Here is a 57,671-nt window from a genome sequence, read left to right as displayed (position 1 = left end):
TGATTCCTTATGCTGAACCTGGGGTCGTCCGCCATATGCTAGACGATTCTTCAATCCATTCCCATCAGGATGCGATGAAGGCAGTGATCGGCAAAATTGAAGAAAACCTGAATCCTAATGAAGCAAACGTTTTTGTTGGACATGCTTTCGTCCTAGGTGGTGACTCATGCGATTCAGAGCGATCATTATCTGTCGGCGGGTCCGGCTGTGTCACCCAGGACTTGTTTGACCCATTTGCTTTTACCGCACTGGGCCATCTTCATAGCCCCGACGCAATCAAACATGACAAAATAAAATACTCAGGTTCCCTATTAAAATACTCTTTTTCAGAGGCAAAACAGCGTAAATCGATTTCTATCGTTGAAATGAACGAAAACGGCAGTTTTGATATTCGATACAGGACCCTGAAACCGAAGCAGGATATGCGCGAATTGGAAGGCCACCTGGAACAGCTTCTGGATCCTTCTTTTTATGAAAAAGAAAATATTAATGATTATTTAAAAGTAACTTTGCTTGACGATGGGGCCATAATTGACCCAATGGGCAAGCTGCGCCAGGTCTTCCCGAATGTCCTCCATCTTGATCGTAAAATCGAATCCATTGACCAAAAGCATAAGCAGCACTTCAACTCGATCAGGGAAGAAAAGAAATCCGAGCTGGAGCTTTTCGAACAGTTTTACAAGGAAATGACGACAAGTGAATTTACTGAAGATAAACGCAGTGTCATGACAGATGTGATTGGCAAAGTATTGAAAGAGGAGGGACAAAAATGAAACCTCTGAAACTGACGATGCAGGCCTTTGGGCCATATGCCGGTGCAGAAACAATTGATTTCAGGCAGCTTGAAAACCGGACAATGTTTGTCATTTCTGGTAAAACAGGATCTGGAAAGACAACCATTTTTGACGGTATCAGTTATGCGATTTACGGCAAGGCAAGCGGTGAGGATCGAAATGGCCCTGATTTGCGAAGCCAGTTTGCGGATGATGAGTTATTGACTGAAGTTACGCTTGAATTTTCCTTGCGCCAAAAGACATACCAGATTGCCAGATCTCCGCAACAGGAAAAGAAAAAGAAGTCTGGTGAAGGAACGACTACTGTCGGTGCAAAAGCAGAATTATATTTAATTGACGAAAACGGAGAACTGAAATTGCTTGCTTCGAATGTTCGTGAAGTGGACGAAAAGATCAAGGAGATCATGATCATCGACAGCAATCAATTCAGGCAGATTCTGATGATTCCCCAGGGTGAATTCCGTAAGCTTTTAACATCGGACAGTAAAGAAAAGGAAGTCATTCTGCAAAGACTTTTCCATACAGAAATCTATAAGAGAGTAGAGGAAAAACTTAGAGAAGAAGCAACTGTTCTGAAAAAATCGGTTGAGGACCAGGTTGAGAAAAGGAATTCTGCTCTTCGCAGCATCAAGGCTGTCGAAAATGCCGAATTGAAGGAATATGTAGAAGCCGGCAGTATAAATGATTTCCTGCTTCTTCCTCTATTAAAAGAAGAAATTGGCGCACTGGAAACAAAACTCGAAAAGTTGAACACGGACCGTGAAAAGCTTCAGCTGGACCGCGATAAAATACAGCAGCGTTTGTTCGAAGCTGAAGCAACCTTAAAACAAATCCAAACCCTAGAAACCCTGAAGATGACAAAGGAAAAGCTTGAATCCCAAAAGGATCTTTTTGCAGAAAAAGAAAAACAAACAGTGCTTGCAAAAAAAGCAGCTCTTCTGGATGCTCAGGAACAGCTATGCCACCGACTTAAGGCCGACCTGGACAGTATAACAAACCAGGTAAGTGTGACCACGAAGCGAATTGAACAGTTAACAGTGCAACTCACAGCAGCCGAAACAGAACACCAGAAACAAATTGATCGTGAACCTGAGCGAAAAGCAGCTGTTGAACAGGTTAACAGACTTGAAAATATGAAGGAAGATGTCCATGCATTCGCCAGCATAGCTTTACAGTTTGCGGAGCTAAAGCAAGCACTGGAATCATCTGTACAGAACCGGGAGAACAATGAAGCCCAGCTTAAGTCAACTGAAGAGAGACTCAAAGCCTTTCAGGCGGAGAAGGAAGATGCCGATAAGGCACAGATTACTTATCTGGAGAATGAACGGAAATTGGAAAAGCGGCTTCTTGAATTGGACAAGCTGAAAAGGCTTGGCAACCACAATCATAAAGTCAAACAGGTTCGGTCGAGCTTTGAAACATGCAAAGGTCAGTTTAACCAGACTGTTTCCAGGCTGAATGATGCCAAAGCCGCAGTAGAAGCTCTTGAGCGAAAATGGCTGCATTCACAGGCTGCTGTTTTGGCCGCTTCACTAAATGAAGGTTGCGCCTGCCCTGTTTGCGGGTCAGAGGATCATCCTCAACCCGCGAAAGCAACTGAAGGTTTTATCCCGACCGAAGAAGATTTAAAAGCTGCACGAGAGCAGATCACTGATGTTGAAAAAGAAAAGAGCGCTGCTGAAAAGTCATATATCGAAACAGATACGACATTAAGGTCTATGATTGAAACAGGAGAAGAAATGATGGCTGAAATCGTCAAATTCCGCCCTGACATAGTTATCGGCCAGTTGGCTGATGCCGTACTCCTGACTGAAAGTGATATTGAAAAGCTCCAAATTGAGCAGAAACAGTATTCGGTAAAAATAACAGCCCTGGAAAAAATCAAATCTGAAATCAAAAGGTTCGAAGACGACAGAGAAAGGCTGAATAACCAGCTGAAAGCGATCGACGAAAGCTATCAAAGCCTGATGATCCAGTATACAGAAAAGAAAACCACTCTCGATAGAATGACTGAAAAAATACCTGAACAGCTTCGTTCACTGCAAGTATTCGAGTCGAAATTAAAATCAGCGCAGCTTTACAGAAGCAGCTTGATGATGAATTGGAGCAAGCCCGAAAGAATTTTCAGGAAGCGAAAGAACTTATGGGCACCGAAAAAGCACGGAGTGAAGAGGCCGAAAAGAGATTGAAGGAAATAGATTCGCAATTGACAGCCGAGCGGGAAACATTCAGAAACAATATGACATCCCAGGGCTTTGAAAACTATCAGGCCTATCAACAGGCGAAGATATCAGAACAGGCTATTCAACAGCTTGATGCAGACATCTCGAATTACCGGGAAGAAGTCAGGTCAGTAAGTGATCGTTTCGCAGAGCTGTCTGATATGCTAAAAGATGTCAAGAAGCCTGATATGGAAACACTTCAATCAGAATTCGCACAATTAAATAAAATAATCAAAGAAACTGAAGATGCATACCAGGATTTAAATCTTAAGAAACGCGATAATCAATTTGTTCTGGAACAGGTAGACTCTTTGAATGAGCAGATGAAGATGCTTGAGGAAAAATACAAGCTAGTCGGTCATTTATTCGAGATTTCAAAAGGTCAGAACACATACAGGATTACGTTCGAGCGCTTTGTCCTGGCAGCTTTTCTTGATGATATTCTTGCAGAGGCCAATGTAAGGCTCAACAAGATGACGAGCGGACGATATAGATTATTGAGAAAAACTGATCGTTCAAAAGGCAATGTTCAGAGTGGATTGGAGCTTTTGGTTTTGGACGCATATACCGGACAGGATCGCCATGTAAAGACATTGTCTGGCGGAGAAAGCTTCAAGCGGCGTTATCCCTTGCCTTGGGATTGGCCGATGTTGTCCAGAATTACGCAGGTGGAGTTTCATTAGAGACAATGTTCATCGATGAAGGTTTCGGTACCCTTGATCCAGAGTCCCTCGACCAGGCCATCGAAGCATTAATCGATATCCAGAGCAGCGGCCGACTTGTCGGAATCATCTCCCATGTACCAGAGCTAAAGGAACGGATTGACGCAAGGCTCGAGGTCATATCCACCCAAACAGGTAGTAAGACAGAATTTCATTTAATGAATTAAACTGAGAAATACAGCATCTTGAAATAGGTGCTGTTTTCTCGATTATTCAGCAGCCTCCATAACCAGAGGTATCGGCTAATTGGTTTGGTGGACTGCTCATATACAGGGAAGAACAAAGACATACGTCAGCAGGGAGTTTTAACATGGAATTTGAAGTTCAATATTTATCATTTTATGTTGTACAGGTAGAAGGCAAAGGCGAGCAGGCTGATAAAAGATATAAGCATTTCCAGACATTGAATGAGGAAGAATATGAATCTAGTCATTTAAAGGATTTTCTTGATGGCGAGTTCGCAAAAATCGTTAAGCGCAAGGTAGATCGCCATCCAAAAACAGATGAAGTTCCTACCAAGCTCGGCAATTTCATCGTTGAAGAAGGCCATGATTTAACATCCAACCCAAACTACAACCTATTCCATCGTGTCCGTTTTGCGGAATCAAAGGAAGACTTCCAGCAAGAGAGTGAAAAATTCGCCATTGCTTACTTAGATACCAGCGCAGTAAGAGGTGGGGCTTTCATTGTAGCAAGAGCAAAGCTACGCAAGTTTTTTGATGATGCATTTGTGTTCATCCTTAAATGTGATTTTGAACCAAAGGTTGCATCTATTTCCGATGAATCGACATTGATTCGGCAGGTGGAAATGGCGATAACGACTAAGAACATGAAATCAATACAGTATCCCTATATGCCAGAAGAGGGAATGATTCAGGATAATGAACTGAAAATCAACCAGTCCTCACATGCACGTTATTTTGAGGACTTCCTTAAATATGTAGAGTATGGCCAGTCAATGCCAGAAATCGTTAAGACTCAGGTCATAGAGATGGTCCGCGGGCATATGGAAGAAACCTTTGAGCCAGAAAGTGAAGAACGGGAGCAGCTGGAGAACGCAATGGAAATTTGGGCTGCCAGCGAAAAACGCGAGCTCCAGGAACGCTTCGAACCCGAGCAGGTCATTGAAGCGGCTGCACAGCTTATTGAACATACCCCTGAGCTTGAGCTGAAAATGAAGCTTGACCACATTTCGGTAAAAGGGTTGCTGGCTGATTACGGTGACAGCATCCACCTGGCAAAGGTTAATGGAAAGTATGTGATCATGATCGAAGCCGACACCATTACCTTCGAAAAAGGCTTTTCCCCAGTCGAATTTGCAAAACCGGATGAAATCGGTACTGTAGTTGAAAGAATCAGGCAAAAGAGCTGACCTATCTCATAATAGCAAGGCACTTTGTATTTCTAAATACACAGAAAAGCATTGGCATAATTGCCAGTGCTTTTTTAACTTCTTGTCATCAACTTCATTTTTGGTTACAATTGGAAATAATGAATGGCTATATACCATCAAGATAATTATGATAGATTACCATTTTTATATATGCTGCTATTTAAAAATAATCGATTAAGAGAGTTAGGGTGAATACAATGGATGCTGTTAAACAAAATAGTCTTGCATGGGACAAGAAGGTTGAAAGTGAAGCAGTTTATACTAAGGCTGTTTCAAGAGAAGTAATTGACAAAAGCAAAGCGGGAGAGTGGGAAATTACGGTTACGACTGGAAAACCAGTTCCTAGAAGCTGGTTTCCACAATCACTGGCAGGATTGAAAGTTCTTTGTCTTGCTTCAGGCGGCGGACAGCAGGGTCCTGTTCTGGCTGCAGCAGGAGCTGATGTTACGGTTGTTGATATTTCAAAAAAACAGTTGGAACAAGATGAGTTTGTTGCGAAAAGAGATGGACTCAATTTAAGTACATTACAATGCAGCATGACAGACCTTTCAGCCTTCAGTGATGAGCAATTTGACTTGATCATCCATCCAGTGGCCAATTTATTCGTCGAAAATCTCCAGCAAGTCTGGAATGAAGCATCAAGAGTATTGAAAGACAAAGGGACGCTAATATCCGGATTTACAAATCCTCTCTTATTTATTTTCGATGATGAAGAGGACATGAAAGGGAACCTTGTGGTGAAAAATAAGATTCCTACGTCGTCTCTTGATAATCTGACAGATGAAGAAAAGGAAGAGTATATGAACTCTGATCAAACGATTGAATTCGGCCATACATTAGAGGATCAGATCCAGGGTCAAGTTAATGCAGGTCTGGTCATTGCTGGTTTATATGAAGACGATTTTGGCGGCAGAAGGCCACTTGATGAGTATATTAAATGCTTTGTAGCAACAAGAGCAGTTAAGATTAAGCTCTAAACTGCTAAAGCCCTAAGTTTCTTTAGGGCTTTTTCTTATATATTTAGAATATTTAGACTAATAGTTGAATATTTCAATATAAACGTTATAATAAAGTTAATTGTACATACCGACCGGTTAGTAGATAGCCTTAGGGGGAATATAATGAGATTAGAAAACAAGACGGCAATCATTACTGGCGGTGGCAGCGGGATAGCCGGGCAGCCGCACTGCGCTTTGCCGCTGAAGGAGCTCAGCTGGTGATTCGCGGACGTGAATTGTGAAGGTGGGAGAGAGACAGCCCAGCTAATTGAACAACAAGGAGGGAATGCCCTTTTTATCGAAACAAATGTAAGCGATTCCAAACAGGTGAAAGGACTCGTTTCGGCAACTGTTGAAACCTATGGGAAGCTGGATATTCTCTTTAATAACGCAGGGATAGGAAATCCAGATGTTAAGAGTGTTGATCTCGAGGAAGAAGATTGGGACAGGATCATTGACATTAACCTTAAAGGGGTATTCCTCGGCATTAAATATGCTGTTCCCGAGATGAAAAAGACCGGCGGTGGAGCGATCATCAACACCTCTAGTCTGCTTGGAATAAAAGGGCAAAAATATCTTGCCGCTTACAACGCATCCAAGGCCGGCGTCATCCTGCTGACCAAAAATGCCGCGTTAGAATACGGCAGAGACCATATCCGTGTAAATGCAATCGCCCCGGGTGTTATCGACACGCAAATTATCGACGGGTGGAAAAATGATGAGCGAAAATGGCCGATTATTTCAAGGGCCAATGCTTTAGGACGAATCGGAACACCTGAGGAGGTCGCAAATGCGGTCTTGTTCTCTTATAAGAAAGTATAAAACTTTTTACTTAGATTAGTGTCTAGCTCCAGCGCCTAGCCCCTCGAGACGTTTCGATCCGCCCGATGAAGTCAAAGAGCGACTTCACCGGTCGGCCCTCCAACGCTTGTCGGGGCTGACCAAGCGCTTGCGCTTTTCTTATTAGCCTCTGATGAAGCTTCCTTTATTACTGGTGCCACTTTGTCAGTCGACGGCGGTGGACTGACATTTTAGCCATATACAATTACGTTAAATTTTGAATGGGGGAAATTAAATGAGCGAGAAAAATGTCTGGCTTTCCAAGTATCCTGACTCCATTGCATCCACTATCACTATTCCTGAAAAATCTTTACCGCAAATGCTTCGAGAATCAGCTGAGAAGTATCCTCAAAACAATGCATTATCCTTCTATGGCAGGAAAGTTACCTATGAACAATTGTCCCAGACTGTGACACATTTTGCCTCAGCACTTCAAAACAGAGGAGTCGAGGCTGGAGACAGGATTGCCATCATGCTTCCGAACTGTCCTCAATATGTCATTTCGTATTTTGGCATTTTGACCGCAGGCGGGATTGTCACACAAGTTAACCCAATGTCTGTTGAACGTGAGCTTGAATATATCCTCAATGATTCATGCGCGGAAACGATTGTCGTGTTTGATGCGCTCTATGCCAAGGTTAAGAGTGTTCAGGCTTCTACCAAACTAAGAAATATCATTGTTGTCAGTCTCCAGCCGTCTGAGCATGCTTTTGCACCAGATACAAAATTTGAAGCATTCTTATCAGAAAGCAGCGGCAAGACAGCCGTAGTGGATGTTGACCCAGCAGAGGATGTCGCTGTGCTTCAGTACACCGGCGGAACGACAGGAAGATCCAAGGGAGCGATGCTGACCCATCAGAATCTGCTTGCCAATGTCCTGCAATCATATGAATTTTTCAAAAATGATATCAAACCTGGATTGGAGCGTTCGTTGACGGTGATTCCCCTGTTCCATGTATTTGGGATGACAGCCTGTATGAATCTATCAATTTATACAGGGGCAGAGATTATTTTGTTGCCGCGCTTTGATCTGGAAGAGGTCCTCAATACGATAAAAAATGAGCAGCCGACCATGTTCCCAGGTGTGCCAACGATGTACGTCGCTATCACGAACCATCCGAAAGCAGAGGAATATGGAATCGGCAGCATAGAAATTTGCAACAGCGGCAGTGCGCCAATGCCGGTAGAGCTGTTAAAAGAATTTGAAAGAAAAACTGGTTCAAAAATCCTTGAAGGCTATGGCCTGTCGGAAGCATCTCCTACAACCCATTGCAATCCAAGCTTTGCGGAGAGAAAACCTGGTAGTGTCGGCATCGGCATGCCATCAACAGAATACAAAGTTGTCGACTTGGCAACAGGATCAGAAGAAGTACCAGCTGGAGAGCTGGGTGAAGTAATCATCAAAGGGCCGCAGGTTATGAAGGGCTACTGGAATATGCCAGAGGAGACGGCAAACACATTGAGGGATGGATGGCTCTTTACAGGAGATATCGCTAAGGTAGATGAAGACGGATATCTCTTCATTGTCGACAGGAAAAAAGACATGATCATCGCGAGCGGCTACAATATTTATCCACGCGATATCGAGGAAGTATTGTATGAACACCCAGCTGTCCAGGAGGCAGTTGTCATTGGCATACCGGATGATTACCGTGGTGAGGCAGTCAAAGCTGTCATCGTGCTAAAAGCCGGTAAAGAAGCGGACGAAGCTCAGATCAAGGATTTTGCCGGCAAAATATGGCGGCATACAAGATTCCGAACGTCGTAGAGTTCCGTGAACAGCTGCCAAAGACGAGTGTGGGCAAGATTTTGCGCAGAGCATTAAGAGAAGAAGTTAAAAGTATATAAATACTTTTTTATTTAATAGGAAATTATAAAATATTTTCAATGTGGATAACTATCCAGGTTTTCTTAATCCAGCTTCAGCGCCTAGCCCCTCGAGTCGCTTCGGTCCGCCCAATGAAGTCAAAGAACGACTTCACTTGTCGGCCTCCAGCGCTTGTCGGGGCTGAACGAGGCGCTTGCGCTTTTTGTTCCTCAATGGGACAGGGGGTAAAATATGGTATAATTTCTGTGCAGACTAGTAGGATTGCGAGGACAGCAAAGTGAAAGAAAAAATTACAGCACACAGCATAAAATTATTTGAGAAAAAAGGCTTCAGCGAGACATCGATCCAGGATATTGTTGACTCACTCGGGGTGACCAAAGGTTCGTTTTATTATTACTTTTCCAGCAAAGAAGAATTACTGATGGATATACACCTGAGATATATTGACGAGTTATTAGGACGTCAGGAAGAAATTCTCACAGAACAGTCAACAAGCAAGCAAAAATTGTTCGATATCGTATATATGCTGATCAGCAGCATTAAATCCAAAGGTGCATCCGCAAAAATCTTTTTCAGGGAAATGCGTCACCTAAGTGATGACAGGCTTTCCCAGATTGTCGCAAAGCGGGATCAATTCAGGATGAACGTTGAAAGACTGATTCATGAAGGAATCAATAGCGGCGAATTTCGAAGGGATTTGAATCCCGTTATTGTTACCTTTGGTATACTGGGTGCTGCCAACTGGAGCTACCAGTGGTTTAATCCTCAAGGGAAGATATCAGACCGGGAAGTGGCAGAGATTTTTGTCGAAATGATCCTGAAGGGAATCGAAGTCAATTGAAGAATAATGTAGGGAGAGGCTTGTTAGAGCCAAGCCTCTTTCTATACCAATTACATACCAACCGGTTAGTACGAACAATTTACTTTAATTTTATAAAGTAGAAAGTAAAGGAGCGATATAATGTAGGAAATCCAGGTTCAGGCTCGATTCGGCGAGACGGACGCACTCGGCCATATTATTAACAATACCAGTTATTTTGTTTATCTGGAGGAGGCAAGGATCCGTTTTTTCGAGTCTCTAGGCTACAGCATGGAATTGAATGACTGGAAATTCATTTTAGCTTCCACTAAATGTGATTTCGTCAGCCAGGGATATTTTGACCAGTTATTAACGGTAAAAACTTATGTATCAAGAATCGGCTCAAAAAGCTTTCAGCTTGAGCATGATATTATTTGCTCGCAAACACAGCAGCTAATTGCAAAGGGAAACGCAATCGTTGTGTATTATGATTTTGTAAATCAAAAGAGTGATGTTCTGCCAGAATTGCTGAAAGAAGGACTGAAAAGCTATTTATTGCCCGCTTAAAAAACTGAATATTCCGTTTATAAATAGGAGGTGCAAGAGTTGAGGTTTGCAGAATCAGTGGTTCTTGTTACAGGAGCAGGGAGCGGAATCGGGAAAGCAGCCGCTGCCCGGTTTGCCAGTGAAGGAGCAAAGGTGATAATGGTCGGACGGACGAAATCCAAGCTTGAGCGAGCAGCATTGGAAATAAATGAATGCTATAAGCTTCCCAGAGCAGAAATCTTTTCAGCTGACGTAACAGATGAAGAAGATGTCAGGGAGTTAGCACAATACGTTGAGGAGCAATTTGGCGAGTTGCATGTCCTTGTCAATAATGCAGGCGGTTCGGTCCACTCAAAAATCATGGACACCACAGCAAGCGATTGGGACTTTGTACAAAATACGAATTTAAAAAGTGTTTTCCTGGTCTCGAAAACACTCGGAAAACTCATGGCAAATAGTGCAGAGCTGGAAGAAGATTTGTCCCAAAACCGTTCGATCGTGAATGTAGCCAGTTTATCCGGACACCAGGCAGGTGCCCATATCCCCCATTATAGTGCGGCCAAGGCTGGTGTCATCAATTTTACAAAAGCAATGGCATTGGAATTGTCTCCTTACGGGATCAGGGTCAATTCAGTATCACCTGGTTTTGTGGAAACACCCCTTACTGAGGAGGGGATGAAGAATGACCAATTTGTAAAAGCAATCAGAAGAAATACAGCTCTTAGGCGCGCTGGGAATCCTGAGGAAATTGCGAATGTGATTGCTTTTGTCGCTTCACAGGAAGCTTCTTACATGACGGGTTCTGACATTCTCGTTGATGGCGGCTGGTTGATTAAATAAGTTTAGGATTCTATTAAAATGTGAGAAAGGGTGAACGCTTTGACGAATGTTAGTATGAGTGACCATTTGATCATTAATAAAAATGAAGCTGTGCTGTCCTTAACTTTAAACAGACCTGAAAGCTTGAATGCCTTCAGTCCCGAAATGATTCTTAAACTGACGGATGCATTGAGAGAAGCACAGAACGACCCGGAGGTAAAGGTAATCGTATTGTCCGGCGCTGGACGATCGTTCAGTGCTGGCGGCGATGTAAAAACAATGGGCCAGGCAAACTCAGCAGGCGTCTATGACCATATCGGCAGGCTGAATGAATGTATCCTTGCAATGAAAGCTGCAGAGAAGCCAATCATAGCAGCGGTTCATGGTTTTGCTGCTGGTGCAGGTTTTAACCTAGCCTTAGCTTGTGACTTAATTATCGCGGCAGATGACAGTAAATTTGCGCTAAGCTTTTCGCAGGTTGGCCTCGTCTCTGACGGTGGAGGTTCCTATTTTGTTCCAAGACTGATAGGTCCACACCTGGCAAAACAATTCTTATTCACTGCAGAACCGATTCCGGCAGAGCGTTTATACCAGCTGGGAGTCATCAATTACCTCGTGCCTGTGGCAAAGTTACAGGAAGAAACACTGAAGCTTGCCGGTCAGCTTGCAAATGGACCGACCAGAGCATATGGAATGATCAAGAAGCTGGTTGACCATTCAATGACAGCAACCCTTGAAGAAATTCTTGAGCAGGAACGAATCACACAGACAATGATGGTATCAACTGAAGATCATCAAGAAGGCATTGCAGCTTCAAGGAAAAGAGAAAACCAAAATTCACAGGCAACTAAGGAGGCAAATTATGAAAGCAATTCAACTGAAAGAATATGGCGGTCCGGAGGTTCTCCAAGTAGTAGAAATCGAGCGTCCGGTACCTGAAGGTCACCAAGTATTAATTGAAGTCCAGGCTATCGGTGTCAATTATGCGGACACAGCAAGAAGAGAAGGACAGTATGTGGTTCCAACTAAACTGCCGTTTATCCCTGGAGCGGAGATTGCTGGGGTAGTTGTTGAAATAGGAGAATCAGTAACAAATGTCAAGAAAGGTGACCGCGTTGTTACCTTGATCGAATCAGGAGGTTACGCTGAGTTTGCCCTGGCTGACAGCCGCGGGCTGATTCCATTGTCAGAGAAGATGGAATTTGAGCAGGCAGTTGCACTCCCGCTTCAAGGTCTGAGCGCTTATCACATCCTGAAAACGATGGGGCGCCTGGAAAAAGGTGAAACAGTTCTAGTTCATGCAGCTGCTGGAGGTGTAGGCACCCTGGCTGTTCAACTAGCCAAGCTATCAGGCGCAAGCAAAGTAATAGCGACTGCTAGCACAGAGGAGAAACTTGCATTGGCCGCTGATATGGGAGCTGATGTTCTTATCAATTATACTGAACAAGGATGGGAGGAAAAGGTTCTTGAAGCGACAGGCGGTAAAGGGGTCGATGTCGCCTTGGAAATGGCAGGCGGCGAGATTTTCAATAAAACTTTGAAATGTCTTGCCACGTTTGGGCGGCTTGTTATCTATGGAGTTGCCAGCGGAGAGCAAAGCCGGTTTTATCCATCATCCTTGATGGCCAGGAACCAGTCTGTCATAGGATTTTTCCTGCCGCAAATCATGAGAAAGCCCGCGCTGATTCAATCAAGTATGGCTGAAATGCTGGGTTATTTATCGAAGGGGCAATTGAAACTGACCATTGGGGGCGTATACTCGCTCGAGCAGGCAGCAGAAGTCCATCGACTTTTACAATCACGGCAGACAAAGGGAAAGCTGATTCTTAAACCATAAAAGGGGTGTTATGTATGGCAACAATCAATACTGTAACTGGCCGTTGAATCATCACTTTATTAATAAATGCAGAAGAATGATAGAGTTCTTTCCGATAAAGCTGAAAAAATGATTTATTAAAAATGATATGGGGTGAAAAAGGATGCAAAGTACAACTCTTTCACAGTTCTCCCTCCGTTCAGCAATTTACAGTGGATCAAATTCACGTGCATGGTGCCTGATTTGTTCAAGGGCTTAGGTGCAAAAAGAGTAGTTCTTTTTGGCGACAGAGGTCTCGTAAAAGCTGGTGTAGTAGATAAGGTCGCTCAAATCTTCGAGTTAACAAGTAAAGGTACCGGCCTGAACTTGCAGGGATTTATGTCGACATTGCCCAGGATGCAGAAAGCAGGCGGTGAATGAAGCACTTCGGTATGCAAGGGAAGTGGGGGCTGACGGGCTGCTTGCTGTTGGAGGCGGCAGCGTGCTTGACACAGTTAAGGGAGTAAAGTATGCGTTGCATAAAGGGTTAACCGACATCAAGGAAGCGATCCCTGGCGGCTTTTTATTCGAGCAATTTCCTAAGGCAACCCATATCCCGATCCCGCACATTGCCATTCCGACAACTGCAGGAACAGGATCCGAGGTCTCGCCGATCGCGGTCATCTACAATGAGGATATCCAAATGAAAGGCAATATCATCAATCCTTTCCTCAGCGCGGATATTGCAATGCTGGACCCTGACTTGACAGTGGGTCTGCCGCCTGCAATCACTGCTTTTACCGGCTTTGATGCACTAACCCATGCAATCGAGGCGTTTGCTTCACCTAGTGCTACTGCACTGACGGATGCCCATGCTTTGCATGCAATCAGGCTGATTGAAAAAAATCTTCCGCTTGCAGTAGCAGAAGGTTCCAATCTTAACGCGAGAATGGAAATGCTACAGGCGAGCCTAATGGGAATCACCGCATTCAGTCTTGCTTTGAATGCTATTCCTGTCCATAACTTCGCCCATGCATATGGAGCATTGTTCCGAATTCCACACGGATTGGCAAATGCCGTTTTTCTGCCTGTGGTGATGGAACATGTCCCAAGTTTGTATCTTCCAAAGGTAAAAGAGCTAGCCTCTGCATTGCGTGTTGACTTTAATGCTAATGAAGAGAATGAAGCGGTACTTGCAAAAGTCGTTGAAAAAATAAGATTGCTTCAGCATAAGACTGGATTGCCATCGGACTTTATGGAATTCAACTTAACCGAGGATGACCTGGAGCGGGCTGCTGGTGCCGTTGCCAAGGACCCTGCCGCCGTATCCTTCCCGATGCCTAAAGAACTGATCCAGGCTGTCGGACAGCAGGTCGTGCCAATTGGCGTAAAATAACTGGATCTAAGAGGGGAATCCGTCTGGGATTCACCCTCTTTTGGCAATATCCTAACAGCTTAGGTGTATAAAGGAGTGGTCACAGATGATGAATTTTGATTTTACTGAGGAACAAGAGTTATTAAGAAAAACGGTCAGGAGCTTTGTCGATAAGGAAATCATGCCATATATAAAAGAATGGGATGAGAAACAGTATTTTGAAACGAGTATTTTGACAAGGCTTGCCGACCTGGGACTCATGGGTGTCTGTATCCCTGAACAATATGGCGGCAGCGGGATGGACTACAATTCCCTGGCGATAGTATGTGAGGAACTCGAGCGCGGCGACACAGCCTTCAGGACAGCGGTATCAGTGCACACCGGGCTGAACAGCATGACATTGCTACAGTGGGGAAATGAAAAACAAAAGCAAAAGTACCTGTTTCCACAATCAAAAGGACAGAAGGTTGGAGCGTTCGGGCTTACCGAACCAAATGCAGGTTCCGATGTGGCCGCCATGCAGACAACGGCGCGTGACGCAGGAGATCACTATGTACTCAATGGGTCGAAAACATGGATCTCATTATGTGATGTAGCTGACCATTTCCTTGTATTTGCGTATACAGATAAAAGCAAAAAACACCATGGAATCTCTTCTTTTATTGTGGAAAGAACCTGGGAAGGCTTCTCCTCGAAAGCGATAAAAGGGAAACTTGGGATCAGAGCCGGAAATACCGGTGAGATTTTCTTTGATAATGTTAAGGTTCCTAAAGAAAATTTACTAGGGCAGGAGGGTGATGGGTTTAAAATCGCGATGTCTGCACTGGATAATGGCCGCTTTACGGTGGCTGCGGGTGCATGCGGAACCATAATGGCAAGCCTTGAGGCAAGTGTAAAGTATTGTCATGAGCGAAGCACCTTTGGGAAGGAAATCGGCAGACACCAGCTCGTCCAGCAGATGATAGCCAAGATGGAAGCAGGCCTATTGCAGTCTCGTCTGCTTGTTTACCGTGCCGGCTGTCTGAAAAATCAGGGAAAGAGGAATACCCGAGAAACCTCACTGGCCAAGTGGCAGGCATGCGATTATGCCTATGAAGCGGCAAATGATGCCGTCCAAATCCACGGTGCGTATGGATTCTCTAACGAATATCCGGTTGAGCGATATTTAAGGAACGCCAAAGCACCAGTCATTTATGAAGGAACACGAGAAATCCATACCGTCATGCAAGGAGAGTATGTTTTAGGATATCGAGTCGATAAGCCATTGTCCAAAACGCTTCCAGCGTGGCCGTTTGAATCTGTTACTGAAGAGGCCGTGAATTAAGGCAGCGGGAGAGATAGCGTAAAAGATGTTGCATTGCCCGTAATTCGATGGCGGAGCCATTTGGGGTAATGCAATGACTCTGCTTTACCCGTAATTCTGTGGTGGAGCCCATTTGGGGTAATGCAACGGCTCTGCTTTACCCGTAATTCTGTGGCGGAGCCATTTGGGGAAAAGCAACAGCTCTGCATTGCCCCTAATTCAATGGCGGTGTCAAATTGGGGAAAAGCAGCACTTAACCGTATTATTCATTAAAATTATTTTAACTAAAACTGCTTGAAATATGGTGTACGCACGTAAAAAAGGTGATCACTTCCATAAGAAGCCGATCACCTTTTTACTTTTATAAAATCATCTCAGACTGCACGTAATGGTACAGAAGCTTTGCTGTATTCTCAATAGAATCCTTGTGTGTCCTTTCGAACGCATGAGAGGAATCGATACCCGAACCGATAAGTCCATGGATGATATCATGTCCTGAACGGATAGCGGCAGATGCGTCTGATCCGTAGTATGGATAAATATCAAGCTTATAGCCGATTTCATTGTCAATTGCCAGCTGGGTCAGCCTTTTCCTTAGCTCGTAATGGTACGGGCCGCTCGCGTCCTTTACACAGATGGAGACTGTGTACTCATCCGTTGACTGGCCATCACCCATTGCGCCCATATCGACCGCGAGATATTCAACGGTTTCTGGTGTGATATTCGAGTTTCCTCCATAGCCAATTTCTTCGTTATTGGATATCAAAAAGTGTGTTGTGTATGGCAGTTCGATGTTTTCTGCCTTAACTTGTTTGATCAACTGAAGCAGGATGGCCACGCTGGCCTTGTCATCCAGGTGACGAGATTTAATGTATCCGGAAGGTGTTGTTTGAACTCGTGGATCGAATGAAACAAAATCTCCAACTGCAATTCCAAGTGCTCTCACATCATCCACGCTATGTACTTTTTCGTCAAGACGCACTTCCATGTTATCCTGGTTGCGTTCTGCTTTCCCTGCATCCTTATAAACATGGACGGAGGTTTGATGCATTAGTATTGTGCCAGTGAACTTTTTGCCGCTTGAAGTTTCAATTTCGCAATACTCACCTTCAATGGAGTTGTATTTGAAACCGCCAATCAAATCGAGCTTAAGACGCCCGCTTGGCTTTATTTCTTTTACAATCGCTCCAAGAGTATCGACGTGGGCAGTCAGCATTCTGTGGTTTTTCTGGTCCTTGCCAGGAAGAGTTGCAATCAATCCGCCTTTGCGATTCCGTTTCGTTTCAACCTGTAATTCTTTTAAATAATTTTCTACATATGTAATGACTTCATTCGTATTTCCTGAAGGACTTGGGATGCTGACCAATTCCTTCAATAAGCTTACTGTTTCATCTGTGTTCGCATATGCCATTATAAAACTCCTCTCTTAAATAAATCTTCACATAATTCATATTATAAACTTTTTTCCTGCAGCAAAGTAAGCCTTAATCCAAAATACTGTAATCACCTAACAAGTCTATTCATATTTTGATTATGGATGCAGTTTTGGGGAGGGATTATAATGAATGGGTATTGGTTCAGGTATTCATTGATGCAATGGTGCAATGAGATGGAAGCGAAATGCGATTCCATTAAAGGGCAGCTCAGGGAATCAGATGATGAAGCCAGATTACAAAGATGGAAGGAAAAGCTCCTGACATTGAAACAAGAAGCGCAACACTCAGTAGATGACGAAGCACTTTATAATCAGGCAAGAAATTTGCATGACGAATTGGACATTTATTTGGGTGACTCTGAATTGGAAAGTGAGCGCCAGCAAGGCCAAAGACTGCAGCCAGTCCCAATCGGAGGTCATAAGTTGCCACCTTTGCCATATGCGTATAATGCACTTGAGCCAGTCATCGCTGAAGAAATCATGAGGCTGCACCACTCAAAGCACCACCAAAGCTATGTAAATGGTTTGAACAAGGCTGAAAAAGAGATGCAGAAGGCACGACAAACAGGGGATTTCGGGTTGATTAAACATTGGGAAAGAGAAGCAGCTTTCAATGGTGCAGGCCATTATCTGCATACGATCTTTTGGAGCATCATGAGTCCAAATGGGGGCGGCTCGCCAAAAGGGCAGCTCGGAAAAGCGATCAACGATTCATTCGGCACCTTTAATCAATTCAAAAAGCATTTTTCGGAAGCAGCGAAAAATGTTGAGGCTGTTGGCTGGGCAATCCTTGTTTGGTCTCCACGTTCTCATAGACTGGAAATTCTCCAGGCAGAAAAACACCAGAATTTATCACAATGGGATGTTGTCCCTTTACTTGTCTTGGATGTTTGGGAGCATGCTTATTATCTGCAGTATAAGAACGAGCGGGCTAAATATGTTGAAAACTGGTGGAACGTCGTTAACTGGAAAGAAGTCGAGCAGCGATTCAATAAAGCCAGGACATTAGCATGGAAACCATTTTAGAGGAGTGACTTATTGTCACCCTTTTTTTGTATAAAAGCATCTCTTTAGCAAACACTAAACATATGTTCGGGAGGTGTATTTTATGGCAAACAAAGATTTTAACCAGATCTACAATGAATACAAGGAGCAAGGCCAGGGACAGGCGGGACTGGAAGCTAACTCCAACTCACAAGCTGGTAAAGAGCAAATCGTTGCCGTCAAGAAAAATGATGATGGCGACCTGATCGCTTTTAAAACAGAAAGCGGAAAGGAACTCGACTATATTTCTGCACTATCAGAGGCTAAAGCGGGGAAGCTGGCACATGTAGATGTATTCCATAAATACGGCCGTGATATTCTCAGGAGTGAGCCTGATGGAATTAAAGAAAACAACCTCGATAATTTACCACATTTTTAGCAGGGAGATATCCCTGCTTTTTTTATTTTTAGAGATATTCTAAAAATGATCTAGTCATCGAAAACTTATGTGGTTTTCTAATCCAGCTACAGCGCGTAGCCCCTCGAGTCGCTTCGGTCCGCCCAATGAAGTCAAAGAACCACTTCACTGGTCGGCCCTCCAGCGCTTGCCGGGGCTGGACAAGGCGCTTGCGCTTTTTGGTTAAAATAACTTGATTTTTCTGAAATTTCACTCTAAAATAAAATTAACATACCAACCGGTAGGTATGTAATACAGGATCCAGTCATACATTTTTAATAGACTATCAGAATACAAGAATACGATGGGAGTGACCTGAATGCATTTACGCCTTACGGAAGAACAAAAAATGGTGCAAAAGACGATTCGCCGATTTGTTGAAAAAGAATTAGTGCCACTGGAAAATGAAGTGTTAAGAAATGAAAGAGAAGGACGCCCAAGCCTTCCTCCTGGAAAATTGCATGAGCTCCAGATGAAAGCTAAAGAGGCTGGATTTTGGGGAATCAATACACCGGAAGAATATGGTGGTGCAGATTTGGGGCAGATGATGATGGCCATCGTCCTCATGGAAGTATCTAAAACGTTCGTGCCTTTCCAGTTTGGCGGTTCAGCAGACAACATTCTTTATTATGGAAATGAAGAGCAAAAGCAGAAGTACCTGATCCCAACGATTAATGGTGAGAAAAAGTCGTGCTTCGCGATGACAGAGCCAGGCGCAGGATCAGATACCCGAAATATAAAAATGACGGCTGTCAAGGACGGAAATGAGTGGGTCCTGAATGGTGAAAAAACATTCATTACTGGCGGAAATGAAGCAGACTTTGTTATGGTCATCGCGATCACTGATAAAGAAAAACACCGTGCCACAGGCCGTGACGGGGTGACTTGTTTTATTGTCGACCGGGATATGGGCTGGAAATCAGAATTTATACATACGATGGGCGAATGGGGGCCGGCTGGGCTGGTGTTTGATAACGTCCGCGTACCAGAGGAAAATATCCTGGGCCAAGTAGATGGCGGCTATAAATTGGGACTGGAATGGATTGGGTTTGCAAGATGGGTTGTTGGCGCAAGGGCGATTGGATCCGCTGAACGCTTGCTGCAAATGGCCATTGATTATTCAAAAGAACGGATTACCTTTGGCAAACCGATTGCGGAAAGACAAGCTATCCAGTGGATGATTGCCGATTCAGCAGTGGAAATCGAAGCAGCAAGATGGCTCGTGCTCAATGCCGCTTATACACTTGATGCCGGTGAGGATAACAGGCATATGGCATCGATGGCAAAATTGTATGGATCCAATATGGGGAACAGAGTTGTCGACCGTGTCATGCAAATTCATGGAGGCATGGGCTATACAAGGGAATTGCCAATCGAGCGCTGGTATCGCGAAGCAAGGCTTTGGAGAATTTACGATGGCACGGATGAAATCCAGCGTATGATCATCGCCAGGGACCTATTAAAAGGGCATGTGAAGATCGGTCAGTTTGTCTAATAGATATATGTAAGCGTTAACAGTTTGCTAGATAGAGGAGGAACTAGAATGGCAGGAAGATTTGAGGGAAGAGTTGCTTTTGTGACGGGAGGAAGCAGAGGAATCGGAAAAGGAATTGTCCAGCTTTTTGCAGAGGAAGGAGCAAAGGTTGCTTTTATCGACCTGAATGAGGAAGCATTGGCAGAAACAACGAACGAGCTGCGCGAAAAAGGATATGAGGTTTATTCCAAAATAGCGAATGTGACGGACTCGGGGCAGGTTGAACAGGCAGTGAAAGAAGTGTATGACACTTTTGGCTCGGTCGACATCCTTGTGAACAATGCCGGTGTTATTCGCGATAACCTGCTTTTTAAAATGACGGATTCCGACTGGCAAACCGTCATGGACGTTCACCTTAAAGGTTCATTCAATGCAGCGAAAGCAGCTCAGAAGTATATGGTTGAACATAAATATGGCCGGATCATCAATATTTCATCAACTTCAGCACTTGGAAACAGGGGCCAGGCAAATTATGCAGCTGCAAAGGCAGGTCTCCAGGGTTTCACTAAAACGCTTGCGATTGAGCTGGGGCGTTATGGAATCACAGCCAACTCGGTCGCTCCTGGGTTCATCGAGACGGAAATGACGAAGGAAACTGCAGCTCGAATTGGAATCTCGTTTGACGACCTTGTTAAGCACAGTGTGGCGAGCATTCCGGTCGGCAGGAGCGGTAAACCGGCGGATATCGCCAACGCAGTTGCATTCTTTGCTGATGAAAAATCATCCTTTGTCAACGGCCAGGTCATTTATGTAGCTGGCGGGCCAAAAAATTAATGTGAGGTGAAAAGTCAGTGTTTAAAGAGCATATTGGCAAACAGTCCAATAAAGTAAAAAACATTGTGGAACGCGGGGCAGTCAGGAAATTTGCTGAAGCCATCGGAGATCTTCACCCAATTTTCATTGATGAGGAAACCGGCCAAAACTCGAGATATAAAAGGAACATTGCCCCGCCTACTTTTCCAAGGGTATTCGATTACGGAATAATACAGGGGCTGAATCTGCCTAATAAAGGCCTGATCCATGGGGAACAGACTTATCATTACGAACGCCCTTTACTTGTGGGTGAAGAAATAACCTGTTACTCGGTGATCAAAAATTACTTTGAAAAGAAAGGAACCCAGGGTGAAATGGGCTTCCTGGTATTAGAAAGCTTTGGGGAAGACGAAATGGGAAAACTAATCTTTTCCTCCACGCAAACGGCCATTATCACGGAAGCGGTAAGGAAGGTGTTGATCGGATGAACAGCTTAGCAGAATTGAAGGTAAGAGAATCCCTGAAGGAAGTTCAGCTTGATCCGGTCGACCGGATTACCCTGATTAAATATGCCGGTGCGTCAGGAGATTACAATCCAATCCATACAATTGATGAAGAAGCAAAAAAAGCGGGGCTGCCGGGAATCATCGCTCACGGCATGTGGACAATGGGCAACCTGGCAAAGCTATTTACCGAATTTTACGAGGAAGGTTTCATCCAGGATTATACAATTCGTTTTAAAGGTATGGTGTTCCTGAATGACGTCGTCACACTACATGCGGAGCTGGCAGAGGAGAATGATAACATCCTCACATTCCACGTTCGTGCGGTCAATCAAAATGGCAATGAAGTCATTAAGGGAGACATCCTGTATCATCGGTATGCTTCTTAATAATCTAAAACCCGGCAGTGATTTGCTGGGTTTATTGCTATAGGACACTGGTGTAACCGCATTTAGGAATAAGCGTCATCGTTTAGGAAAACTTGTTCATTTTTCAGGAATATATAGAAAAATTAAGGAATATTAGAGTACAAATTTAAGGAATAAAATCATGGATTCAGGAATATCTGCAATAAGTTATGTAATTTAGGAAAAAATCCCTTTTAAACGAGGTGTTGACCCAAGTGAACTTCGATTTTGACGAGGATTTACTGGCTTTAAAAAGAAATGTCCGTGATTTTATCCAGAGTGAAGTCGAGCCTGTGGCGATGCAGATCGAAGAAGAAGATAAAATTCCTGAAAACATCATCCAGCTTTCAAGGGATATGGGCCTTTTCGGATTAAGCATACCGGCGGAATATGGCGGACTGGGAATCGGCATGGTCGAAAAATGTGCACTGTATGAGGAAATCGGCCAGACGCATAATGGCTATACGACTTTGATTGGCGCCCACACCGGGATCGGCACCGTCGGAATTGTCGAACTGGGCAATGAGCAGCAAAAACGAAAATACTTGCCTGCTATGGCCAGCGGTGAGAAGATCGGTGCCTTTGCCCTCACAGAGCCTGATGCAGGTTCGAATGCGGCAAACTTAAGAACGACAGCAGTAAGAAATGGCGATAAATACGTGCTGAACGGTTTGAAGCACTATATTACGAATGCATTAGAGGCGAGTGTATTTACAGTGATGGCAGTCACAGACTCTGAAAAAGGGGCAAAAGGAATTACTTCTTTCATCGTTGAAAAAGACTATCCTGGCTTCAAGCTAGGTAAAGTCGAAAAAAAGATGGGTCTTAGGGGTTCGCATTCTGCTGAATTGGTGTTCGAAGATTGCGAGGTTCCTGTTGAAAATGTTCTTGGCACTGAAGGCCAGGGTTATGTAAACGCCTTGAAAATACTGGCCAGTGGCAGGGCAGGCCTCGCGGCGCGAAATTTGGGGTCCTCCCAGAAGCTTCTTAAAATGTCTGTTGCTTATGCCAAAGAGAGAATCCAGTTCGGCAAACCGATTATCAAGCATCAGGCAGTAAGCCATATGCTGGCGGAAATGGCGGTTGAAATCGAAGCGCTCAGGACTTTTACATACCGAGTTGCCTGGATGGTTGATTCTGGCCAGAAGGTCATCAAGGAAGCTGCCATGTTGAAGCTCTATGGTTCTGAGGTTTACAACAGGGTCGCCGATAAAGCAGTCCAGGTTCACGGCGGTCTCGGTTATATATCAGATTATCCGGTCGAAAGATTTTTCCGTGACGCGAGAATCACAAGAATATACGAGGGTACGTCAGAAATCCAGAAAAATATTATCGCTGCTCAGCTGGAAAAAGAATATTAACAAAGGAACATACCAACTAGTTAGTATCAAAAAAGAAAGAGGTTGCATGAATGAATTTTAACCATAAGGAAAAGGTCAAGGAATACCAGACCAGGCTCTCAGAGTTCATGGATGAATATATTTTTCCAAATGAGAAGGTTTATAAAGACCAGATTGACAAAAATGACCCATTCTCCAAAGTTCCCCCAATCATGGAAGAACTGAAGGAGAAGGCAAAAGAAAAAGGACTCTGGAATTTGTTTTTACCAGAGAGCGAATACGGCGAAGGTCTTACCAACCTTGAATACGCACCGCTTTGCGAAATCATGGGGAGATCAAGCATCGCTCCAGAGGTGTTCAACTGTGCTGCGCCTGATACGGGCAATATGGAAGTGCTTGTCCGTTACGGAACTGAAGAACATAAGGAACAGTGGCTGAAACCTCTCCTGGATGGCGAAATCAGGTCCTGCTTCTCGATGACAGAGCCAGACGTCGCTTCCTCCGACGCAACGAACATACAGGCAAGCATCATCCGTGATGGGGATGAGTACGTCATTAACGGAACGAAATGGTGGTCTTCAGGTGCTGGAGATCCACGCTGCAAGATTGCGATTGTGATGGGTAAAAATGATCCTGATGCTCCAAAGCATGAGCAGCAATCTATGATTCTTGTTCCTCTTGATACACCGGGAGTAACGATTAAAAGAATCCTGCCTGTCTTCGGTTACGACCATGCGCCTCATGGACATGCGGAAATAGAATACAAGAATGTGAGAGTGCCAGCCTCCAATATGCTTTGGGGCGTAGGAAAAGGCTTCGCCATTGCCCAGGGCCGTCTTGGACCAGGGCGAATCCATCATTGCATGAGAACGATCGGTGCAGCTGAACGTGCGCTTGAAGAGATGTCAAAACGAGTTCTTGAAAGAACCGCATTCGGTAAAAAGCTCGCCGACCAGGGCGTCATCCAGGAATGGATCGCGGAAGCCAGGATCGATATCGAGCAGGCGAGACTCCTTACACTTAAGGCTGCGTTCATGATGGATACAGTTGGCAACAAAGAAGCAAAGACAGAGATTGCTATGATCAAGGTGGTCGCTCCTAATATGGCACTAAAAATCATCGACAGGGCGATCCAGGCATTCGGTGCTGCAGGTGTAAGTGATGACTTCACGCTTGCAGCTGCTTGGGCGAATATCAGGACACTAAGATTGGCAGATGGTCCTGATGAGGTACACAAACGAGCGATCGCAAGATACGAGCTGAAAAAATATCTGTAAGGAGGAAACATCTATGCATGTATCAGAACTATTTTCACTAAAAGGGAAAGTAGCCATCGTAACCGGCGGGGGACGTGGCCTTGGGGAACAAATAGCCATTGGTTTTGCTGAAGCAGGCGCGAATGTCGTTGTTTGCTCACGGCGAGTAGACGCCTGTGAAGAAGTTAGCGGGAAGCTGAAGGAGATCGGGGTTGAATCCCTGGCTTTGAAATGTGACATCACCAACCCGGAAGATGTGAAAAACGTAGTAGAACAGACCGTAGAGAAATTCGGCAGGATTGATATCCTTGTCAATAACAGCGGAGCTTCCTGGGGAGCGCCGGCGGAAGAGATGCCGCTTGAAGCATGGCAAAAGGTTTTGAATGTCAACGTGACAGGAACATTCCTCATGTCTCAGGCAGCTGGAAAGGTGATGCTGGAGCAAGGGTCAGGCAAGATCATCAATATCGCGTCGGTTGCAGGGCTTAAAGGTTCCAACCCAAAGGTGATGGATGCAATTGGATATAACGCCAGCAAGGGTGCTGTCATTACTTTTACAAAGGACCTTGCAGCAAAATGGGGACCGCGCGGAATTTACGTCAATGCAATTGCACCTGGATTCTTCCCGACAAAGATGTCAAATGGTCTCCTTGAAAAAGGCGGCCAGGCCATTCTCGAGGGTACTCCGCTGCGGAAATTCGGCTCTGACAATGATCTTAAGGGTGTCGCAGTTTTCCTGGCAGCATCAGCATCGGATTATATTACCGGTGACGTTGTGATTGTCGATGGCGGAACACATGTACTGTAAAAGGGGGCAGCATCCATGAACAGAGATGCAGTGATTGTATCTGTACTGTTTGCATTGGCGGCGGACAGGGAATCGCTACAATCATAGAGCGCGAATAAATATTCACCTAAAAGGAGGAATGGTACTTATGGCTTCTGATACGATTCCAATCAGACAAGGGGAAGAACTCGATACCAGTGCGATCGAAAACTACTTAAGGGAGCAATTACCTAATCTTCCTGAAGAAAGCCTTACAATCGAGCAATTCAGCTTTGGAAAATCGAATTTGACCTATCAGCTGAAGATGGGAGAGTGGGAAGCGGTCTTAAGGCGTCCCCCACTCGGTCCAGTCGCACCGAAAGCGCATGATATGGAACGGGAATATAAAATCCTGAAAGAGATCAGCCTCATTTCTCGCTGCTCCGAAACCATATTTGTTTGCAGATGAAAGTGTCATCGGCAGTCCATTTTTTGTGATGGAAAGAAAGCGTGGCATTGTCCTTGATACTGATTTTCCTGAAGGCATTACACCAGGCAGAGAGATATGCAGGTCTCTGTCAGAAACGATGGTCAACCACCTTGTAGAACTTCACAGCATTGATTATACAAAGACAAAGCTTACGGAAATGACCAAACCCGAAGGCTTCATGGAAAGACAGGTAATCGGTTGGATCCGCCGCTATGAGCGGGCGGAAACGGATATCGTTCAAGGCGTTGAGCAATTAAAGCAATGGATGCTGAAGAATGTGTCTGAATCTGAAACGCCATCAATCATCCATTATGATTACAAATTGAACAATGCCATGTTCAATAAGGAATTGACGGAAATGGTTGGATTGTTCGATTGGGAGATGACAACCGTAGGTGATCCGCTGGCTGATTTAGGTGTTGCGATGAGCTATTGGATTGAACCCGATGACTCTGATCTTTTGAAAAAAGGGATGGGAAAGCCGCCCGTTACGGTGACCCCCGGTTTCATGACTCGTGATGAATTTATGGAGGATTACGCAAGAAAAAGCGGCAGGGATCTGGCTTACATGAATTTTTATCAAACATTTGCTTATTTCAAGCTTGCAGTTATTTGCCAGCAAATCTATTACAGGTGGAAAAAGGGACAGACAAAGGATCCCCGGTTTGCGCACCTTGACAGGTTTGTCAGCAGCCTGATCCAATATGCTCTTTACACCGCAGAAAAAAATGACAGAAAGGGCTGAGGGATGATGAAGATTCACCTTTTGCTAAAAAAGGAGGATATCGATAAACAGAAAATGGCTGACAACAAAATCGCGGTTGTTTTCGATGTTCTGCTGGCGACTTCCACTGTCGCGTCTGCACTTGAGTTCGGTGCCAAAGAAGTGATTCCGGTCCTGGATGGAAAGGCTGCGGAACAGGAAGCTGCCGGAAGAGAAAAAGACAGTTTCGTTCTCGTTGGTGAATATCAAGGGAAAACGATTGACGGGTTCCTTTCGCCCAACCCACTAGAACTGAAGGAAAAGATAGAGGGGAAGTCTGTAATCTTATCCACGACTAATGGAACGGTCGCACTCAAAAATTCTGCTAATGCGAATGCGGTTTATGCGGCGTCCCTGTTGAACTGCGAGGCCGTTGCCAATCATATTTTAAAAGATTATCAGGGTGAGACGATAGTAGTTGTATGCTCGGGTTCTTCCAATGAATTTAATGTAGAAGATTTCCAGGGAGCGGGCTGCTTTATTGACGCCCTCATCAAGCAATTCGGCGGCGAGTTCTTTCTAACTGATTCAGCTTATGCTGCGTATAGTTTCTACCATGGGCACAATCAAAATAGTGATGATATCCTAAAAGCTTCCCGAGTCGGCAGGATGCTGAGCAAACATGGATTTGACAAGGAGATTGAATTCGTTTCCCAGCAAAATATATTTAATAAAGTTCCTATGCTGATAGATAAAAAACGGATCACTGCAGTATAAAATGATAGCGTTTACATATGAAGGAGGAGAGATTATGTCATTAAAACCGGAAGTGAAGGCGTTACTTGAAGCATTTGCTAATAACCCTGTTCCGCCGCTGGAACAGCTGCCATTGGAGGAAGCCAGGAAGGGATTTGAACAATCTGCTAAACAAATGAGCAGGGCTGAAAAGCTAGCAAAAACCAAAAACCGAAAAATTAAAGGATTTAACGGAGAAATTGATATCAGGATTTATACACCTCAAGGAGCCGGAGAGTCAAAGCTTCCAGCCGTAGTTTATTATCATGGAGGCGGCTGGGTGATCGGCAACATCGAAACTCATGATGCCCTGTGCCACTCATTTTCAAATGAATCTGGATGTATAGTAGTTTCTGTGGATTACAGTCTTGCACCTGAAAGCAAATTTCCGGTTGCAGTAGAAGATTCATATCTAGCTGCTAAATGGGTGTATGAAAACGCTGAAGAGCTTAATATCGATAAAAATTCTATCGCAGTCGCAGGTGACAGTGCAGGAGGGAACCTTGCAGCTGTTGTCAGCTTTCTTTCAGTAGAGAGGCAAACACCTTCGATTGCTTACCAAATGCTATTTTATCCATCTACAGGCTTTGAATATACTTCATCTTACGAAAAATACGGCGAAGGCTACTATTTAACGAAGTCCACAATGAACTGGTTCCGTGAACAATACCTGAATACACCAGCTGATACACTAAACCCTCTTGCCGCACCGTTGCTGATTCCCGATGACATTACCGCAAAGCTTCCGCCAGCTTTTATCATGACAGCAGAGCTCGATCCTTTATGCGATGGCGGCGAGCATTTTGCCATGAAACTGAAAAATGCCGGAGTAGAAACAGAATATGTGTGCGTTCCGGGAATGCTCCATTGTTTCCTCGGAATGACCGAATTTCTGCCAGACGGAAAGAAAGCCATCAAAGACGCTGCAGAGGCTTTTAAAAAAAGAAGTTCCTTCAAACCAGTTGAGTAAAAAATAGGGAGGAATAAATAATGCCGAATCTTCATTTTGATCATTGGCCGAAAATCTCTAAATCTCTGAAATTGCCGGAAACATCACTCTATGAAAATTTAAAAGTCAGTGCAGCGAGATACCCTGACCAGAGTGCGATCTACTATTACGGAAACACTATTTCCTACAAGGAGCTTGATGAAGAGGTCAACGCACTGGCAGGCTTCCTTCAGCAAAAGCTGGGTGTGACAAAAGGAGAACGAGTCCTGTTATTCATGCAGAACTCCCCACAGTTCGTGATTGGATTCTATGCTATTTCAAGAGCAGATGCAATTGTGGTGCCAATCAATCCAATGCTGACCGCAGAAGAGCTGAGCTTTTATATCAAGGATTGCGGAATCAATTCCGCACTAGTTGGACAGGAGCTTTATGACAAGGTTGAGCCGCTTATAGGAACAACTCCATTAATTAATGTAGTAGTTGCCGCTTATTCTGATTATAAAGGGGTTGAATTCAAAGGTATATTGCCGCCGGAAGTTGAAGCAGCAAGAAAGGTTTTCGAGCAGCCAGGACACTTCCATTGGAAGGAAGCCATATCGGCACAGTATGAACCACGTGCTCATACTACCCAGGCAGATGACCTTGTTGTGCTTCCTTATACTTCTGGAACCACTGGGATGCCCAAAGGCTGTATGCATACGAACCGGACCGTTCAGGCGAATACCATTGGTGCGTACCACTGGTCGAGCTCTACCACCAGTGCAGTTCATTTAACAACACTGCCATTATTCCATGTTACCGGAATGGTCCACAGCATGCATATGCCGATCTATTCAGGAAGCACAATGGTCCTGATGACAAGATGGAACCGCGAGGCAGCAGTTGAACTGATTCAATCGCAGGGGTGCACGCACTGGGTGGCAATTGCAACAATGATCGTCGACTTCCTGGCAAATCCCAAACTGAAACAAGAGGATATCGCCACGTTAACCTCGATATCAGGCGGCGGTGCAGCGCTACCTGAGGCTGTCGGAGAAAAACTGTACAAACTTACAGGGCTGAGGTTTGTGGAAGGGTACGGACTTTCAGAAACAATTGCCCAGACCCACTTCAACCCGCCTGACAGGCCTAAAATGCAATGCCTTGGCATCCCGTCTTTTGATGTCGATGCAAGAATCATTGAACCCTCAACCGGAAAAGAACTTGGTGCAGGAGAGATAGGTGAAATCGTCATGAATGGCCCGCAGGTAATGGTCGGCTATTACAACAGAAGATGAAAACAGGAATTCGTTCATTGAAATTGACGGCAAAAAGTTTTTCAGGACAGGAGACATTGGCCGCTTCGATGAAGAAGGCTATTACTTCATGGTCGACCGGGTGAAAAGAATGATCAACGCCTCAGGTTATAAGGTGTGGCCGACTGAAGTTGAATCCTACCTTTACAAGCATCCGGCCATACAGCAGGCTGTGGTGGTTGGTATTCCAGATCCAAGAAGAGGGGAATCTGTGAAGGCCTTCGTGATTCTAAATGAGGGGTACGAAGGAGAAATAAGTGAAGATGAAATAATTGAATGGTCCAAACAGCATATGGCGGCCTACAAATATCCCCGTGAGGTCGAGTTCAGGACACAGTTACCAATGACAAGCAGCGGCAAAATATTATGGCGGAAACTACAGGAGGAAGAACGGGAAAAAGCTGAAAAACAGGTGAGGTAAAAGCACTCCGTCGAATGTAGCTATCAAATTATAAGGAGGATCTTGATGGAGATTTTAATTCAGCAGCTGTTCAATGGGCTTACCATCGGAAGTGTTTATGCACTGGTGGCCCTCGGACTTACTCTAGTTTACGGTATCCTTCATATCCCGAATTTTGCCCACGGTGCCCTATATATGATGGGCGGTTATATCACCTTGATGATGATGGTGCAGTACGGGCTTCATTATTGGCTGGCGATCCTGGTTTCTGTCATTGTTGTCGGACTTATTGGTGTGCTGATGGAACGATTGGTTTTTTACCCATTAAGGCATGCACCGCCTATTCACGACAAAATTGCTGCAATCGGCATTCTGCTGTTTCTTGAAGCTTTTGCCCAGTATGTCTGGGGAGCTGACTATCATACAATGCCAACGCCCTATGGCCAGGTCGTACAGTTATTCGGGTTAACCTTTACGATGCAAAGAATGCTGATCATCATTGCGGCAATTGCGGTCATGGTTCTGCTTTTCCTTTTCTTGAAAAAGACTTATACAGGGGCATCCATCATCGCCATGTCACAGGATCGTGACGGAGCTAACCTTGTAGGAATCAATACGAACCGGGTCGCTATGCTGACGTTCCTTATATCCGGAGGGCTTGCGGCGATTGCCAGCTCTCTGGCTGCACCTATCAACCTGGTTTTTCCTGGTATGGGACAGCTGGTTATCCTAAAAGCGTTTGTCATCATCATTCTCGGCGGGATGGGCAGCATTCCGGGAGCCATCATAGGCGGCTACATTCTTGGGTTCAGCGAAAGTCTGGGAGCAACGTATATATCAAACGATTATAAAGATCTCATCGCGTTCATCCTGTTGGTGATCATCCTGTCAGTAAAACCAACAGGACTCTTTGCAAAGGGGGGACACTAGTGGAGAAAATCATCAATAAACGAAATATCATTCTCGCACTCGTGGTATTCGCTATCTTCTTTCCATTTGTGACCCAAAATGACTATTTCATCCATATCATGACTCTTTCTTTTATCTGGATGATTGGTGTATACGGGCTTAATCTGCTGGCCGGTTATACAGGATATCTATCATTGGCACATGCTGGATTCTTTGCGGTTGGTGCATATTCCTTAGGGATTTTGACAGTAAAAGCACAGATGAATTTCTGGCTGGCTTTTGTTCTTGCCCTGATTATTACCAGCGTTCTTGGCTTTTTGATTGGCCTGATTGCTCTCAGGACAAAAGAGCACTTCTTTGCCATCTATACGCTTTGTGTAGGGTATATACTTTACCTGGTCATTGATAAGTGGGACAGCTTAACAGAAGGTGTCCGCGGGCTTATAGGGATACCGGCACCAGGAAATATCGGACCGATTTCCTTTGAGACACCGCTGTCACAATATTACCTCGTCCTTGCGATCCTGCTCGTTGTGATTCTGATTGTCTATCGTATCGTGCATTCACTGACAGGAAGGACTTACATTGCTATTCGCAATAGTGAGAACCTGGCACAAACAATCGGTATATCTACTATGAAAAACAAACTCGAAGCGTTCGTGCTCTCCACTTTTTTCGCAGGATTATCAGGAGCCCTTTACGCCTCTTTCGTTCGCTTCATCGGACCTGATATTGGCAACATTGTCATCACGTTTGATTTGCTTACCTACCTGTTGATTGGCGGGATCGGCACGCTTTCAGGTCCAATCGTGGGTACTGTTTTGGTTGTCTGGATCTCACAGCAGCTGCAATTTCTCCAGGATTACCGCATGCTTATTTTTGGTCCGATTCTGACACTGCTGGTGATCTTTTATCCCCGAGGAATCGCAGGTTCAATCTCTGGGTGGAAAGCAAAACGTGCTGAGAGAAAGCTTGCAAAAGCGCAAATGGACGAACGATTTTCACAAAACTCAATCTCTGCGGAAAATCAGGTGAAGGAGGGATAAGAATGTTCCTTGAAACTAAGAATTTAACGAAGAAATTTGGCGGTTTAACAGCAGTTCATAACGTTGATTTTACAATTGAAAAGGGTAAGATCAATGCCATCATCGGTCCTAATGGCGCTGGCAAGTCAACGTTTTTCAATTTGATAAGCGGCTTCCACCCTCCGAGCTCAGGCAGCATTATACTGAAAGGTCAGGATATCACCAATATGCCTCCAAATAAAATCGCTGAGATGGGAATTGCACGCACCTTTCAAACTACCAATCTGTTTGAACAGTCAACTGTCCTTGACAACGTGGTCGTCGGACACAGATTAAGAACAAGGTCCAATTTACTGGACGCTATTTTAAGAACAAAGAGGTTGAGAAGAGAAGAAGATCAATGCCATGAAAAAGCTCTCGAAGTGATTCGATTTACCGGGTTGGAAAAGGTTGCCGGGAAATTGGTTGGCAGCCTGACTCAGGAAGAGAAAAAACGGACGGCCTTTGCGCTGGCTTTGGCGACTGAACCAGAAATCATATTTCTTGATGAGCCTGCAGCTGGCGTCAATCCGGATGAAACAGAGGGTTTGGCAGAATTAATGAATAAAATGGTTGATAGTGGGATTACTGTCTGTCTGATTGAACACAAAATGCAAATGATCATGAAGCTGGCAGACAAAATCATGGTTCTCAACTACGGAGAGAAAATCGCAGAGGGTACTGCTGAAGAAATCCAGAATAATCCCGCTGTCATCAAGGCTTACCTGGGAGGGAGTGCAATTGCTTAAACTGCAGGACGTTTCAGTAAAATACGGAAGCTTCACAGCTGTCCATAATGTAAATCTAGAGGTCTCTCCTGGTCAAATCGTTGTTTTGCTTGGGGCAAACGGAGCAGGGAAAAGCACCATATTCAAAACGATTAGCGGGCTGAACAAAGCGTCTTCAGGAAGTATCGAATTTGAAGGCGAAACCCTTAACAAACGCTCCCCAGATAAAATTGTCCAGTCAGGCATTGTCCAGTGTGCGGAAGGGCGTAAACTCTTCCCTTCAATGACAGTGGAAGAGAATTTGAAGATGGGAGCCTATGTCCGCAGAAAGAATAAAAAAGGGGTAAAGGAATCTATGAAGCACGTATTCGATCTTTTCCCTATTTTAGAAGAGAAGCAAGATGATATGGCTGGACAACTGAGTGGAGGACAGCAGCAAATGCTTGCGATTGGCAGAGCACTCATGGCTAAACCGAAGCTGATGCTTCTCGATGAACCTTCCATCGGGTTAGCTCCTCTGATTGTAGAGCAGATGTTTGAAGTGATCAAAACCATCAATCGCGAAGGAACCACGATCCTCCTTGCAGAACAAAATGCGAATGCTGCCTTGAGGATTGCTGATAAAGGCTATGTGTTTGAAAACGGGGAAGTTGTGCTGGAAGGTACTTCAGAAGAACTATTCGCGAATGATGAGATTAAGAAAGCTTATATAGGTGCTTAAAACAACTTCTGTCTTTAGGGAGGTGGTTGCGGAGCGGTTTAAAATTATATTTCTGAATATTAAGAAAACAAATTAAGGGGGAAAGCAAATGAAGAAGAAGTCTAAACTGCTAGCAGTCTTAAGTATAATGTTTGCTTTGATTTTCAGCCTTGCCGCTTGCAACAGCTCTGAAAAAACGGATACGGGAGGAACGGATTCTAAAGCCGTACCAGGAGAAGGAACGATTAATATTGGATACACAGGACCGTTAAGCGGACCGGCAGCCTTTTACGGAGAACGGACATTGAACGGTGTACAAATGGCAGCCGAAGAGATTAACAAAGCCGGCGGAGTTGAGGTAAATGGAAAGAAGTATAAATTGAACATTGTATCCCTGGATGATAAATATTTGCCAAATGAAGCGGGAGGGAACGCAAAGAGACTGATGCAGGAGAACAAAACACCGATCATTTTCACACCGCACAGTGGTGGAGTAGCAGCCATGCAGGTGTTTAACCAGCAGGAAAAATTCATTATTGGCGCCTACACCAGTGAACCTAAGGTAACGGAAGGCGGCAATAAATTAACAGTCAGAATCCCTCCTCGTTATGATGGTTATCTTGAGCCATTCACAAATTATTCAATGGAGAAATTCGGCAAGAAAATCGCTTTCCTGCCGACTGCCTCACAATACGGTAAGGACTGGGCAGAAAAGCTGCAGCCTCATTGGGAAGAAGCAGGCGGAGAAGTAGTGTATAACTCTTCTATTGACTTCGCAAAAGATACTGATTTCTTCACTATCATAACCAATGCCCTGAAGGAGAAGCCTGATGTATTGTTTATCGGAGGACCGTCCGAGCCAACCGCAAAAGTTGCCAAACAGGCGAGAGAACTAGGCTTCAAAGGCGGATTCATTGTCATGGACCAGGCAAAGTTCGATGAAATGAAGAAAGTTACAGGCAGTTATGACGTCCTTAATGGGGCGATTGGAGTAATGCCGCTTGTTAATTCTGACAGTCCTGGAATTCCAGAATTTGTGAAGAATTATCGTGCGAAATATAATGAGGACCCAGGTTCAGAAGCTGGCTTGAATTATATCGCCATGTATGTTTTCGCTGAAGCGATAAAAGCTGCAGGTTCAGTCGATGATCCTGAAAAAATCATGAGCCACATGCAGGATGGTCTGGATAATCTGCCAGAAGACAAAAAAGTTTATGTCATTCCAAAAATTGATCCGAATGGCGGATTTGAAGCCGAGCTGATCGTTGCAGCGATAGAAGATGGGGAAGTCGTTCCGATTAAGGCTGATTAGAAGGAAATCACTAGGGGGCGAATATTAAGAAAGTGGCCAACCTAATGGCCTAACTGCAAAAGTCATAAGCCAATCAGACTTTGTGATCGGCCAGGAAGCGGCAGTTTAAACTGAATTGCCGCTTTTCCGTTGCTTTCAAGTTTTCCTGAGACTTACAATAGAAGTAAATGAATGTTTTAATGATTTTCATGTAAAGGAGGCAACGAATGAATAATTCTATTGGTATAGACGCGGGCGGGTCTTTAATAAAAATAGCTTATGAAGAAAAAAACAGAATGCATTTTCGAAAGCATAGCATACATGAAGCAAATGCTGCCATTGGGTGGCTAAGAATGATTTCTTTGAATAAAACGATCACCCTGACTGGTGGCAGAGCAGGGAGATTTAAAGCAGAATACTTTCCCGAAGCAAAGATTGTTGATGAATTTACCGCTGCATGTAAAGGGGCAAAGTATTTGATGATGGAGGAAGGCAGGACTATTCATGAAAAGTTCCTTTTGATTAATATCGGGACAGGCACTTCCTGGTTTACAATTGAAGATGAACATTATGACAGGGTTCTAGGCAGCGGCGTCGGCGGAGGTACATTCATGGGAATAGGCAAAATCCTTGCTGAGTCAAATGATTTTTCAAAATTGGTCAACATGTCCCAAAAAGGGAAAAGGGGAAATGTAGACCTGTTGGTTAAAGATATCTATGATCCTGAAGAACCACCGATTCCAGGTAATTTAACTGCGAGCAACTTTGCAAAGTCAGCGGTAAAAGATATCAGTTCACCGTCTGACCAAATGGCGTCAGTTATAAATATGATTGCGGAAACCATTACGCTTTTAACTGTTCAAACAGCTGCCCTTCACGATATAAAGAAAACAGTTTTTATCGGCAGTACTTTGACAGGCAATGAGCCTTTGCAATCCAGCCTCAAGCTTTATTGTAAAATGTCCGGTATTGAACCAATTTTTCTGCGAAACGGGGAATTCAGCGGTGCAATTGGAGCTATGAGGGGCAACTGAAGTGAATTGTTCTCATTTTCTCCGCTTGAACAATCATCGCATAAAAGTTAGAGTGGTTTTATAAACATTGCTTTTTAGGCAATAATATTTACTTTTACATGTTTAATTTTGTTCTCCCGATCCCGGACAAGCTTATGGAAGATGGAGAGATTTTGATTAAGCTTACATATAAAAAGAAGGTGTCAGCATTTGAGCAAGAGGTATTTTACTATTGGGATGGCCGGACATATTGACCATGGGAAGACATCATTGACACGAGCGTTGACGAACGTGGATACCGACCGTCTAAAAGAAGAAAAAGAACGGCAAATCTCGATTGAACTTGCTTTGCGCCATTATATGAAGATGAAGAACTGCAAATTTCAGTCGTTGACGTACCAGGCCATGAGCGCTTTATCAGGCAAATGATAGCCGGTGTTACAGGGATTGACCTGGTCGTTCTTGTTGTTGCAGCGGACGAAGGGGTCATGCCCCAGACGCGTGAACACCTGGATATTCTCGGATTCCTGGGGATCCGCTCCGGCATTATCGCAATCACTAAAATCGACCGGGTTGAAGAAGAATTCATTGAGCTTGTCAAGGATGATATCTTAGGTGAACTTGAAGGAACTGTCTTTGAGAACTCTCCATTCATGATGGTTGACAGCTTATCGAAAAAAGGGATCGATGAATTGAAAGAAATGATCATTGAAACGCTGAAGGAGCAGGAAATGCGCGACGCCAAAGGTGCTTTCCGCCTCCCGATTGACCAGGTATTTACGGTTAAAGGGCAAGGTACCGTTGTCAGGGGTACTGTATATGAAGGGACAGTTGAAGAGGGTCAGCTTTTAAAAGTCTTTCCGTCCGGAATTGAAGTGAGAGCGCGTCAGCTGCAGGTACATCATCAGCAAGCAAAGTCGGCTTATGCGGGGCAGAGGGCAGCCATCAATCTATCGGGTGTTTCAAAAGATGATCTTGAACGGGGAGAGGTGCTTGTTTCCTCTGAACATTTTATCGTAACGAATACAATTGATGTCGCGATCAGGGTGGTTGAGGACCTTGAGCATTTGGTGAAACAAAGGACTCTAATCAAGTGCCATATCGGTACCGCCGAAGTAATGGGCCGGATTGTCTTTTTTGACCGAAATGAACTAAAAGAGGACAACGGTGAAATCCTTTGTCAGCTCCGTCTTGATGAAAAAATCGTTACAAAGCGTGGAGACCGTTTTATCGTCCGTCGGCCAAGTCCTCAGGAAACGATTGGCGGCGGTTGGGTAATAGACCCGCGTGGAAATAAATATCGATTTGGCCAGCAGACAATACAAGAGCTTGAGAAAAAGAAGGCAGGCACACCAATTGAACGAATCAACGCAGCCTTATATGAAGCAAAAAGTCTATCTATCGATGAACTGATTAAACGAACTGCTCTTGATGAAGGGTTGATTTTGACCAATTTGAATGATGGACAATTCGTCCGCATTTCGAATAAGGAATACGCTCTTGTATCAGTAGTCGAAGTCATTGAAGAAGATATCAAAGACCGGCTTGAGGATTACCATCAAGAAAATCCAATGCGAACTGGAATGAACAAAGCTGAGCTGCTACAGTCACTTCAGAAATCTTTTTCTAAAACTTTGCTTGAATTCATTATCGATAATGGCATCAACAAGGGCTTATTTTTCCGGAAAGAACAGTATATTTACCTGGCAAGCTTTGTTCCTCACGTCCCGAAAAACTGGGTGAAGCGGACAGAAAATATGCTTAATGAACTTAAGGCGGATGGCCTAAAGGTTGCTTACCTGAATGATTATATAAAAAATGCCGGCATACCGGACTCCATAGCAGTTGAGATGAAACGCTTCCTTGAGGATCAGGGGGAAATCGTCCCGTTAGATGATCAATATGCCTGGTACGGCGCTCATTTTGAGGATGCGGTTGAGAGACTAAGAAAACATACAAGGGATGAGTTTGAGGTTCCCCAGGCTAAGGAAGCAGTGGAGTTATCACGGAAATACATGATTCCTTTCCTGGAGCGTCTCGATGCACTTGGGTATACAAGGAGAGTCGAGAACAAGAGGGTTTGGAAGAAATAATCCCGAAGTGTTACAAATGGATTGTTGAACGGTACTGTTCTTGAATACAGTTAAACATGGGTATAGGCTTCGGACAAATTAGAAGGAATGCAACGGGGTTTTGTCCGAACGAGAGTATCCTTCGTACGAAATCGATGAACAATCAAAAACAGCAGACCCTCGAGGGTCTGCTGTTTTAATTTAGAATTGTTTACATAATAAAATTATTTAACTCTCTGAAGATTTAACTTGCAATGGGGGAGGGATTAGCCATCCCTTTGTTTTATTCAGTTTCAGCATCTTAGCCCCGAATTGTGCTTTAGCCATATGGAACTGGCCATACATTACAGCAATATCTTCCCTGATGGATTGGCCAATCATTGTGCTGGCAGCTACCAATCCTTCCGCAACATCCTTTGAAACAGCTGCAGCAATTTCAGGGTCACTAAATCTTGCTCCTGGAGGGATAGCTTCTAGGTGAGCAACTGGGCGTTCTGGAGGTGCAGGAGGAAGCCCAATTCCATTTGATTTTAGCAATTCCTCTACCTGCTTGTTTTCTTCCTGCATTGCTTCAATGGCTTCTTGAACTAGTTTTTTAAGGTCCTCATCACCAATATGATTGATGAATGTCTGATATCCTGCAATAAGTCCGTGATTGATCGATAGATGGCTCCACGTGCCATATACTTCACCATAATGCATTGGTTCATCTTTAGGATTCCCGCTTAATATTCCCATGATCCCACTCCTTATCGTTTCTATATTCATGTTATTTCTCCTTATGAAAGGACGTTGGTCCATGGATTAGTTTGCATAATCAATAGGACTTAATACACTCTTTTTTATGTGAAATTATGGAATAAGGAGGGGTGGATTCATTTTTCAGATAATAGAGGATGAATAGCTTAATTACAACAGGCTTAATTGAATGAGAAAAGAGCTTGTTAATCCCAAGCTCACCATCATTCCCCGAAAAAACCTTCGTATATTTTAGTTATATCCTCCTTAACTTTTCAACCTGGACAATCCGAGCTTCCCTTAAATACTCACGTCCATCTGCATAGAGGACAAGGACGGGAACGGTGAATGCCATTAAGAATCCTGCGATTTCTTCGACCTTTCCCGCATTTACTACACCGGTTTCTATTTTAGGGAAATCTTTCAACACTTCCTCGACCTGAGGAAGCAGGCCATGGCAGACACTTCAGCTGTCGGTCAATACATAAATAAAGCTTAATTCTTTGTCACCGATCAAACTTTTAACTTCATCCATTGTCGTTAATTCTCTCATTGAATATACCTCCTTATCTTATTGATACCCATTTAAAAAAGAATAGCCTTAAGCATAGTAATCATACTATAAAAAGGGTAATGGGTATAATAAGGAGGGGTGATAAAATGGGCAATCCATGGAATGAACGTTTTGGGTCTGAACAATATGTATACGGTGAGGAACCAAACCTATTTATAAAGAGCCAGGTACATAGGCTGAAAAAGGGGAGAAAAAAAGTTGTATGTTTCGCGGAAGGAGAAGGCAGGAATGCTGTCTACATTGCTAAACAAGGTCTAGATGTCACAGCTTACGACTATGCGTTGAATGGGTTGAAGAAAACTGAAGCCTTGGCTGAAAGCAATGGAGTGAAGATCAAGACTGAACAGAAAGATTTAATTCACGATTCAGTCCCAAGTGCTGAATTCGACGCAGCGATCATGGTTTTCGGCCATTTTGCTAAACAGGACCAAAAGGCTGTGTTTGACAAATTAGTAACGGCTGTTAAACCAGGTGGCATTGTCATGCTTGAAGTATATTCCGAGGATCAGGTCCACTATGGAACAGGCGGGCCAAAAACAGTCGATATGCTTTACGATCCAGCAGACCTGTTACAATGGCTGAAAGGATTTAAAGTAGTACATTTCTTCTACGGAGAACAGGAACGAATTGAAGGTCAATTACATACCGGTACTGGTCATGTAATCCAGATAATTTTAGAAAAATAAAGATTTGCAAAACTAGCGGCTCTTCTGAAAAGAAGGTCGCTTTTTTTATTTCTTCAAGGATTTTCCAAAGATTTGTCGAAATAAATACAGAGGAAATTAAAAAGGGTAAAGGGAGTGAATGTGTTCTAAGTCCTTTTTAACTAGAGAAAGTATAAATTTATCCAATTAGATTAGTATCTAGCTTCAGCGCCTAGCTCCTCGAGACGTTTCGGTCCTGCCAATGAAGTCAAAGAACGACTTCACTGTCAGGCCCTCCAACGCTTGTCGGGGCTGACCAAGGCGCTTGCGCTTTTCTTATTCCGCTATCATTTTGCGCACTTGAAAATAATCGTTGTCGGTACTGACTCAACTTTAGCCCGGTTATACCATCTGTTATGATCCCGGCTTATTAATTCGTCAGTAATTCTCACTTTTTCCACGATTTTTAGAATCTTAATTCAATCTGGTCCGCAAGTCGGGAGGCGGTGTAATAAATAAGGTATCCGCTATGATTATGCGGGGAACAGCCATTTATTTGGCGGTACTACTTTTTAATGGTTAAGAGGCGTTTACTCATGAGAGGGTTACAAAAACAGCAGAGACCCTAAAACACCTTATGCAAACGTAAGCTGAAATTCACACAAAAATAGAGTTCTTCATATATTGAAAATGAAGGACTCTATTTACTTACCGTCTCCTGCGGCGTTTAAGGTATTGGACTAGTTCTTCCAAACGTTTAATTTTCTCTGATAACTGAGTTTTGGCTTCATTCAAGCCTTCTTTTACTTCGCTCAATTCAGCTGTGAGCTGTTCGACCTTATGTTTAAGCTAGTAGGGTTAGAATCTTTTCTTTAATTTCTGATTGATTTAAGGTCTTTGAGAGAAATGATAGAGTAGTTGGATTTATAAAACTTTGTGCAGCAGTCACCAGGGAGTTGAGTGTTTCTGCATTCAATTGACTATCCTTATCTGCTTTACTGTTATCGGTTACCTTATCGTTTTCGGGTAATTTCTTAAAGATTCCCTGGGTAAAATTAAGTATTTCATTTAATGTCGGATCTTTCTTTAAATCTTCAATATGTGGCTTTACTTCTTTCTCATTCATTTGATACACCCTTTCTGTCTATAAGTAAGATCTCCCCGGCATATACCGGTATAGCCGGAGAGACTGTAAGGAACTTCAGGTCTCAAATCTCTTGAAGAGATTATGCAGCACCGTTTTCTACAGCAATTACTTCACCGATGCAAGTGTAAAGGACATCAGCTAGAGCGTCCTGACCCAACAAGATCGCAACTACCAAAGCAAGTGCCAGCAAAAGAACGACAATCGCAGTAATTAACATCTCTTCACCCCCTTCCTTGAAGAAGATAGGTAAGATCCGAACCTTACAAGAACATCTTATGTGAAAATATCGGACGAGCATCAGCTTGTATCATAGATTAGTGAATTCGGGCTGCCTATTTATAAAACCTGTAGGCAAATGTTTGATAATCAGAAAGCTTTCTTATATGTTGAAGTTAGAAAACTAAGGAGGGATCGTATAATTGTCTGAGCCAATCGCCTTAACGAAGATAACAGTGATTCAAAAAGATACCCCAAATAAGATAAGAGAGGCTTATATTGATGGATTTAGTGAGCCTTTGGTTTTTGGAGTCCATGGCGGAGTAAAGCAGTTCTATGGTGTAAATCCAGAAATAGAATATCCTTCCACGCTTGACCATATTGTTGCTGCAGCAGGCGGCTGACTGGTTGGAACCCTATCTGGCGCGCTGGAGGCGCGTAAAATACCAACTTCACCTGATAAAGTCATGGCTAAAGTCCAAGGAACAATTGAAGCACCGGAGGGAGTCCTTAAAATCACGAAAATCAGTTGTCACTATGAATTGAAGGTCCCAGCAGGAAAAAGTGAAGCTGCTGAAAGAGCATTGAACGTCTTTGAACAAGGATGTCCGGTTGCACAAACACTTAAGGGCTGCATCCAGTTCACACATACCTGGGAAATCGAAGAATACTAGTAAAATGAGTCCTTATCTAATAAGATGAGGGCTCATTTTTATTTTATAATGAAAAAAGCACCTAATAATGTGTCACACTTTACAATTAGATTCGACTTATTGTATAGAGAGCGGGAATGAGGTGGGGGAAATAAAAGAAAATGTTAAAGAACAACAGGTAATGGAATGGTATGAGATGTTTTATAAAGATATTTACCGCTTTATTTTTTACATGATGGGAGACCGTCAATGCTGTGAGGACTTGGTACATGACACTTTTTTACGTGCCTATATGTCCTATGAGAAATTCGAAAATAGAACGAACGTGAAAACCTGGCTTTTTAGTATAGCAAAACATCTCGTAATAGATGAAATACGCAAGAGAAAAAGAAAGAGTTTTTTTCATTATTTGCAAACGTCCCAGAGACACAGTCACCTTTTAACATTGAACAGTATATTGAACACCGGGATACGATAGAGAGAACACTGGGTGCGATCCAACAGCTTAAACCAGACTACCGGCTTGTGATTACTTTGAAAAAGGTTGAAGAGTGTTCCACTAAGGAAATCTCCGAAATCCTGGGTTGGTCGGAATCAAAAATCAGAAAGACTTTGTCAAGGGGATTAGCTGCATTAAAGAAAATGGATGTAGTGGAAGGGAGCGAATACTTTGAAGAAACCTTCTGAACGAAATTGGGCTGCCCTAAGATCAGTTACCCCGGGAGAAGATGAAAGAGACAGGATGAGAAGTAAAATCAGGTCCTCGATTCGTGCTCAAGCTGGTTTTAATGTAAAACATAAAATATTCGAGTTGAAAAATGTTATATTAACAGCAATATTTGTAATCCTCTCGGCAGGTCTGCTCATCCAGTTACAACAACATTATCAATCTCCCGATGGAGCAGGACAATCGCAAGCAGTTAATGAATTCAGTCTCAATTGGAGTTTAGGAAGTATATATAGCGAAAAGAACGAAGAGGGTTATGCATTTTTTGAAAAAGGCAACCCTGAACAAGTAGGAATGGCTAAGTTTGTAACTGATGGAGAGAAGAATAAAATCATCAATACGAGCGCTATGAATATGGCAAAAGAGATGGTGAACTTTCCTTATCCAACATCATTATATATCGAACACGTCAAAATGATGGATGTTAGCCTCCGCTACCATTTTTTCGTCAAAGCCGGAAAGGAAACATTGCATTTCAGCTTCGATTACCCAAAACTTGAATACGCTGAAATTTTCCAGGTCATTTCATCATTAAACTTCATCGAGCCTAAACCCTATCGGCATGACGAGCAGCTTTATGTTACCCATGGCTACGGAAGTCTCCCTTATCCTGTTGGCATAAGCAATTAAGCTTATGGGTGATACAGAAAAATATGTTTGGGATCAAGGAGTACCTCAACGCTTTAAAGATTATATCGAAAATATCATTTCAACAGGTTTATGGAAGCAAATCAAGGGTGGGGGTTCATCGTACACATTAGAATCCACAGATGGTTCAGAAATAGTTGAAATTTCATTAAAAGATAAAGAAATAACCTACCATTATTCATATCCTAACAGCGAAGAGTAAAAAGACTTTCTTAGGAGAAAAAGGATTTAATGATAAGTAGCCGAATTCTTATATATATCTTGAAACAAGGGGAATCTCTGTGATTGATTTAGTGCGTGTGAAACAAGATGAGGAACAAATTCTTCAAAATTTAATTCAATTTTATATTTACGAATTTACAGTCTTTCAGGATATCAAGCTTGAAGTGAATGGAAGCTTTGCTCCATTTGATTTAAAACCATATTGGGCTGAAGTGGATTTACATGCTTTTTTATCATGCATGATGGGGAACTGGCAGGTTTTGCAATGGTCGAAAGCGGAGACCCCAATGTAATCCTTGAGTTTTTTATCATGAGAAATTTTACCGGAGAGGATTCGGCAAAATTGCTGCTTTTAAGCTATTTGATCAATTCCCTGGAACATGGAGTATCACCCAGGTAGAGAAAAATGAACCGGCAAGGAACTTCTGGCGGAAAGTAATAGGGGACTATACCAGCGGCAACTATGTTGAAAAGCATGATGATTTCAATCGATCCATCCAAGAATTCAGCACAGGATTAAAAGTTAAATAGTTAATTTAAAATAATACCTAAAATAATGATTGCAAAATGACATAGTGGTTGTTTATAATGGTAAAAATATCTAATCGATGATGAAGAGAGTAATTATTCTTTGTTTGCTTCAGCGAGCCAGGGACGGTGGAAGCCTGGTGTGGGAGAATAATGAAGCGCACTTTTGAGATGCTTGCCTGAACGGATGTAGGGCCGGCCGGGATTTACCCGTTATCAAAGAAAGCAGGTTCCTTAGTGTGGAACAATTTGAGTGGTACCGCGGGATAAACTCTCGTCTCTTATATAGAGACGGGAGTTTTTTGTATTTTATATAGGGGGCTTTCTAATGAAATATGTAAAAATGTATTCAGAATTGCTTGCTGCCGAGATAGATGGGCTTCTTACTTGTAATGAAATAGAGAGGTTAATTGAGAAACCCAAATTTTTGCACCAGGGGGACTTGGCTTTCCCATGTTTCCAACTGGTGAAAACGATGAGAAAGCCACCAGCTGATATTGCCAAAGATCTAAGTTCACGATTGCAAAGCCAGGTCGAAGTCGATGGGTCATTTAATCGTTTTGAAGCAGTTGGCGGTTATTTAAATGCGTTTTTAAATAAGGCAAACGTCACCAAAGAACTTTTAAATGAAATACGGCAAAAAAAGAATCATTATGGTGACCTTGACCTTGGTGAAAGTCAGACTGTAACAATTGATCTTTCCTCGCCAAATATCGCCAAGCCATTTTCCATGGGCCATCTGCGGTCAACGGTTATCGGGAATTCACTTTCGCTTATTTATGAAAAATGTGGATACAAGCCAGTGAAAATCAACCATTTAGGAGACTGGGGAACTCAATTTGGCAAGCTCATCACGGCATATAAGCTTTGGGGCACTGAGGAAAATGTGAAGGCTGAACCAATACAGGAGCTGCTTGCACTGTATATAAAATTTCATGAAGCCGTTGAAAGCCAGCCACAGCTTGAACAAGAGGGCCGCGACTGGTTCAGACGCCTGGAAAATGGTGATGCTGAAGCACTAGAGCTTTGGAAATGGTTCAAGGATGAATCATTGAAGGAATTTAAAAAAGATTTACGACCTTATGGGAATTGAGTTCGATTCATATGCTGGAGAAGCTTTCTATAATGATAAAATGGGACCAATCGTGAAGATGCTAAGAGAAAAGGGACTGCTTGAAGATTCTGATGGGGCTCAAGTAGTCAAATTAGATGATAATGAACTTCCTCCATGTCTTATAAAAAAATCGGATGGCGCCACTTTATACGCTACGCGGGATTTAGCTGCAGCCAAGTACAGATTCGAAGAATATTCTTTTGTGAAGTCATTATATGTGGTGGGTAACGAGCAAACCCTTCACTTTAAACAGATAAAAGCAGTGCTTGCAAAGATGGACTTTCCATGGGCGAGTGGTATTACACATATTCCATTTGGAATGATGTTAAAGGACGGCAAAAAAATGTCCACAAGAAAAGGCAAGGTCGTTTTGTTAGAAAATGTTCTCCAAGATTCCATTCAGTTGGCGAAAAAGAATATAGAAAATAAAAATCCTTCTTTGGCCAATAAGACAGATATTGCTGTAATGGTCGGAACCGGTGCCGTTGTTTTTCATGACCTTAAAAATTTCCGCATGAATGATATTGAGTTTTCCCTTGAAGAGATGCTAAAAGTCGAAGGCGAAACAGGACCATATGTTCAATATACAAATGCCCGGGCACAGTCATTGTTGAGGAAGGGGGCATTTGAAGCATACAATGGTGACGTCAATTTGGCTGCTGATAATGAATGGCCAGTGATAACAGAACTTCAAGTATTTCCTGATACAATCAAGAGAGCGGTCGAGAAAAATGATCCATCCCTGATTGCTAAATATGTCCTAAACCTGTCACAGGCTTTTAATAAATACTACGGAGAAGTCCGGATACTTGAAGATGATGCAGAAAGAAATGCCCGACTCCAGTTGGTTCATTCTGTTAGCATTGTTCTTGAAGAAGGACTTAGATTGCTGGGCATTAAAACACCGAAGGAAATGTAAAAAGAGTCCCTGGATAATACCAGGGACTCCATTAGGTTCAGTTGTGTTCAATATAATTAGCGAAAATTTCACCAGAGGTGTCGCTTAACTTCAGTTCTACATCTGTCTCGTCAAAAAACCATGTATCGTTTGCTTCGACAAAAAAGGTAATTCCATCAATCTCTTGCTGTTCAGCGGCAATGGCAGGTGCTTCAAGGGAAAATGCCAGGCTATAGCCTTTGTTCTTGTCGCCAAACCCGGCATATTGAGGGTAAAGGCGGATGTGAAACGGTTTTGGTGTATCGAATTCCTGTTCAAACCATTTGAATGCATTTTGATCAATCTTGATTGTCATTTTTGCACCATCCTTTCGTTAGTTTTATTGTAAAACCTGAATGATGCTGGATGCCGTGCTTTATGTCACAGTTTTTGCGTTGTCATGAAAGTGTCAAAAATGATTGAAATAAAAAACAGCTCCAAAATATGGAGCTGGAGATTTTAAACACTTGTTTCCTTTTTCCTCATTGCTTCTGGAATATATACACAAAATGGTTCGCTTTCCATATAGTCACCTGTCACCGCGTAAGTTCTAGAGCGTGAACCACCGCAAACAAAGCGGAATTCACATACACCGCACTTGCCTTATACTTGTCAGGGCTCCGCAAGTCTTTAAAAATAGGGGAGCTTCGATATATTTCAGCCAATGGTTTTTCGCGGACGTTCCCGCCAACCAGTGGCAGCAGCCCTGAAGGCATGACATCACCGGTATGGGAAACAAACAAAAATCCGTTACCGTCATTAACTCCTTTAGGCGCTCGCTTTAACCCATCAATCACTGAGGCCATATCTTTAGTTAAGGTGTCTTCATAATGAATTCCTTCATTTTTATTGACCCTATTTTCTCGTGCTTTTTGCTGGAAAACTACACGTCTATAATGTTGAGCCGCAGTGGTTTTAATATCGTATGGAGCGGTTTTGCTTAGTTCATAAAGCCATCTGAATACCTTTTCGTGTTCTGCTGGAGTAAGGCAGGCATCCAGCTGTCCCCGACCTGTTGGTACAAGCAGGAAGATGTACCACATTACTACCTTGAGTTCTTTCATCAATTCGGCCATCTGTTCAAGATGTTCATAATTGTAGCGGGAAATAACCGTATTAAGCTGCAAAGGCATATTCAAATCGTTCAGGTATTTTACTTTTTCAATTGTAAGATCGAACGATCCGGGAGTGCCTCGAAAATGGTCATGGATTTCAGGAGTAGGCCCATCAAGCTGAAAGCCCATCTTGAAAGTCCGACTTCCTTAGCTCTTTGCATTTTTTCTTTCGTCACATTATCTGTGGCGCTAGGGGTCATTGAAACGCGCATCCCTTTTTTAATTGCATATTCCGCAAGGTCAAAGAGATCTTCTCGCATCATACAGTCCCCACCAGTAAATACAAGCATAGGATTCCCCATGTCGTAAATCTGATCGATCAGATTTTTGCCTTCTTCAGGTGTCAATTCCAATGGGTCAGGCTTATTCTGAGCATCTGCTCTGCAATGCAAGCATTTAAGCTGGCAAGCCCTCGTAACTTCCCAGATAACGATATATGGATTTTCATTAAAATCAATACCAGCAGGATGGCCGCCCGCAGGTTGAGTGAATCGAACTTCATGCATAATCATCACCAACTTTTAATCAATTATTTATTCATTATAAAGTAAGAAATTCTTTTCGCATGTAATGAATGTTACATATAACGATAATGGTTTAATCAGGAAAAACTAAACCAAGTAAAGATGGAATCCTAAATGATGAAGAGAAATAATCGAACATAAAATTAACTGAAAAATTTGAAACTTTTTCACTCATCCCGCCGTCTATATAAAGGGAGCAATTAGTGTGTTCGGGAAGTGGGGGATAACGGTGAAAAAGACTGTTCCGTGGGTAATCATGTCATTTCTGATTTTATTGTGCATCATCAGCTGGAGCATATACAGCACTTATAAACCTGTCCCTTCGGACTTAGATATGGTTGTAGCCAAACATACTGTGGAGGTTAAGCCTGCAACATACTCCTTAAGGAAATGGGGAAGGACTGCCTCGGCAGATACGAATACCGACCCTGCTGTACTAGTAAAAGACTCTCATCCAATTATTGTTGAGAAAGACGACAAGATCAGGCTGTTATTCGAACAATCACCTGATTCTGTGAAATGTTATTTATGGGAAATGGATACAGGAAAGCTCGCATATAAAGGACTTAAAGGGTACCCATTAAACCTTGAGGAGTCGAATGTTGCTACTGGGGATTATGCAATGGAGATTCGTGCTAAATGGGGAAATGGCTACGTTTTATATAACACAAGAATTATGGTACACGATGATACCGAATAATCTGCCATTGGTTTGCCGAAAAGCATGCTAATGGCTTTTTCTATTTTGAAGCTATTTAAGCTGGCATATTTCTTTGCGCTCTTGCCATACTAAAACAGTACCAATACTCTGAGAAAGAAGGGACCATAATGACTGTAGGAGCCCAAGTAAAACAAACAATCGCTGGTCTAAAGAGTGCTCAAGCAAGTTTGGAGACATTTGCACTTGGAACAGATAATCAGCAAGCTAAACAACTATATCAGACAGCTGCTCAACAAACTCAAGCAGTTATAGATAGCATTCAACCGCGTCTGCAGGAAATTGAACAAGAAGAACCACAATACAAACAGTAAAAAGTCAGGGAGGCAGGGGGGAACCCGCCCTTTTCTTATACATAGGAGTGAAAAAATTGACAATTGCATCAGATGTTAACCAGGTCCTTTCAACGATAAAAGGGATAGAAGCGCAGTTATCTTCTATGGCACTGAATACCAATAATCCAGAAGCAAGCAAAATCTTTCACGAAACGATGCTGGTCGTCGGAGAAATAAAAACGGACCTGCAAAATAGGAAAACTCAGCTTGAACTAGCAGAGCCGCAATATAAAAGCTAGAGGTGAGAAAATGAATGAATGGACACACATAATCGTTTCGTCTGTCTTGTTTGTAGTGACATTGTTTGCGATTACAAAAATTGGTGGGAAGAAGCAGCTGGCGGAGCTGTCTTTTTTTGAATATGTTTCGGGTATTACTATTGGAAGTATCGCTGGTGAAGTCATTATGGGTCTCGATGGAAATTTGTTTCATGGAGTATTGGCCATAGTTATTTTTGGATCCTTTACATATTTGCATGACCTCATTGGGATCAAAAGCAAGAAGTTCAGAGATTTTTTTGAAGGTAAGGCAACAGTAATTATTAAAGATGGAAAAGTGATGGAAGAGAATTTAAAGAAGGAAAAATATACAATCGATGAATTAAATTCTTTACTAAGACAGAAAAATGTTTTTAAGACTGCAGATGTTGAGTTTGCTGTTTTGGAACCAAAAGGTGATTTAAGTGTATTGCTAAAAAAAGAAGTGCTCCCTCTAACTGCAAAGGACTTGAATTTGCCCGTAGCCCCTGAAAAAGAAAGCTATACTGTTATAATGGATGGAAATGTATTGAATGATCAACTAGCAGCGGCAGGTAAAACCAAGGGGTGGCTGGACATTGAGCTGACTAATCTTGGAGTGACACTTGACAATGTTTTTTTAGGCCAAGTTGATTCTTATGGGAAGTTATTCATTGATACGTACGATGACCAACTGCAGGTTCCATCACCTCAACCGAGAAAACTATTGCTGGCCATGCTTAATAAATGCCAGGCAGATCTAGAATTATTCGCTCTAGCAACTGAGTCTTCGAGTACCAGGGAAATGTATAATAAAAACGCAAGAAAGTTGCAAGAAGCCATCCAAAAGCTTAAGCCTTTTTTGAAAGAGTAAGCAGCTGTTTATGTTATCTTTTTCCGGAATATCAATTAGAAGAAATCAAATACTAATTGATGGAGGGGATTTTCAAATCTCGTCTAATTTTAAAAGGGGTGCTGCCGGATGAATAAATCTGCATGGATTTCTACGCTGATGAGATCGAATATACCTCAAAATATGATGAAAATGTTCGGATACAAACGTAAAAGAAATCGCTCCATGACGTATTCGGTTATGGGAGTTGTAGCGAGTGCTGCAGCAGCGTTTATTTTTCGAAATCGAATGGGTAATGGAATGAGGCAGCTTTTCCAAAATTCCAATGCTGGCACAGCTTTTAATAAGCCAGTGGCTGCGGGAATAACAGAATTTGCAAAAGAAATCACATCTGGATTGAATACGAATAAGACAAGTACATCTACTGGATTCCATTCGACTACCTCGACAAACCCGGAAAGCAGCCAGATGATCAACCAAATTGCTTCAGCTGCCAAAGAAACAGGAAACAGCCAGCAGGTCGATCAATTAGCTAATCAATTAATTAAACGCAACCTATAATAACTTGCAAAAATAAAAATCCCGCTGCAATCAAGCGGGATTTTTATTTTATAAAAATAATTATCAACCTCTCAAAATGCGAAAAATCACTGTTTATTCTTATAATCAGTTCCATTTTCCCTTGTCATAAAAACAAGCTAGGTAAACTGGCATATAACAATTAGATTACCATAAGATTAAGCTTTTATTTCATTCGTGTAACAAAAAATGTTAGAAAAAGGTAAAAAGAACCTTTAAACCCTGTAAATAATAGGTTTTGGCTATTTTGGCATGCAAACGGAATTTTTACCAGAGGAAAACAATTCCTCACAAACCAATATTTATAGATTCAAAACAAGTTTGGGAAACTCTACTATTAATTTGTAATCGAAATCAAAGGAGTTGCTCTAACATGAAAAAACAGCTTTTGACGGTGGCTGCAACAGCCGGGATTTTATTTACATCATTCAATGGTTCAGCAAGTGCTCATGAAAAATTACACACAGTTCAATCTGGGAATTCATTATGGAAACTATCAAATATATATAATGTTGCTATGAATGATATTCAAAAGTGGAATAATCTATCAAGCTCAACCATCTATGTAAATCAAAAACTATCAGTTCTAGCTCCGCACAGTCACACGACAGCTGCAAATACAAGTGCCAGAACAACAAGTTCTGCTTATATTGTGAAGTCAGGCGATACTTTATGGGGAATTTCAAAATCATATGGGATGTCCATTAGCGGACTTAAATCATTAAACGGACTTAAATCTGATGTGATCTATCCTGGACAAAGATTAAAAGTGTCTGGGACTGCTGCTGTCACTGCATCACCAGCACCAGCAAGCTCATCCAGCACATACACGGTCCGTGGCGGAGACAACTTGTCAACGATTGCTGCTCGCCATAATTTATCGCTGTCACAATTGATTTCTATCAATAATCTAAAATCTCATCTTATCTTCCCTGGTCAGGTATTATTGCTTTCAGGCTCATCTTCAACACCAGTTGCTACTTATGTATCATCAGCAAGTACTCCTGTTATGGCGACGTATAGTTCTACCTCTAAGGTAAACTCATTAATTGCTGAATCCATGAAGTATATAGGTGTACCTTATGTTTGGGCAGGGAGCACACCGGCAGGGTTTGATTGTTCAGGATATTTAAACTATGTATATAGCAAAGTTGGAGTTTCAATCCCGAGAACAGTATCATCCATTTGGAATGCTACAAAACCTGTTTCTTCACCACGTGTAGGAGACCTTGTATTCTTTGAAACCTATAAGCCAGGTCCATCCATGCGGGTATTTATCTAGGCGATGGCAAGTTTATTCACGCCGGTTCTTCAAGAGGAGTAGAAATTAGTGACATGAATAATTCCTATTGGAAGCCACGTTACCTTGGAGCCAAAACCACATTTTAGTCTGATGTTTTATCATTTACCCAGCAATTTGAGTTCTAAAACCTCCTGATTGGAGGTTTTTATTTTTTTCATGAACAACTATTCGGATTAACATATACAAAGCACAGCTTTTAATTTGTAAACCACTTAATAAATAGCGTATAATCCAATTAAAATCTTATTTGCTAACGTGCAAGTGTTTGGATGCAGGCCATCATGGATTAAATAATTTGTACATAGTGAATTCTGGTGAGTTTAATGATTTGGAGGCATAAAAAGTGAGAATTCCTATACTAAAGTTAAAAGATTATTTATTAGTTTCAATTCAAGTAGAATTAGATGACCAAACTGTATTGACTTTTCAAGAGGACTTGTTGAATAAAATTAAGGATACAGGTGCAAAGGGTGTCGTAATTGATTTAACTTCAGTCGATATGATTGATTCGTTCATTGCAAAAGTATTGGGCGACGTAATCGTAATGACAAGCCTGATGGGGACGAAAGCTGTCCTTACGGGTATCCAGCCTGCAGTCGCCATTACGTTAATAGAACTTGGCATAACAATGGAAAATGTCCATACTGCACTGGATCTCGAGCAAGGAATTTTGATATTAAGCCAATTGTTAGAGGGTTAGCCAAATGACAGAACCGATTATTATTAATATTAATAATGAATTTGATATAGTGCTTGCCCGTCAGAAAGGGAGAGAAGTTTCAAAAAATCTCCAATTTGGTGGCGTTGACCAGGCAAGAATAACGACTGCAATTTCTGAGCTCGCAAGAAACATTTATTTATATGCGGGAAGCGGACAGATTACTATTGACGTCTTAGAAGATAACGGAAGAAAAGGGATACAGATTTCTGCTGCTGATAATGGTCCAGGCATAAGTGATATAAGGATGGTCTTGCAGGATGGTTTTTCTACTTCAGGCGGCCTTGGTGCAGGACTTCCAGGAGTTAAAAGATTAATGGACAGTTTTGATATTGACTCTACGCCTGGAACTGGCACAAAAATCACGATCACCAAATGGGCTAGATAAAGGAGATTGGCATGGTGCTTGACAAAATACATCATCCTCCATTATCTGTTCAGAGTATGAAAAGTCAAAAGAGTTTTATACAAAGTTCTTGGCTTTAAGGTCATCTCAGCGATCTATAGAGAAGAACGAAGGTCGTATAAATTGGATTTAAGTGTTGGAAGTCATTATCAAATTGAATTGTTCTCTTTCTCAGATGTTCCAGCACGCCCGAGTTACCCTGAAGCTGCTGGTCTCAGGCATCTCGCTTTCACTGTGAAAAACATTTCCTCTTTTGTAAATTATCTTGAAACGCAAGGAATAGAAGTGGAGCAAATCAGAATCGATCCACTGACTCAGAAGCAATTTACATTCTTTACTGACCCGGATGGTTTACCAATTGAATTATATAGTGTTTAATATTTAGTTCTCCGCATTGTTCTCCGATTATCCTTTCTGAAAAACAGATCATTTTAGAAATTCCTTACCTCAAATTCCAGTTAAAAAAGGATGTTCAGCCATGCCGAACATCCTTTCACTTACTTATATTGTCCATTGTTTTAAAACTTGTTCGCGGGCCTGCTCAAGGATTTCTTCCTCTGGAGTGTCGGGGTCTGCTATCACATTAGTCAAATAATTTTTTCCCTTTAAATCCACTATTACCGTAACTTCTCTCATAAAACATTTTCCTTTCTTTTTGTTTAAGTGCTGTTAGGTTAGTTCCTGTAATATTAATTACCATCCAGGCGGATAAAGTAAACATCATGTATTGACAGTTTTATATTTCTAGTCTCATTGACAATTTATCAGGTTTGGTCTTTTATCTTGAGGGAATAAGACAAACATCATGCCTAAGGAGGGAAACGTATGAGCAATCACAATAAAGAGAAGCAAAGTTTGGTTGATTATGAACGAGAAAAATTAAGCAATACTAAAAAGGTTGATGAGTTCAAGGATCAAGGTAGAGTTCCCGACCAGCAAAACAGATTAAAAGACCAAGAAAACCTCAGGAAATGAATAACTAGTGGTTTAAACCAGCTAAATTTACAAAATAATCATACACTAAAAACAAGCCGGGCTATACTCGGCTTGTTTTTAGTTCTTTTTTATGATTCAAAAGGATAGGAAATCCTTATTAATTGTATGAAAGTTAATTTCCACTCATTTCCATAAACGCTGAAAATTCCTGTTCTTTTGACACTCCTTTTTTCACGAAATCTTTCAGGATCTTCCGCGAATTGGGGTATGAATCATTAAAGCGGGGTTATCAAGGCATTACATTACCAACAGTTGTCAACCCGTTTTTCCAATTTTTGCTTTTTATAGCGTTTTATTGCAACTAAACCCCGCAATTCACATAATATTTGGAGTTTTAATACGAAATTTTGTATTCATAAAGAAATGTTATAGTAACTAAGCTTGATTATTTGCGCATTTAAAGGTAGATATTAAAAGAAGCGGACCTTAATAAGCTAATACACTAGTTGACCAATTGGCGTCGAATGTTTAAGGGATAATTGTTAAGTATATTAATTAATGGAGGAGTTATTATGCCTTGCAGAACTACTGATGAGTTGAATGAATTGGTACATAAAGCAAAAAATTATATTGGCGGCGGAAAGGTAGCAGATTATATTCCTGCGCTTGCAAAAGCGAACCCAGAAGAATTGTCTGTCGCTATTTTTCATGATGATGGAACTTGTGTTTCTGCTGGAGACATACAGCAGAAGTTAACATTGCAAAGTGTTTCAAAGGTGTTAACATTGGCGCTTGCACTATTGGATTATGGAGAAGAAGCTGTCTTTGACAAAGTGGGGTATGAGCCAACTGGTGATCCGTTTAATTCAATTGTTAAGCTGGAGTTCAGTCCTTCCAAACCGTTAAATCCAATGATTAATGCAGGTGCACTCGCAGTTACTCATATGATCAAAGGGAACAATGCCGACGATCGTTTTAGGAGGATACTTTCCTTCATCCAACAACTGGCAGGTAATTCCTCGGTTGGATATTCAAAAGAAGTTGCTCAATCTGAATACGAAACTTCGGATCTTAACAGGGCGCTGTGCTATTTTTTGAAACAACATGGTGTCATAGATGAGGATGTAGAAGAATTATTAAATGTATACACGAAGCAATGCGCAATCGAGATGGATTGCCTGGACCTTGCACGTATTGGCTGTGTTTTCGCCATGGATGGATTAGAACCAGTTACTAACCGTCGCCTGATTCCTGTCCATGTGGCCAGGCTATGTAAAACTTTCATGGTCACGTGTGGAATGTATAACGCGTCAGGCGAGTTTGCTGTAAGGGTTGGAATCCCGGCAAAAAGTGGTGTATCAGGCGGAATAATGGGCTCAGTGCCAAACCGGTTTGGAATTGGAATATTAGGGCTTCATTAGATGAAAAGGGCAATAGTATAGGCGGAATCAAATTATTAGAAATGATGTCAGCAAAATATAATATGAGCATGTTTTAAATTAGACTTATTCTACGGTCCTCAGCTATGTATATAAAATAATTCTTTAAGGCAAAATTCGCATAGATAGTTTCTTTTCGAACATGTTCTTGCAACCAAATTATTCAAGATATCGAGGCTCATTTCGAGGGTACCCCCTGAATAGGGAAAGCAATAAGGTAGAGAAAGCTACAAAGTTTATGAATTCAAAAAGCAGAGGACGTGTACGAATGTACCGTCCTTACTTTTTTGTACCATATAATCGTTTTGCTGATTCTCTACGATACGCGGCATTGCCAAAAGCTTATGTTTACCGAGGGATATGAGCTTAAGGTGTGAGGCTAACCACGCCTTTGACTAGGGTAATTACTCCTTTTTGATTATCCTCCAAAGGCTTCAAGTATATCCTCAACTTCCTTCAAATTAAGCAGTTTTGCAGCATCTGTCGATTCCTTCATGGTTTTTGGTTTTGCAGATGGCGGTATCTGGTAAACCCCATTCTCTAGTATCGACTTTATTTCTGCAAGCTGCTGCAGGATTTCCCCTGAACCTCCATTTGTCATAGGCCTGTGGTTCAAGTATTGATGAAGAGCTGATAAAACAAGGTGAATGAGTGTACTGTTATCAGCATGGTATTCTATCTGATCAATAATTTTGGATGAAACAGAGTGTGACTCACCAGTTTTAACATCAATATATCTTTCAGGGACAGTTATCGCAACTTTGTTCTCGTAATCCGTATATATGTTTGACATACCGATCATCCTTCAACAGAAATTAATTCCTCGGTATTCTCATGTTGTTTTTTTAGTTGATTCATCTTGGCTAAAATCATGAGTCCGAAGACATTCAGTTTTTCAAGATTTTCAGGAAAGGTCAATTCGATTGGCCGGCCCTTTTCAGACCATCTGACTGCGGCTTCCTGGATCTGTTTTTGCGCAAGCTTTGCTGCTCCACCTACAGCAATATAGCGTGATGCACCTTTGATTTCACTCGAACTGCTTCTGGCACGATCAAAGTGTTCGAGGTATTTGATGGCCAAGATTCTTAATTGAGGTATGACATACTTGCTAATGTCTTTTTTAACCCCGGCAAAAGGTTCTACATACCATTCCGACTGCCCGGCATACAGCTTTTCTTCGAGTTCTGATCTTGAATCAAATGTGTATAGTTCATTCTTGCTTACTTTTTTTATGATTGTATCCAGGAACAAATTAATTCCAAAGTGGTCCCCTTCTACTGATGCAACAGGTTTATTATTCTTGATTCCTACAAAATCGACAGAATCGCCGCCCAGGTCGCCAATGATGATGCCCTTTTTGGAATCCTTCAAAAGGTTATCATCTTTAATTGCAAGCGTGTCAATGTCACGAATCAAACCTAAATAAGCACAGGCTCCTTCGGCTCCAACAATTACATCTTTAACCTCAAGCTTCACTGTTAGCTCCTTTGGCTCTGGAATACCAGGGACTTTATGGAGTATCACAGTATGGCTTCCAATAAGTCTCTGCTTTAATACTTCTTTTTTATCCTTATATTGAGTGGTAGGGAGGGAAACAGCTAATTGGTCAATGCAATAAGTTATTTCAATATCATCAGGTTTGATGATTGATGCATGATAAGCAGCGGCAGCAAAAAGAAGGACATATGTTCGATCCTCGTCTGCCTTTTGATTGTTGCTTGCTGTCAAGCTGACGTTTCTCTGTTTGGCAGCTGATTTTCCTGCATAAAAGATTTCTCTTTTGTTAATGACCGCCGGGCTTTTTACCTCTACGATCATGTTTTCTTCAAGGTCAATATCTTCCTCGTCATAGGGCTTTTCATAAAATTCATCATCATATAGTGCAATAGCGTTCGGTATATGGTATTCGGCAATTTCTCCTTGATCAGAGGCCAACACTTTATACCAGCTATTGCCTATATCGACAGCAAAGAAATTATAATTGTTCATTTTATCCTCCTCCTTTTGAATTCTATGCAAGAGGCATGATCAACTGTGCAAGTACCCATATGTATTAGGAGAAAGGAAATATAATGGAACTAAATCTTGTTATTATTAAAAATCCGCATTTGTTCTGATTCATTTATCTATGCAAAAAAATCTAGTAGGAATAGGATAAATTGTACAAGAATTTTAAAGGAGGAAAATTTGAATGACTAATGAACATCATGGTTCTCGTGGTTGTGTGAATGTGAATAAATCAGCTTCCAGGAATGAATGTATCAATGTTCCTACACCAGGATTGCCCGCACTTGCGAACCTTCCTGTTACTCTAGCTGATATTACGGTATCAGATCATTTGGTAGCGGATATCCACTTTCCTGATCCAGTACTGGAAATTAAAGATATTAAAAAGCGGGTGAAAATTGTCCAGTGCAGATTGCTTTTGGGACCTGCATCAGATCCTGATACTGGAATTCCACTATTTATCAAAGGATTCATCCGGAAAAATATCCAGTATGCAACTCCTTGCCACCATTCCAAAAGCGACTGTGTATCATCGGAAATGCGCTCTCTTACTGTAGATGTACCGTTTGAGTGTGTAACTATTATCACTGACTTCCTGACGGACCCTGTATTGCCTACACCTAACACTCGAGAAGAATTTGATTTCTTCAGAGCACAGAATTTAGGCCATGGTTATCCAGAAAAAGATCAAATGCTTTCCAGTGACCTTTCTCAGTTCCATCAGGTGAGCACGCAATTCTATAATCAGATTCCATTTTGTGAACTGGTATCCAGCAGCATAGTCCAATGGGACGAAGCAGTTGACCGTTATCCATTACCTCACAACGCACCATTCGAAGAAGGAACATTCCAAAATATTGTAGAAAAAACCTTCCTGCAGTTCCGTGTAAGAGTTTACCAGAACCAGCAAGTGGATATTACCGAATTACTGGATAACAATGGCTGATTCACAAAAAAAATAAATCAACAGACTAAGAACAAAAAGCGCAAGCGCCTTGTTCAGCCCCGACAAGCGCTGGAGGGCCGACCAGTGAAGTCGTTTTTTGACTTCATTGGGCGGACCGAAGCGACTCGAT

The 57,671-nt window shown here is 42.5% G+C and carries 53 protein-coding genes, 12 pseudogenes and 1 other annotated feature (1 of these 66 running past the window's edge); of the genes and pseudogenes, 55 read left to right on the top strand and 10 right to left on the bottom strand.

The features are described from left to right. The 14 genes and pseudogenes from JCM21738_RS04330 to JCM21738_RS04270 form a co-directional block, all read left to right on the top strand. Window positions 1-773 (top strand): annotated as a pseudogene (locus JCM21738_RS04330) (exonuclease SbcCD subunit D); it begins 372 nt to the left of the window's first position. Further along, window positions 770-3,905 (top strand): annotated as a pseudogene (locus tag JCM21738_RS04325) (AAA family ATPase). The pseudogenes JCM21738_RS04330 and JCM21738_RS04325 overlap by 4 nt, the downstream one beginning before the upstream one ends. A gap of 143 nt (window positions 3,906-4,048) precedes the next feature. Next, complete coding sequence (locus JCM21738_RS04320) at window positions 4,049-5,110, top strand: DUF3900 domain-containing protein (RefSeq protein ID WP_023614336.1); 1,062 nt, start codon at window positions 4,049-4,051, stop codon at window positions 5,108-5,110. Between the two features lie 218 nt (window positions 5,111-5,328). Next, complete coding sequence (locus JCM21738_RS04315) at window positions 5,329-6,108, top strand: class I SAM-dependent methyltransferase (protein WP_023614335.1); 780 nt, start codon at window positions 5,329-5,331, stop codon at window positions 6,106-6,108. A gap of 252 nt (window positions 6,109-6,360) precedes the next feature. Beyond that, complete coding sequence (locus tag JCM21738_RS04310) at window positions 6,361-6,951, top strand: SDR family NAD(P)-dependent oxidoreductase (protein ID WP_023614333.1); 591 nt, start codon at window positions 6,361-6,363, stop codon at window positions 6,949-6,951. A gap of 253 nt (window positions 6,952-7,204) precedes the next feature. Then, a pseudogene (locus JCM21738_RS04305) lies at window positions 7,205-8,817 on the top strand (long-chain-fatty-acid--CoA ligase). 257 nt (window positions 8,818-9,074) lie between these two features. Continuing rightward, window positions 9,075-9,638, top strand: a complete 564-nt coding sequence (locus JCM21738_RS04300; RefSeq protein WP_023614331.1) for a TetR/AcrR family transcriptional regulator — start codon at window positions 9,075-9,077, stop codon at window positions 9,636-9,638. Window positions 9,639-9,767: 129 nt separating this feature from the next. Beyond that, entirely contained in the window at window positions 9,768-10,163 is a 396-nt protein-coding gene (locus tag JCM21738_RS04295) for an acyl-CoA thioesterase (protein WP_031307800.1), read from the top strand. A 39-nt stretch (window positions 10,164-10,202) separates the two neighbouring features. Continuing rightward, window positions 10,203-10,982 (top strand): SDR family NAD(P)-dependent oxidoreductase, encoded by a 780-nt coding sequence (locus JCM21738_RS04290; protein ID WP_023614329.1) that lies wholly within the window; start codon window positions 10,203-10,205, stop codon window positions 10,980-10,982. A gap of 54 nt (window positions 10,983-11,036) precedes the next feature. Beyond that, window positions 11,037-11,812 (top strand): annotated as a pseudogene (locus JCM21738_RS04285) (enoyl-CoA hydratase/isomerase family protein). An 11-nt stretch (window positions 11,813-11,823) separates the two neighbouring features. Continuing rightward, window positions 11,824-12,798 (top strand): quinone oxidoreductase family protein, encoded by a 975-nt coding sequence (locus tag JCM21738_RS04280; RefSeq protein ID WP_023614327.1) that lies wholly within the window; start codon window positions 11,824-11,826, stop codon window positions 12,796-12,798. Between the two features lie 132 nt (window positions 12,799-12,930). Further along, complete coding sequence (locus JCM21738_RS25305) at window positions 12,931-13,197, top strand: hypothetical protein (protein WP_243462886.1); 267 nt, start codon at window positions 12,931-12,933, stop codon at window positions 13,195-13,197. Beyond that, a complete protein-coding gene (locus JCM21738_RS04275; RefSeq protein ID WP_023614325.1) occupies window positions 13,190-14,152 on the top strand; it encodes an iron-containing alcohol dehydrogenase in 963 nt (320 codons plus the stop codon). Before JCM21738_RS25305 ends, JCM21738_RS04275 begins: the two co-directional genes overlap by 8 nt. An 88-nt stretch (window positions 14,153-14,240) precedes the next feature. Then, window positions 14,241-15,455 carry an acyl-CoA dehydrogenase family protein gene (locus JCM21738_RS04270; protein WP_031307798.1) on the top strand — a complete coding sequence of 405 codons (1,215 nt, stop codon included), beginning with the start codon at window positions 14,241-14,243 and terminating at the stop codon, window positions 15,453-15,455. A 340-nt stretch (window positions 15,456-15,795) separates the two neighbouring features. Here JCM21738_RS04270 and JCM21738_RS04265 read toward each other — a convergent pair whose 3' ends face one another. Further along, window positions 15,796-16,845, bottom strand: a complete 1,050-nt coding sequence (locus JCM21738_RS04265; protein ID WP_023614323.1) for a M42 family metallopeptidase — start codon at window positions 16,843-16,845, stop codon at window positions 15,796-15,798. Window positions 16,846-16,995: 150 nt separating this feature from the next. Between JCM21738_RS04265 and JCM21738_RS04260 the strand changes: the two genes are divergently transcribed. From JCM21738_RS04260 to selB, 20 genes and pseudogenes are all read left to right on the top strand, one after another. Continuing rightward, window positions 16,996-17,895, top strand: a complete 900-nt coding sequence (locus JCM21738_RS04260) for a superoxide dismutase (protein WP_023614322.1) — start codon at window positions 16,996-16,998, stop codon at window positions 17,893-17,895. An 82-nt stretch (window positions 17,896-17,977) separates the two neighbouring features. Next, window positions 17,978-18,292, top strand: a complete 315-nt coding sequence (locus tag JCM21738_RS04255; RefSeq protein ID WP_023614321.1) for a DUF3892 domain-containing protein — start codon at window positions 17,978-17,980, stop codon at window positions 18,290-18,292. A gap of 337 nt (window positions 18,293-18,629) precedes the next feature. Next, entirely contained in the window at window positions 18,630-19,805 is a 1,176-nt protein-coding gene (locus JCM21738_RS04250) for an acyl-CoA dehydrogenase family protein (protein ID WP_023614320.1), read from the top strand. 48 nt (window positions 19,806-19,853) lie between these two features. Next, window positions 19,854-20,618 (top strand): 3-oxoacyl-ACP reductase FabG, encoded by a 765-nt coding sequence (gene fabG / locus JCM21738_RS04245; RefSeq protein ID WP_023614319.1) that lies wholly within the window; start codon window positions 19,854-19,856, stop codon window positions 20,616-20,618. 17 nt (window positions 20,619-20,635) lie between these two features. Beyond that, on the top strand, window positions 20,636-21,085 hold the full coding sequence (locus tag JCM21738_RS04240; protein ID WP_023614318.1) for a MaoC family dehydratase N-terminal domain-containing protein: 450 nt from the start codon (window positions 20,636-20,638) through the stop codon (window positions 21,083-21,085). After that, complete coding sequence (locus JCM21738_RS04235; protein WP_023614317.1) at window positions 21,082-21,489, top strand: MaoC/PaaZ C-terminal domain-containing protein; 408 nt, start codon at window positions 21,082-21,084, stop codon at window positions 21,487-21,489. Before JCM21738_RS04240 ends, JCM21738_RS04235 begins: the two co-directional genes overlap by 4 nt. A gap of 233 nt (window positions 21,490-21,722) precedes the next feature. Next, window positions 21,723-22,868, top strand: a complete 1,146-nt coding sequence (locus tag JCM21738_RS04230) for an acyl-CoA dehydrogenase family protein (protein ID WP_023614316.1) — start codon at window positions 21,723-21,725, stop codon at window positions 22,866-22,868. Between the two features lie 50 nt (window positions 22,869-22,918). Continuing rightward, the gene (locus JCM21738_RS04225) at window positions 22,919-24,124 is read left to right on the top strand and encodes an acyl-CoA dehydrogenase family protein (RefSeq protein ID WP_023614315.1); all 1,206 of its coding nucleotides are present in this window, start codon (window positions 22,919-22,921) and stop codon (window positions 24,122-24,124) included. Window positions 24,125-24,137: 13 nt separating this feature from the next. Further along, complete coding sequence (locus tag JCM21738_RS04220) at window positions 24,138-24,911, top strand: SDR family oxidoreductase (RefSeq protein WP_023614314.1); 774 nt, start codon at window positions 24,138-24,140, stop codon at window positions 24,909-24,911. A gap of 127 nt (window positions 24,912-25,038) precedes the next feature. Then, a pseudogene (locus JCM21738_RS04215) lies at window positions 25,039-26,104 on the top strand (phosphotransferase family protein). 3 nt (window positions 26,105-26,107) lie between these two features. Further along, window positions 26,108-26,839, top strand: coding sequence for a 2-phosphosulfolactate phosphatase (locus JCM21738_RS04210; protein ID WP_023614312.1), 732 nt, complete (start codon window positions 26,108-26,110; stop codon window positions 26,837-26,839). Between the two features lie 34 nt (window positions 26,840-26,873). Then, window positions 26,874-27,827 (top strand): LipP1 family hormone-sensitive lipase, encoded by a 954-nt coding sequence (gene lipP1, locus JCM21738_RS04205; protein WP_023614311.1) that lies wholly within the window; start codon window positions 26,874-26,876, stop codon window positions 27,825-27,827. A 20-nt stretch (window positions 27,828-27,847) separates the two neighbouring features. Beyond that, window positions 27,848-29,522 (top strand): annotated as a pseudogene (locus JCM21738_RS04200) (long-chain fatty acid--CoA ligase). A gap of 45 nt (window positions 29,523-29,567) precedes the next feature. Continuing rightward, window positions 29,568-30,431, top strand: coding sequence for a branched-chain amino acid ABC transporter permease (locus JCM21738_RS04195; RefSeq protein WP_023614309.1), 864 nt, complete (start codon window positions 29,568-29,570; stop codon window positions 30,429-30,431). Then, window positions 30,431-31,456: a branched-chain amino acid ABC transporter permease gene (locus JCM21738_RS04190; protein ID WP_023614308.1), complete on the top strand. Its 1,026-nt coding sequence runs from the start codon at window positions 30,431-30,433 to the stop codon at window positions 31,454-31,456. The genes JCM21738_RS04195 and JCM21738_RS04190 overlap by 1 nt, the downstream gene beginning before the upstream one ends. Window positions 31,457-31,458: 2 nt before the next feature. Further along, entirely contained in the window at window positions 31,459-32,223 is a 765-nt protein-coding gene (locus tag JCM21738_RS04185; protein WP_023614307.1) for an ABC transporter ATP-binding protein, read from the top strand. Beyond that, a complete protein-coding gene (locus JCM21738_RS04180) occupies window positions 32,216-32,923 on the top strand; it encodes an ABC transporter ATP-binding protein (RefSeq protein WP_023614306.1) in 708 nt (235 codons plus the stop codon). The genes JCM21738_RS04185 and JCM21738_RS04180 overlap by 8 nt, the downstream gene beginning before the upstream one ends. 88 nt (window positions 32,924-33,011) lie before the next feature. Continuing rightward, complete coding sequence (locus JCM21738_RS04175) at window positions 33,012-34,214, top strand: ABC transporter substrate-binding protein (protein WP_023614305.1); 1,203 nt, start codon at window positions 33,012-33,014, stop codon at window positions 34,212-34,214. A 206-nt stretch (window positions 34,215-34,420) separates the two neighbouring features. Further along, window positions 34,421-35,227: a type II pantothenate kinase gene (coaW, locus tag JCM21738_RS04170; RefSeq protein ID WP_023614304.1), complete on the top strand. Its 807-nt coding sequence runs from the start codon at window positions 34,421-34,423 to the stop codon at window positions 35,225-35,227. A 216-nt stretch (window positions 35,228-35,443) separates the two neighbouring features. After that, window positions 35,444-37,299, top strand: a pseudogene (selB, locus tag JCM21738_RS04165) (selenocysteine-specific translation elongation factor). A gap of 207 nt (window positions 37,300-37,506) precedes the next feature. Here selB and JCM21738_RS04160 read toward each other — a convergent pair. Beyond that, a complete protein-coding gene (locus tag JCM21738_RS04160) occupies window positions 37,507-38,046 on the bottom strand; it encodes a DUF3231 family protein (RefSeq protein ID WP_023614302.1) in 540 nt (179 codons plus the stop codon). A gap of 226 nt (window positions 38,047-38,272) precedes the next feature. Continuing rightward, a complete protein-coding gene (locus JCM21738_RS23010; RefSeq protein WP_243462885.1) occupies window positions 38,273-38,443 on the bottom strand; it encodes a thioredoxin in 171 nt (56 codons plus the stop codon). A 233-nt stretch (window positions 38,444-38,676) separates the two neighbouring features. Here JCM21738_RS23010 and JCM21738_RS04150 point away from each other — a divergent pair, with 233 nt between their 5' ends. Continuing rightward, window positions 38,677-39,276, top strand: a complete 600-nt coding sequence (locus JCM21738_RS04150; protein ID WP_023614300.1) for a class I SAM-dependent methyltransferase — start codon at window positions 38,677-38,679, stop codon at window positions 39,274-39,276. Window positions 39,277-40,078: 802 nt separating this feature from the next. On the opposite strand, the gene JCM21738_RS04145 is transcribed toward JCM21738_RS04150, so the two are convergent. Together JCM21738_RS04145 and JCM21738_RS24160 are read right to left on the bottom strand one after the other, a co-directional pair. Continuing rightward, on the bottom strand, window positions 40,079-40,360 hold the full coding sequence (locus JCM21738_RS04145) for a hypothetical protein (RefSeq protein ID WP_035208935.1): 282 nt from the start codon (window positions 40,358-40,360) through the stop codon (window positions 40,079-40,081). Between the two features lie 100 nt (window positions 40,361-40,460). Beyond that, window positions 40,461-40,598, bottom strand: coding sequence for a hypothetical protein (locus tag JCM21738_RS24160; RefSeq protein WP_023614298.1), 138 nt, complete (start codon window positions 40,596-40,598; stop codon window positions 40,461-40,463). Between the two features lie 202 nt (window positions 40,599-40,800). On the opposite strand from JCM21738_RS24160, the gene JCM21738_RS04140 reads away from it, so the two are divergent. From JCM21738_RS04140 to argS, 7 genes and pseudogenes are all read left to right on the top strand, one after another. Then, the gene (locus JCM21738_RS04140) at window positions 40,801-41,001 is read left to right on the top strand and encodes a hypothetical protein (protein WP_023614297.1); all 201 of its coding nucleotides are present in this window, start codon (window positions 40,801-40,803) and stop codon (window positions 40,999-41,001) included. Beyond that, window positions 41,002-41,271 (top strand): OsmC family protein, encoded by a 270-nt coding sequence (locus JCM21738_RS04135; protein WP_081742037.1) that lies wholly within the window; start codon window positions 41,002-41,004, stop codon window positions 41,269-41,271. A gap of 67 nt (window positions 41,272-41,338) precedes the next feature. Beyond that, window positions 41,339-41,937, top strand: a pseudogene (locus JCM21738_RS27070) (RNA polymerase sigma factor). Continuing rightward, a complete protein-coding gene (locus tag JCM21738_RS04125; RefSeq protein ID WP_035208933.1) occupies window positions 41,921-42,607 on the top strand; it encodes a hypothetical protein in 687 nt (228 codons plus the stop codon). Before JCM21738_RS27070 ends, JCM21738_RS04125 begins: the two are co-directional and overlap by 17 nt. 4 nt (window positions 42,608-42,611) lie before the next feature. Continuing rightward, window positions 42,612-42,827, top strand: coding sequence for a hypothetical protein (locus JCM21738_RS04120; RefSeq protein ID WP_035208930.1), 216 nt, complete (start codon window positions 42,612-42,614; stop codon window positions 42,825-42,827). Window positions 42,828-42,906: 79 nt separating this feature from the next. Next, window positions 42,907-43,140 carry a hypothetical protein gene (locus JCM21738_RS04115; RefSeq protein WP_035208926.1) on the top strand — a complete coding sequence of 78 codons (234 nt, stop codon included), beginning with the start codon at window positions 42,907-42,909 and terminating at the stop codon, window positions 43,138-43,140. Between the two features lie 306 nt (window positions 43,141-43,446). After that, window positions 43,447-43,660 (top strand) — a binding site (T-box leader). Between the two features lie 43 nt (window positions 43,661-43,703). Beyond that, window positions 43,704-45,408 (top strand): annotated as a pseudogene (argS, locus tag JCM21738_RS04110) (arginine--tRNA ligase). A gap of 37 nt (window positions 45,409-45,445) precedes the next feature. On the opposite strand, the gene JCM21738_RS04105 reads toward argS, so the two are convergent. Continuing rightward, window positions 45,446-45,742 (bottom strand): HesB/YadR/YfhF family protein, encoded by a 297-nt coding sequence (locus JCM21738_RS04105; RefSeq protein ID WP_023614291.1) that lies wholly within the window; start codon window positions 45,740-45,742, stop codon window positions 45,446-45,448. 143 nt (window positions 45,743-45,885) lie between these two features. After that, window positions 45,886-47,047 (bottom strand): annotated as a pseudogene (locus JCM21738_RS04100) (TIGR04053 family radical SAM/SPASM domain-containing protein). Window positions 47,048-47,294: 247 nt separating this feature from the next. Between JCM21738_RS04100 and JCM21738_RS04095 the strand changes: the two are divergent. The 10 genes and pseudogenes from JCM21738_RS04095 to gloA2 all read left to right on the top strand — a co-directional run bounded on the left by JCM21738_RS04095 (window position 47,295) and on the right by gloA2 (window position 52,591). Further along, entirely contained in the window at window positions 47,295-47,765 is a 471-nt protein-coding gene (locus JCM21738_RS04095) for a hypothetical protein (protein WP_023614289.1), read from the top strand. A gap of 128 nt (window positions 47,766-47,893) precedes the next feature. Next, window positions 47,894-48,097 carry a DUF1657 domain-containing protein gene (locus tag JCM21738_RS04090; RefSeq protein WP_023614288.1) on the top strand — a complete coding sequence of 68 codons (204 nt, stop codon included), beginning with the start codon at window positions 47,894-47,896 and terminating at the stop codon, window positions 48,095-48,097. A gap of 47 nt (window positions 48,098-48,144) precedes the next feature. Beyond that, window positions 48,145-48,357, top strand: coding sequence for a DUF1657 domain-containing protein (locus JCM21738_RS04085; RefSeq protein WP_439645983.1), 213 nt, complete (start codon window positions 48,145-48,147; stop codon window positions 48,355-48,357). A gap of 10 nt (window positions 48,358-48,367) precedes the next feature. After that, complete coding sequence (locus JCM21738_RS04080) at window positions 48,368-49,228, top strand: DUF421 domain-containing protein (RefSeq protein ID WP_023614286.1); 861 nt, start codon at window positions 48,368-48,370, stop codon at window positions 49,226-49,228. Between the two features lie 108 nt (window positions 49,229-49,336). After that, window positions 49,337-49,768, top strand: a complete 432-nt coding sequence (locus JCM21738_RS04075) for a hypothetical protein (RefSeq protein ID WP_023614285.1) — start codon at window positions 49,337-49,339, stop codon at window positions 49,766-49,768. Between the two features lie 391 nt (window positions 49,769-50,159). Continuing rightward, complete coding sequence (locus JCM21738_RS04070; RefSeq protein WP_256360172.1) at window positions 50,160-51,068, top strand: peptidoglycan endopeptidase; 909 nt, start codon at window positions 50,160-50,162, stop codon at window positions 51,066-51,068. Continuing rightward, complete coding sequence (locus tag JCM21738_RS26590; protein ID WP_369385635.1) at window positions 51,047-51,175, top strand: NlpC/P60 family protein; 129 nt, start codon at window positions 51,047-51,049, stop codon at window positions 51,173-51,175. The genes JCM21738_RS04070 and JCM21738_RS26590 overlap by 22 nt, the downstream gene beginning before the upstream one ends. A gap of 257 nt (window positions 51,176-51,432) precedes the next feature. Next, window positions 51,433-51,789, top strand: a complete 357-nt coding sequence (locus JCM21738_RS04065) for an STAS domain-containing protein (protein WP_023614283.1) — start codon at window positions 51,433-51,435, stop codon at window positions 51,787-51,789. Window positions 51,790-51,793: 4 nt separating this feature from the next. After that, the gene (locus JCM21738_RS04060; RefSeq protein ID WP_023614282.1) at window positions 51,794-52,195 is read left to right on the top strand and encodes an anti-sigma regulatory factor; all 402 of its coding nucleotides are present in this window, start codon (window positions 51,794-51,796) and stop codon (window positions 52,193-52,195) included. An 11-nt stretch (window positions 52,196-52,206) separates the two neighbouring features. Further along, window positions 52,207-52,591: pseudogene (gloA2, locus tag JCM21738_RS04055) on the top strand (SMU1112c/YaeR family gloxylase I-like metalloprotein). A 123-nt stretch (window positions 52,592-52,714) separates the two neighbouring features. Here gloA2 and JCM21738_RS23775 read toward each other — a convergent pair. Next, window positions 52,715-52,849 (bottom strand): BA3454 family stress response protein, encoded by a 135-nt coding sequence (locus tag JCM21738_RS23775; protein WP_023614280.1) that lies wholly within the window; start codon window positions 52,847-52,849, stop codon window positions 52,715-52,717. Window positions 52,850-53,038: 189 nt separating this feature from the next. On the opposite strand from JCM21738_RS23775, the gene JCM21738_RS24155 reads away from it, so the two are divergent. Together JCM21738_RS24155 and glsA are read left to right on the top strand one after the other, a co-directional pair. Next, window positions 53,039-53,188: a hypothetical protein gene (locus JCM21738_RS24155; protein ID WP_023614279.1), complete on the top strand. Its 150-nt coding sequence runs from the start codon at window positions 53,039-53,041 to the stop codon at window positions 53,186-53,188. Window positions 53,189-53,721: 533 nt separating this feature from the next. Next, a pseudogene (gene glsA / locus JCM21738_RS04050) lies at window positions 53,722-54,647 on the top strand (glutaminase A). A 359-nt stretch (window positions 54,648-55,006) separates the two neighbouring features. Here glsA and JCM21738_RS04045 read toward each other — a convergent pair. Both JCM21738_RS04045 and JCM21738_RS04040 read right to left on the bottom strand, forming a co-directional pair. Beyond that, on the bottom strand, window positions 55,007-55,381 hold the full coding sequence (locus tag JCM21738_RS04045; RefSeq protein ID WP_023614277.1) for a hypothetical protein: 375 nt from the start codon (window positions 55,379-55,381) through the stop codon (window positions 55,007-55,009). 5 nt (window positions 55,382-55,386) lie between these two features. Further along, entirely contained in the window at window positions 55,387-56,577 is a 1,191-nt protein-coding gene (locus tag JCM21738_RS04040) for a ParM/StbA family protein (protein WP_023614276.1), read from the bottom strand. A gap of 202 nt (window positions 56,578-56,779) precedes the next feature. On the opposite strand from JCM21738_RS04040, the gene JCM21738_RS04035 reads away from it, so the two are divergent. After that, window positions 56,780-57,541 carry a CsxC family protein gene (locus JCM21738_RS04035; RefSeq protein WP_023614275.1) on the top strand — a complete coding sequence of 254 codons (762 nt, stop codon included), beginning with the start codon at window positions 56,780-56,782 and terminating at the stop codon, window positions 57,539-57,541. Window positions 57,542-57,671 lie beyond the last annotated feature (130 nt).

The sequence above is a fragment of the Mesobacillus boroniphilus JCM 21738 genome, assembly GCF_000517385.1.
GTDB lineage: Bacteria > Bacillota > Bacilli > Bacillales > Cytobacillaceae > Mesobacillus > Mesobacillus boroniphilus.
Note: the sequence above shows the minus strand (reverse complement) of the source record. Positions and strands in the feature narration are given on the sequence as shown.

Excerpts from the sequence above, each read along its gene's own strand:
- JCM21738_RS04320 (WP_023614336.1), top strand. The coding sequence starts at position 4,049 with ATGGAATTTGAAGTTCAATATTTATCATTTTATGTTGTACAGGTAGAA.
- JCM21738_RS04315 (WP_023614335.1), top strand. The coding sequence starts at position 5,329 with ATGGATGCTGTTAAACAAAATAGTCTTGCATGGGACAAGAAGGTTGAA.
- JCM21738_RS04280 (WP_023614327.1), top strand. The coding sequence starts at position 11,824 with ATGAAAGCAATTCAACTGAAAGAATATGGCGGTCCGGAGGTTCTCCAA.
- JCM21738_RS04270 (WP_031307798.1), top strand. The coding sequence starts at position 14,241 with ATGAATTTTGATTTTACTGAGGAACAAGAGTTATTAAGAAAAACGGTC.
- JCM21738_RS04265 (WP_023614323.1), bottom strand. The coding sequence starts at position 16,845 with ATGGCATATGCGAACACAGATGAAACAGTAAGCTTATTGAAGGAATTG.
- JCM21738_RS04260 (WP_023614322.1), top strand. The coding sequence starts at position 16,996 with ATGAATGGGTATTGGTTCAGGTATTCATTGATGCAATGGTGCAATGAG.
- JCM21738_RS04255 (WP_023614321.1), top strand. The coding sequence starts at position 17,978 with ATGGCAAACAAAGATTTTAACCAGATCTACAATGAATACAAGGAGCAA.
- JCM21738_RS04250 (WP_023614320.1), top strand. The coding sequence starts at position 18,630 with ATGCATTTACGCCTTACGGAAGAACAAAAAATGGTGCAAAAGACGATT.
- fabG (WP_023614319.1), top strand. The coding sequence starts at position 19,854 with ATGGCAGGAAGATTTGAGGGAAGAGTTGCTTTTGTGACGGGAGGAAGC.
- JCM21738_RS04235 (WP_023614317.1), top strand. The coding sequence starts at position 21,082 with ATGAACAGCTTAGCAGAATTGAAGGTAAGAGAATCCCTGAAGGAAGTT.
- JCM21738_RS04225 (WP_023614315.1), top strand. The coding sequence starts at position 22,919 with ATGAATTTTAACCATAAGGAAAAGGTCAAGGAATACCAGACCAGGCTC.
- JCM21738_RS04220 (WP_023614314.1), top strand. The coding sequence starts at position 24,138 with ATGCATGTATCAGAACTATTTTCACTAAAAGGGAAAGTAGCCATCGTA.
- JCM21738_RS04210 (WP_023614312.1), top strand. The coding sequence starts at position 26,108 with ATGATGAAGATTCACCTTTTGCTAAAAAAGGAGGATATCGATAAACAG.
- lipP1 (WP_023614311.1), top strand. The coding sequence starts at position 26,874 with ATGTCATTAAAACCGGAAGTGAAGGCGTTACTTGAAGCATTTGCTAAT.
- JCM21738_RS04195 (WP_023614309.1), top strand. The coding sequence starts at position 29,568 with ATGGAGATTTTAATTCAGCAGCTGTTCAATGGGCTTACCATCGGAAGT.
- JCM21738_RS04185 (WP_023614307.1), top strand. The coding sequence starts at position 31,459 with ATGTTCCTTGAAACTAAGAATTTAACGAAGAAATTTGGCGGTTTAACA.
- JCM21738_RS04175 (WP_023614305.1), top strand. The coding sequence starts at position 33,012 with ATGAAGAAGAAGTCTAAACTGCTAGCAGTCTTAAGTATAATGTTTGCT.
- coaW (WP_023614304.1), top strand. The coding sequence starts at position 34,421 with ATGAATAATTCTATTGGTATAGACGCGGGCGGGTCTTTAATAAAAATA.
- JCM21738_RS04160 (WP_023614302.1), bottom strand. The coding sequence starts at position 38,046 with ATGAATATAGAAACGATAAGGAGTGGGATCATGGGAATATTAAGCGGG.
- JCM21738_RS04150 (WP_023614300.1), top strand. The coding sequence starts at position 38,677 with ATGGGCAATCCATGGAATGAACGTTTTGGGTCTGAACAATATGTATAC.
- JCM21738_RS04145 (WP_035208935.1), bottom strand. The coding sequence starts at position 40,360 with ATGAATGAGAAAGAAGTAAAGCCACATATTGAAGATTTAAAGAAAGAT.
- JCM21738_RS24160 (WP_023614298.1), bottom strand. The coding sequence starts at position 40,598 with ATGTTAATTACTGCGATTGTCGTTCTTTTGCTGGCACTTGCTTTGGTA.
- JCM21738_RS04120 (WP_035208930.1), top strand. The coding sequence starts at position 42,612 with ATGGGTGATACAGAAAAATATGTTTGGGATCAAGGAGTACCTCAACGC.
- JCM21738_RS04105 (WP_023614291.1), bottom strand. The coding sequence starts at position 45,742 with ATGACAATCAAGATTGATCAAAATGCATTCAAATGGTTTGAACAGGAA.
- JCM21738_RS04090 (WP_023614288.1), top strand. The coding sequence starts at position 47,894 with ATGACTGTAGGAGCCCAAGTAAAACAAACAATCGCTGGTCTAAAGAGT.
- JCM21738_RS04080 (WP_023614286.1), top strand. The coding sequence starts at position 48,368 with ATGAATGAATGGACACACATAATCGTTTCGTCTGTCTTGTTTGTAGTG.
- JCM21738_RS04075 (WP_023614285.1), top strand. The coding sequence starts at position 49,337 with ATGAATAAATCTGCATGGATTTCTACGCTGATGAGATCGAATATACCT.
- JCM21738_RS04070 (WP_256360172.1), top strand. The coding sequence starts at position 50,160 with ATGAAAAAACAGCTTTTGACGGTGGCTGCAACAGCCGGGATTTTATTT.
- JCM21738_RS04060 (WP_023614282.1), top strand. The coding sequence starts at position 51,794 with ATGACAGAACCGATTATTATTAATATTAATAATGAATTTGATATAGTG.
- JCM21738_RS23775 (WP_023614280.1), bottom strand. The coding sequence starts at position 52,849 with ATGAGAGAAGTTACGGTAATAGTGGATTTAAAGGGAAAAAATTATTTG.
- JCM21738_RS24155 (WP_023614279.1), top strand. The coding sequence starts at position 53,039 with ATGAGCAATCACAATAAAGAGAAGCAAAGTTTGGTTGATTATGAACGA.
- JCM21738_RS04045 (WP_023614277.1), bottom strand. The coding sequence starts at position 55,381 with ATGTCAAACATATATACGGATTACGAGAACAAAGTTGCGATAACTGTC.
- JCM21738_RS04040 (WP_023614276.1), bottom strand. The coding sequence starts at position 56,577 with ATGAACAATTATAATTTCTTTGCTGTCGATATAGGCAATAGCTGGTAT.
- JCM21738_RS04035 (WP_023614275.1), top strand. The coding sequence starts at position 56,780 with ATGACTAATGAACATCATGGTTCTCGTGGTTGTGTGAATGTGAATAAA.